Here is a 56291-nt window from a genome sequence, read left to right as displayed (position 1 = left end):
CAGCGAGCCTTTCGGCGAAACCATTGAGTTAGGTAATTTCTGCCCGCCGACATACAACTGCACCAGGCTGACGTAATAGGGGGAGGGGTTTTTTACCGTCACCCGACCGCCTTCAACCCGACAGGTCAGGCTTTTTGGCGCATCCATTGAGGTGGATGGCAGGTTCTTCGGGCGGACAAATAATTTGATCACGCTTTGGGTGGCAATCTGCAGCGTATTGCCTTTCAGGCTGTTCTTATCAACGGAAGGGATAGCTTTGCTGTTGAGAAAAAATACGCTTTCCCGGTCGGTGGGCAGCGCCGGCCCGGTATACATAATGCGCAGCGTGTTCTCTTTTTTCGGTTTCATAGTGAACAGCGGCGGCGTCAGGACAAAGTCCGCTGATTTGCTACCGTTAAAATTCGCCACCCATGACTGAATGAGATAGACATCTTTCGTCGAGGTATTGGTCAGCGATAGTGATGCTTCTCTGGCGCCCTGCGGATAAATCACCCGGGTTGCGCCGAGGGCAATCCCGCCTGCGCTGGCGGAGGAGACCATCATCAGTGCCAGCAGGCCGCCGGAACAGAATGTGGCTATCGATTTTTGGCAAAACATCATTCGGTTATTCATATCTCTATCTGTCTTCATCGGTGTTCTCCCTTTGCTGCTTATCTACTGACTCCTGGCCTTCCGTATGCAGAGTCCAAAACACCCTCCGCGCGAGGCGCGGAGGGTCTGCCATCAATCAGGAATAGTTGATGCTGAAGGTGGCTGTAGCGGCGACGTTACCGGCGGTGGCGGCAGCACCGGTTGCGATATAGTCAACGCTGAACGGCAGCACGTTCTGGCCATCATTCAAGGTCACGGTTGAAGAAGCGGTTCCCAGCGACAGTGCCGCGCCATCCGGTCCATACAGCTGCAGGGCTACGTTGCTGGCAGCGCCTGCGCCGGCGGTGTTCGCCAGCGCGGTTACGGTGTCAGTGTCAGCCTGGCCGTTGAAGGTCACGCCCGCATTGGCGCTTACGACGCTGTTGCAATCTTCCAGCGTGATGCTGAACGGCTGCTGCTGACCTGCGGCCTGACCGGGAGTGGCCAGTCTTGTTGCCTGAACCTGATCCAGGTTGATGGTCTGGTTGTCAGATTGAGTGGAGACGGAGCATGCTGCATCAACAACCTGACCTGTGAAATTAATGGTCCCGCCAGAAACGGTGACCGGAGCGGCATGCGCGGCGCCGGCAGCGAATAAGGCGGCAGTCAACGTGGTGTAGACAATTGCATTCAGTTTCATAATAGATCCTTAAATATTATTAAATTTAACATCCGGGTTGTGACTTATTCTATTAACAGCATCGGAGAAGCCTCTAATAGAAGAAGGGTAGTGGCGTAAATGATAACGACTTAAATAGTTAACTCCGCCTGATTCCTACAGCGAAGATATTACGAAAAACAACTTAGGTTATGCAAATATGAAATTATCAGATAGCTTCTGTGTGGTTACCAGGTTAATTGTAATTGCATGAAATAAAAGGATTAAGTGTGGAGTTTAAATGCGTTGATTACATAATTAAGAGAAATGGCAAATATCAATGCCGGCACTTTGATTGCAAGAGCAGAGCTTTCATTGAAATTTCAAGCGTGGCATTTGATAGGATTTTATTTTTGCGATCCAGATCAAGCTGATGGCGGAAACTCAATGTCAACAACAAAGGTATTTCCCTGAACCAAAAAGGCAAATTTTAATTTCTTTAATAATAAAGTTAAAAAAATTGCCGACTGATCTGCTTGGTAATAAAAATGCCTGGGGGTAAGTGTGACTTTATTAATTTGTTTATTTAATTTTTTAACAAATCGCCATGAAAATATCGATAAATCAATTGGTTATTGGTTTTTGGCAGAGTGAGGTATCGCGCTATTATTTTTTCAGGCCCAACAGAATTTATGACTTTAATATAGAAGGATAAGAGATTGATATACGTAATGATGTTCGTTAATGGTTTTTTAAGCGTTTTACGGCTGACTATTCTGATTAATTCAGAGACTAAAAAAAATCCCATGCTGATTTTTCTGGTGTTCAGAATATTCTTATCTAATTGATAGGCAAACAATGATTGTGTTACGATTTTACCAGCATAATTCAACAGGTATAAAGGTGGGGCTTACGTGAATAGACAATGATCTGACCAGGGTTAACTCTGTGTTTTATTTTTTCGCTGAGGTTGATGATGAAGGTAATGATTAAGCATGAGAACCAGTACTTTAATAAAGGTGTCGAGATACTATTACAGGCTCTTTATCCCAAGGAACAACTGGTAATTGAAATGGTATCCAGACTGGAGGTCAATACGTTGCAGAGCGCCGATATTGCGATCCTGCAACTTGCTCCCGGGGATGGATTTATCTGCAATACAAAGCTAATGATGCACTATCCTCGGTTACTGGTGGGGGTAGTGAATAATAAATTTCGATACAGTCGATTGACGCATTGCATGAAGGATATGCTTATCATTCAAAGTAATGAACACATAGATTCGGTGGCGAGAAAGATAAAGCAGTCGCTAAGGTATAATGAAAAAAATAAGGGAGGGAATGTTGAGGATAAATGTCGTAACTGCCAACATTATAAGCTGTCGGACAGGGAGGAAGAGGTTGTAAAGCTGATCTTTGATGACCTGTCTGTACGTCAAATTTCCGAACGACTCTCCATAAGTAAAAAAACGGTCTATTCCCATAAGCAGACAATGAAGAGTAAATTCAACTTACAAAATAATTATGAGCTAGTTCAATTATTACATAGCCTGAATATTAAGTAAGATTTCAGCTGAGTGATGACCCGCTCCCCGTATGTGATCCATTCATAATCAGGAATAACCGGCTTCAGTCGGTAATCCCCCCATTTTTAGCGGAGGTGATAAGTAGAATCAGGTCATGCGCTGAATATGCTGCATCGGTGTGTAACCATTCAACGCCATATTCGGACGTTCGTTATTATAAAACCATTGCCACTGCGTGGCATAGTCCTGCAATTCATCCAGCGATGAAAACAGATGTTGTCCCAGCCAGTCATAGCGTACCGTCCGGTTATATCGCTCAATATAGGCATTCTGCTGAGGTTTGCCGGGCTGAATAAAACGAAGGGTTATATCCTGATGAGCCGCCCATGACATCAGCATCTTCCCCGTGTATTCCGGCCCGTGATACCTATTGACGTCGGTTTCCCTTTCCACTCAATGAGTTGTTCAAGTATTCTGACTACACGACTGGCAGGTAGCGAAAAACCAACCTCAATCGCCAGCGCCTCACGATTAAAGTCATCGATAACATTCAGTAAACGCACTGAACGACCATCCGATAGCTGGTCATGCATAAAGTCCATCGACCAGCATTGATTACCGCTTTCAGGCACAGTTAGCTGTTCTGGCTTATCCCGTTTCAGACGCTTTTTTGGCTTGAACCGCATGTTCAATGACAGCTCGCAATAAATTCGATACACTCGTTTGTGGTTGAAATGAAAGCCTTTTACGTTACGCAAGTACAAGAAACACAGACCAAACCCCCAGTTGCGTTGGCTGTCAGTAATGCGTATCAGCCAGTCGGCAATGGCTTCATTTTCTTCACTCAGTTTAGCCTGATAGCGGTAGCAACTTTCGCTGACAACAAACGCCTGGCAGGCAAAGCGAATGCTGATATTTCGGCTCCTGACAGCTTCCTGCGCCATCTGCTTTCGAAGCGATGGCTTCACCACTTTTTTGCCATAGCTTCCTGAATAATTTCGGCTTTTAACCGCTCTTCGGCATACATTTTTTTGAGGCGGCGATTTTCCTCTTCCAGTTCTTTCAGGCGGGCCATCATCGAGGCATCCATACCGCCAAAGCGTGAGCGCCACTTATAGAAACTGGCGTTGCTCATGCCATGCTCGCGGCACAGTTCAGCAACCGGCGTTCCGGCCTCAGCTTGCTTAAGAATGGTCATGATTTGACTGTCGGTAAAACGTGATTTTTTCATAGAAATCTCCTCAGTTCAGATTACGAGAAAATTCTACTTATGAACACTCTGCTTTTTCGGGGGGATTACCATTGGTTTGTTTTTTATTGATAAGTTCACTCGGAAGATAAACTTATCAATATGTTAATCTCGTGAAAATAACATGTCATCAGCCTATGCTTGAACTTTAATCTAATAAATAATGATCTGCATTTTAATTTGTTAAGCTGATGCCATTGCGTATGTTAATATTCATTTCCGTACGCTATAAATGCCTTCGTTTTGCTATATATCTAAAAGGGATTTTTAGAATTTAATTATAACGTAGAGCAGTTAGGGTAAAGTGTGCATTAAAAATGGTTGAATTTTTAGATAATATAAAATTGTTTCTATTCAATAAATTGCATTTGATTGTATTATCCACGTCGGGTACGAATGAGTCAGACAGAAGTATTCATGACTCTCTGATGTAAAATCATATTGTTATAAAAAATGCTCGCTAATGAAAGAAGATCTTTCTTCAGATGGAGTAAACTCAAATTTTTTTCTGTAGACTTTTGATAAATGTGATGTATATAGGAAACCCGTCATTTTAGATATTTCAGAAATAGAATAATCGGTGGTTCTTAGAAATTCTTTCGCTTTATAAATACGGTATTGTTGTAGGAAGTTATTAGGCGTAAGTCCTGATATTTCGTTGAAAAACCTGAAAATAGTTCTTCTGTTTACACCGCATTCGGATTCTGCATCTTTCCAATTAAAGGAATTCATGTAATTGTTTTTTACATACTCAATAAGTAGTTGCTTGCCAGTTTTGTCAATTACAGATAATGGTCTGGCCTTTGTGTTATGCAGTAAAATCATTATTATTTTTAACAAAATGGATTCTGTGTGCATGAAATAACCATCCGAAAATTCGTCATCATTCATTGCATTGATTGTTTCAGACAGGGAAATGATTTCATGCAAATTATTTGAGTCTAGAACGGGGGTTTTGCTTTTTAATGTTAGCGTCAGAATACTGTTTTTTAATATTTCAATTGATTTATTTTTTATAAAGTGTGCTGGGAAATCCTTGCGAATTAGAATGTTTATTAATGATAAGTCATTAATGGATTCATAGTAATGAATGTCATTTGCGTTTATGTAAAAAAAATCACCTTGTGAAATGAAATGAGGTTTATCGTTCAGAATATGAAAGCCACTACCAGAAATGACAATAGCAATCTCATCAAATTCATGAGTGTGTACATCCAGTTCTTCTTTCTGGTTGAGACAAAATAAAGCAAATACATGTTGCTCTGAAAGAAAAAAATCTGACGAGGTAAACTTCTTCATTGCATCCTCACAAATTAGACTGCGATAAAATATTATAGCAGGTTAATAAGTTAAGCTGAAGCTTGATCACCAATAGTGAAAGAGTCAGAAAACTGACTCTTTCACTGATAGTCAGAGAACTACAGCGTAAGAATGAACGCCATTGGTGACTTCTTTAACCTGGCCATCCGGCAATTCAATACACCCACTGCAGCCTACTGGTAATATAATTTCTGTTTCAAAATAGTTATTTAAGTATGTCCATTTTATTGACGTCAGACCATAAGGTGTGTCGAATTTTGTGGAACACTTTGTAATCCCGCCACCAGGTTGTGGTTTGAATTTGATTCGTTTGAAGCCTGGTTCAGTGAACTGAATACCGCCAATTACCTGATATAACCATTTGATGACAGAACCTAGCGCATAGTGGTTGAAAGAAGTCATTTCCCCCGGGTTGATCGTCCCATCGGGAAGCATGCTGTCCCATCGTTCCCAGATTGTCGTCGCCCCCATACTCACCTGATACAGCCATGACGGACATTCCTTGCACAGTAGAAGCATAAATGCTTCGTTGAGATGTCCCGTCTGAGACAAAGCGTCCAGAACAATAGGAGTGCCGGCAAACCCCGTTGCGATCTTGCCTTCGTTGGCGCGCACCAGCGATGCTAAATCATCCCCTGCAACTTTTGATTGTGCATAGGATAGCAAACCAAAGGTAATGGCAAGGGCATATGCTGTTTGTGTACGATTTTTTGAGATTCCTTCGTCAGTAAAGAATGCAGTAATGAAGATATTGTTCATTGCCTCAAAAAGATGCTGATAATGCTTTTCATCATCAATATTCCCCAAAATCCCTGCGGTTTCTGACAGTATCCTCAGGGATTTTAGTGTATAAGCTGTTGCAACGAGAGCAGGGTCTGTTAAAGCTAACTCAGGTTTATCCGGTGGAGCTAATGGATCCAGCCAGTCTGCGAGTTGTGCTCCTTTGCTGACAATCCCGTTGTCATCACAAAAATCAGCCAGTACTTTTTCAACCCATGCTTTTGCACTGGTGTACTGACGTTCAAGTACTCCTTTATCACCATAATACTGGAATAAATCCCATGGGGTAATTGTTGCGACATCGCCCCACAAATTACCTGCTTGTTCAAGTGGCCATGGCGCTCCGGGAACGTAGGGTACATACCAAGGAACATTGCCATATTCTTTCTGTTCAGCCGCCAGATCTTTCAGCCAACTTCCTATAACGCCTCTGATATCGTATAAAAAAGCAGCTGAAGGACCAAACACCTGAATATCGCCGGTCCAGCCAAGTCGTTCATCGCGCTGGGGACAATCTGTCGGTATATCGACGAAATTTGAACGCATGCTCCACAGTGCATTCTCAAACAGACGATTGACATCATTATTAGAGCAGGCGAAGTAACCCGTTCTGGCCATATCGGAATGATAAACTTTTGCTACCACGTCAGTCAGTACACAATCACCATCGAGGCCTTCTATTTCAGCGTACCTGAAACCATGAATTGTGAATTTCGGTTCCCAGACGACGTTGGAATGTTTCTTACCAAAGATATAGCTGTCGGTTGCCTGGGCGTGTCTAAGTGGACGGGTGCAAATAGTATCACCCTGCAAAACTTCTGCGTGTCGGAAGGTAACTTTATGACCGGGGACCCCTTTCATACTAACTTGTAGACGCCCGCTAAAGTTTTGTCCGAAATCGACCAAGTGTCGCCCATTATTAAGCTGGGTGATCTGCACTGGCTTAATGATTTCAGTACATCTGACAGGAGGACCGTCAGGGGCGGTAAGTACAGAAGGGTCAAACACTTTTACTCGAGCAGATAGCCAGGCACTGTCATCGTACTGCGAACCACTCCAGTCAGCGAGTTCTTTACCTGCATCATAATGTTCGCCGTCATAAATCCCGGAGAATGTTATCGGTGATTTTGAAAATTTCCATGTTTCATCTGAAGAGAAAACTTCTTTTATACCACTGGTATAAACCACCTCAAGTTGGGAAAACAGGCCTTCTTTATCACCAAAAATATTGGTTCTTCCTCCAAGGAAACCGAACCTACCTTTGTACCAACCATGGCTCAGCCAGAACCCAAGAACATTTTCAGTTCCGCCGGAAAGTAGTTTGGTCACGTCATGAGTTGTATAACGAAGACGATGATGGTAACTGGTCCATCCTGGCTGAAGGATTTCTGTCCCGACCCTGATGCCATTGATTTCGGCCTCAAAAAGGCCATGAGCGGTTGTGTAAAGTCGCGCACTGGCAATGTTACCCTTTAACTGAACACACTTACGGATCAAGTGAACATCGCCATGGATAAAACGGTCCGCAGGGAAGGGCGGAACGATCATCTTGGCTTTCCAGTCTGAAGCTGAAAGTAAACCTACCTCGGCTGTTTCGCTGTCACTCCAGGAAGACCAAGTTTGACCATCACTTACACGTACAGCAATTTCAACTTTTTCACGCGATGTCAGTGCAGTGTCGGGCCATGGAACTAATATCTGCTCAGTAGACTGTACGCGTAACGATCGACAGAAAGACTCACCTGCATTGTTAGTTCTATTGATTTTTATCTCATAGGCCTTTTGATCAAATCCTGAAGGCGCTGAGAGTATTTTCCATGAGAGGCGTGGACACGATTCACCAATTCCAGTTAGATCAGCGCTATGGTGATATTCTATGGTTGGTTTATCTACTACAACAGCAGACTTCATATTACTTCCCCTCATTCAGTATGCTAGAAGATGGTTGATTAAATTGATGTTTTTTTTTGGCTTCGGTATATAAACGATCAAGCTCATGAGCACGTGTTTTTCGTGTCAGTCTTGGGATCCAGAACATGCCAATTGACATGGCAAAAACTGTCATCAGTGCAATAATCCAGTATAAAATCTGAGGACCCATATTGAGGATTAGTGGCGTAAAAATGGCGGCAATGGCAGCAATAATACGGGTAAAAGCAATCGTTATCCCCTGAGCGGTACTTCTTAACATCGTTGGAAATAATTCTTGAGACCAGATTTTAAAAATTGGCTCGCCAGCGAATGTAGCTCCTAGATTTACAATCAGGTTCATGGCAACAAGTGTATACAGATTCACGCCAATAATCGCCGGTACAAGGGGGCCCATGATGCAAAGAGTTGCTGCAAAGGCAAACCACTTCATGCGATTTACGCCGTCAGTCACTTTCATATACAGAAAGGCAGCTAAAATGGTGAACACCCCCACCACTAAGCCAATCCGCTGACTCTGGGCTATGGTCACACCACCGTATTCAGTCATCAGGAATGCCTGGAACTGACCATTGGTATTGGTACTGATGTTTGATAATGCGAAAAACAATCCAGTTGAAATAAGGGCATAGATAAGAGGTTTTGAAAATAACTGACCCAATAATACTTTTCTGTCAGAACTGGCATTTACGGGGGTGAAATTATCGATTGCTTTTCTTTGTTCGAGCCATTCAACTGATTCGGGTAAGGTAGTGCGCAAAATCAGAACAATAACACTAATTACGCATAAATGTGCATAAAGCAGCTTACCACCGAACGTCCCCGTATCACCAAAAATGGCAGCAAGAATGACGGTTGCATAGGCACCGACGATCCAAAGAACCGTTGTAAATTGAACCATTTTAGCTTTAACTTTTTGTGGTGCGGTTTCCGCGATGCTGGCCAGAGAGACCGGTAAATCGGCTCCAATAGCGAAGCCCAGTACGATTGAACCAATATACAAATGATATATGTTTGAATGAAATAGGAAAATTAATGTTCCTATTACGTAAAGTGAAATTGTGACCATGAATATTTTTTTTCGGCCAAATTTATCTCCCAGGAAACCGCCAACTACTGCTCCTAAAGCAATCATAAATGTAAGCAGGCCGGAGAGATATCCAATATGGCTGGTTGCACCTAAGTCTTTCAAAAAAATAACTAACGCAATGCTTGTTGTGATGATCCCACCGGCATCAAGATAAGAGACCATCCCTGCAACTGAAGAATACCACCATACAGAGAAAGGAATCTTGTCAGATTCTGGTTTTGAAATATTTGACATAAATCTCTCCGGCTAATCTAATTTATTAGAGTTTGTTGAAAATATTTAAGTTATTAAAAGTGGTAGTTAATCCCCCAGCGTACTCGGTATTCCTCAGCATTGCATGATATATTTCGATCCAACCATGCGATTTCTACATAAGGTTGCCAGTGTTTATCAATTTTATAACTTAACTGGCTATGAAGTTCACCACTGGTTTTCTTGCCATTTGCTTGTCTGAAATCATTAAGAGCAATGTAATATTCACTCTCAAAATAATAATTTAGCTTTTCGGTGATATCCCAACTGTAAGTTAGAACAAACATATGAGCATAATAACGCTTGAGTTCGTTGCTGGCATTCAGTGTATCAAAATTTTGATAGTTGAAACGATAGCGGAACATTACATTTTGCGTCTTGTCAATGAGGTAGGTTGCACCTGTATATATGCCACCATTCGACCCTGCAGCAAACGAATCGGCAAGACTACCGACATGAAGAATCCAGTCTTCTGAAGGTCGTAGATAGGGATACCACATTTCAAGTTCAGCGGCTTCTGATTTCAACTGGTCCATTTTCCCTGCATCAAATGTTTCAGTCAGTACTGCACCAAATCCATTAGTTGCATTGATGCCAGTATAAATCGCTGGCTGGTGTCGGTTCTGAGCTGTCAGGTAAGCACCTCTGGCACCTACATAATAGTCATTGCCAGTATCAGCATTAGCGCAATTTAATCCGATAAGACAGAACATACTTAAAGATAAGATAAGATGCAATTTATTATTAGCCATTAAATTCTCCACCAGGGTAGCTAGTACTTTTATAGTAACTTTCAGCATCTTTATTAAAAACCTAATTTAGTGACAAGTCATCATTCAGGTGTGTCACTATGGTATAAATGGGGTTGATCCAGGCATGCAAATCACGATAAAAAGCTATAAAAGCGACAGAAATATTAAAAAAAAAGGTAAAGTTCAAAGCGAGTTCTTGGGATGAATCAGAGGTCGTATGTTTGTATGTTATTGTTTTAATGCTTTTTATTTTTATTTTCTTGTTTTCATCAAGGATGTTAGCAAGTTATATGATAGTGACAATTTGGCTCATCTGTTGGATGGTTGGGTCATTAATTGCAGATAAAATCAGCAACGATAACCGATCTCTGATTATCAACCTTGGATAACGACTCTTTTACTGTAGTACTGATGTTCAGAATGATTTATGGAGATGAATATGAATAACGCACAACCTTGTAATTATTGGATCTGGTTTCCCGGCGACTTTGAAATTCGACATGGTTTATTACAAAATTTCACGCGTGAAGAAAGAGGTTTTGACTGGCCATCATACTGGGCTGTGGACGATTGCAACAAGAATGTTTATTTCACTAAAGAATATACTCTTGACCAGAATGAGGAATTTATTGCCATCGCTAGTGGTACTGGTTATGTGGAAGTTAATGGTAAGAAATTTAAGCTTGGCGTTCCGATAAGTTGTGAAAGAGGTAAGGTTATAATAAAAGTATTTGTTGGGAATGCAAATGGCCTTCCGTGTGCCTATATAAGCGGTAAAACTATTAAAAGTGATCCGACGTGGCTTGCAAGTGATTTTTGCATCACATCCATAGTCGGCACAGATAGATTGTACGTTAACTGTGAAAATGATCCAAACAAGGTCTGGTATTCGAATGAGGTCCGTAAACCAGTAAACGTGAGGGTCCAGGACGGTGGGGTATTATATGATTTTGGTAGAGTTGTTAACGGTAGTATTCAGTTAAGCAATTTTAGCAATAAAGATACGTCTATTACACTTTGTTATGGTGAGTCAGAAACAGAAGCTCTGGATGTAATGCAGTGTTATTATAAACAAGAAAACGTCATGTTTGATACCCTGATTAGAAAGCGTGCATTCAGGTATGTGTATATTCCGGAGTTTGATGATGCCACCCTCGAACTTGTCGCTTATCATGAATACATTCCTAAAAATAAAGTTGCTGAACTTAACTCTGATGATGATTTACTGAATGAGATTTGGAAAGTTTCTGAAGAAACGTTCAGACTATGTAGTGACCTTTTCTTTATTGATGGCGTGAAGCGTGATCGCTGGATTTGGTCAGGTGACGCTTACCAAAGTTACTTAATAAACCAATATTCATTTTTCGATGCGGATATTAATAAACGAACCATCCTGGCATTAAGAGGAAGGGATAATATTAGGCAGCACATTAATACTATTGTGGATTACTCAATGCTCTGGGTTATCAGTATTGAAAAACATTACATGATGACAGGCGATTTGGATTTCATTAAACTTGTTTATCCAAAAATTAAAATAATGATGGACTATTTGCTGAATCAGACCAACGAACTCGGTTTCATTTATGGCCGAGAAGGTGATTGGATTTTTATTGACTGGGCAGAAATAGATAAAGATGGAACGGTTTGCGCAGAACAATTGTTGCTTCTAAAGGCATACCAGACAATGATTGCTCTTGGGGGCATTCTTGGAAAGGATGTGTCTCGTTACGAAAATGAAGCAACTCGTCTCAGTCAAAATATTGAAATATATTTTTGGGATGAATCACTTGGCGCCTATATAGATTGTTATGAAAGTGGTAAACGACAGGTGTCACGTCACGCCAATATTTTTGCTGTTATATTTGATTTGGCTGATAGTGAACGATATAGGAAAATACTAGAGAACGTTCTTCTTAACGACAAGATTCCCGCGATTGTAACCCCTTACTTTAAGTTTTTTGAATCGGATGCAATGTGTAAACTTGGGATGATTGAATCTGAAATCACGAACATCAAGAAATACTGGGGAGGGATGCTTGAGCTCGGCGCTGCTACGTTCTGGGAAGAGTTTGATCCTTCAAAATCAGGAAGTGACCACTATAGTATGTATGGTGATCCTTATGGTAAGAGTCTCTGCCATGCTTGGGGAGCTAGTCCGATATATCTGATTGGGCGGTATTGCTTCGGAGTGAAGCCAGTAACAGCGGGTTTTAATGAATTTATTGTCGAACCTTCTCTTGGATGTTTTAAATCACTCGACTCACAGGTCCCAATAAAAGATGGAGAAGTAACATTTACACTTGAAAACAAAACCTTAACTGTAATGTCATCCCGCGATGGCGGAACTCTTCGTGTTAATAACAAAGATTATATATTAAAGTCAAAATCACCCGTTTCTGTGCTTCTGTCCTGACCATTTTTATTTTAAATGTATAGGCTCTTTTATGGGCCTATTTAAATAATAATATAAGTTATATTGTTGCTGTAATTAACAACAGGATCAGTATATGGTTTACAATATTCCTCTTCCGGCAACTATTATCCTGGTTTTATATGGTAGCGCGTTATTCATTTTTAACGGTCAGCCGCAACTTGTACGCCATGGTAGGGTTATTTTCATTATGCCTGATGATGAGTATTATTTTGAGCGCGAACTTTCACTAATCGAACGCGGTGCCGGCGGGCTTTCCAGGCGCTGATTACCTTGGTGCGAGCGAAGAATCGTCTCTGGCATTTAGCATGGCAGGCCATAAATGGGGTTTATGTACACCGGAATGAGCGCCGTTTACCCTCTGCTCAACGATGTTATGAGCGCTATTCTGCAGACCGCAGGTTCTGACCCCACTCACGGGCGTAGAGGTCAATGACCGCCAGCAGGCGCCGTCGGTGGTCGTCAAACCGTGCATCAGGGACACAATCTATGCTCCAGACGTGATTCGGATACAGGCCCTGAGGCTGCGGCTGTCTTCGTTGTGCGGATTTTTTCGCTGGGTGAGGCAGGGATAGTCCCTGCTCACGGTATAGACGGTAAATGCGTTTATGATTATCTCGCCAGCCCTCTACGGATAAGCATTGGACTGATGGCGGCACACAGCAAAATGGCGGCCAGCGAAACCAGAATACTTTGCTGCCGATAACGTTCGAGCATGAGCGCTCGCTCCCGTGTAACCCGTGCAAGGGGAGTTGTTATCGGTCCTTCCTGTGAATTTTCCTGCAGACTAAGCGTTGAGACTTCGGGATGGTCAGCGTTGACCCCGCGGTGCAGCTGTTTTGCGTTGGTTGGGCTGCTTATCGGCGTTGGCATAATATCCGGCAAAGCAACGCCCATATGATTAATACTGACGTTTTGCTCATGCTGTGACCGGATGCTGAGAATATCCTGGCGGATATTGACCGCGCGATTGAAATAGAGCCGCAGAGTGAGGGAAGGGCGATACACCGCCGGGCTTCTGTTCCGTCAGACAATATCCCTTGCCTCTTACCGTGGTAATAAGCTTTTTAGCAAAAAGATCGTCTACTTTACGCCGCAGGCGGCGAATGGCGACATCCACGATGTTCGTTTCGCTGGCAAGCAGGGTCCGGGGCAGAATTTCACCGTGACGGCTCGCCAGAAGCCACCGCAGCATAAACTCTTTACGCGTTAGCGCCACGGGTATGCCGCCGCGCGTCACCTGGAGGCGCGCCGAGACCATCACCAGATCGGCCACACGAAGCGAAGTGCTGTACGGCTGGTGCCGTCGGCGCTGATTCTTTACCCTTGCCAGCAGCTCAGAAAATGAGAACGGTTTTACCAGATAATCATCTGTTCCCAGCTCCAGCCCCCTGACCCGATCGTCAACCGAATCTCTGGCGGTGAGGCAAATAACGGGAATATTGCAGGCGATTCGCAGGGCTTGCAGAACATGCGATCCATACCCGCCAGCATAATATCCAGTATGACCTGGCTGTAGGGGGCCAGCGCCAGATGATAATATGGTCATCTTTCTGACAGGTAATTGCGAAAACTACTCAGGTATACCATGACGGTCGCAGGCTGGAATCGCTGCTGTTCTTCGCCTGTCGCGCCACGGCTCGTGATTTCTGCTGCCTTTCCCGGGTGAAACAACGTAAGAGCCGCGTCAGCGCGGGCGCGGCGATCGCATATTTACTGCTTCACCCACACTAACCGATCGACCCGGAAGCCCAGAGCACGGGCGGTGTTAAGGTAGTCCTGCTTGACTGCTTCCGGAAGGGTTGGCGTACGCGACAGGATCCACAGATAGTCGCGGTTCGGGCCGCTGACCAGCGCGTACTGGTAATCTTCATCGAGCTTAATCACGTTATAGCCGCCGTAAAACGGCCCAAAGAACGAGACCTTCAGCGCCGCAGTAGTCGCCGGACCGATGAAATACGCTTTCCCTTCGCTCTCATTCCACCTGTTTTTCTGCGGATCGTAGCCGCGGTTCAGCACGCTAAGACCGCCATCGCTGCGTTTGCCGTAGGTGGCGCTCACCTGCTCAAGGCCGTGCTCGAAGCGGTTTTCCAGGCGCGCGATTTCGTACCATTTACCCAGATAACGGCCGGCGTCAAAGCCGGTGACAGGCTGCACACCTTTTGGCGGCCTGGGGGATTTGCAGGCCACCAGGGTCAAGGCGATTGCAATACCGGTTGCAACGGGCCATAGCTTCATGAGAACTCCTTTCATCTGTGCCGTTGGGAGTAAAGTGTAGTGCAAACTTTCCGCACTTCATTCAACCCGAAATGATTCGTAGTATATTGAGAGTATTCTTTATGCTCAGGTACCCGCTATGTCTTACTCCATCGGGGAATTTGCCCGGCTTTGCGGAATCAACGCCACCACGCTTCGCGCCTGGCAGCGTCGCTACGGCCTGCTAAAACCGCTGCGCACCGACGGCGGACATCGCCAGTACAGCGATGACGATATCCAGCAGGCGCTAAAAATTCTCGACTGGGTAAAAAAAGGTGTGCCTGTCAGCCAGGTTAAGCCGCTGCTGGCCCGCCCCGGCCCGCGACGTACCAACAACTGGGTCAACCTCCAGGAGACGATGCTACAGCGTCTCAAAGAGGGGAAAATCGAATCCCTGCGCCAGTTTATTTACGATTCTGGCCGCGAATATCCTCGCCCGGATCTGGTCACGGAAGTGTTGCGCCCCCTGCGCAGTAAAGTCTCGGCCAACATTCCGGCCATGATGACCCTGCGCGAAATCCTCGACGGCATCATTATCGCCTACACCTCGTTTTGTCTTGAAGGGGATAAAAAAGCGCCCGGCGATAACGCCCTGATTACCGGCTGGCACCTCGCCGATCCGTGCGAAATCTGGCTCGAAGCGCTCAAGCGCACCGGCCAGGGGCAACGCATTGACGTGCTTCCCGTCCCGCCCGCTGCGCTAGCTCCGGAAATCTTCCCGGAGCGCAAATGGCTGTTGATCACCAGCGGCAAGCTTACCGCCGTTCGCAAAAAGCAGATCGTTCTCTGGCAGCAGCAGGGCGTTTCCCTCGAAGTTATTCCTCTGTAGTTTCTTTCGTTCACTGCCGATGTCGTTCCCCACGCGCCACCGCAAAGGTGGCGTGTCTGCGTGTGATTATTAGAAATTAAGCGTCTAAAGAACTTAATTTAATTGATTGAAATACATTAAGTAAAAAAATAATACCATCATAAATTTGGACAAATAAAATTAATTGTATAAGTTTTAACTATGCGAGTGCGATACGTTGTTTAACGTCAGGGTGAGGGTTATGAGCACAATGCCGTCCGTTATCAATCGGTTTGTTGAGTACTACGCCGGACTGGAGAACCAGCCGCCATGACGCTGGCCGCGCTCTATGAGACTGACGCCACGCTTATCGATCCGTTTGGTGAGCATCGCGGGGGCTTTACTCCATCCAGCGTTACTTCACCCATCTTCTGGCCAACGTGGAGCGCTGTCGCTTTTCCATCGATCCGCCGCTGTGCGACGGCCACTTTTTTGTCGTGACCGGGACCATGCACTGGTCGCCCCCGCGCATTGACGGAGGCGCGATCCTGATGTTGCCGGGATGCTCGGTAGTAAAGATTCAGGGCGAGATGATCTACGAGCATCTCGCCCTGTCGGGCTGGGCGATGCGCAGCGTCAAGCGCAGGGTGCGCCCGTGATGACTGTCCTCATCACGGGCGCAAGTTCCGGGATTGGGGCCGGACTCGCCAAATCCTGGGCCGATGACGACTACCGCGTCATCCCCTGCGGGCGAGATCGGGCCCGCCTGGAGGCTCTGCAGCGCTGCAGCCCAAATATCGCCATACGCCTGTTGGATATGACAGACAGGGACGCGCCAGGCGCTGGCGGGCTGTTCCGCCGAGCTGACGATCCTTTGCGCGGGGACCTGTGAATATCTGCAAAATGGGGGGATGCCGCCCTGGTGGAACGGGTCATCACCACCAATTTTCTGGAACAGCACTGCTTCAGGGCATTTTTTGCCCGCCATTACATTCTGCCGATGGGGCCGCTATCTGGTCATCGTCGCTGCAGGAGATGCGTCGTTTTCCACTGCCGCTTTTTTTGCAGTTCTTTGAGCATCACGGCCTGCTGGATATGACCCATCGCCCGCAGTGGTACGTCGTACCCGGCGGTTCGCGGGAGTATATTCGCGCCATGCTGGCGCAGCTGGGGGATCGCCTGACCGTACACCTCAATGCCCTCGTACAGAAGGTTATCCGTGATGACGAAATTCGGCCTAACCGTGGGAACAGTCACGCTTTTCTTCACACGCAAAACGCCGTAAAGAGGATAGTGTCATGAATACGCAACCTGTTGTTGGGGTCAGCGGCTGTTTAACCGGCTCGGCCGTACGATTTGATGGCGGACATAAGAGGATGGCCTTTGTGATGGATGAGCTGGCACAGTGCGTGACCTTCAAACCCATTTGCCCGGAGATGGCCATCGGCCTGCCGGTCCCTCGCCCGGCGCTGCGCTTGTTGCAAACCCGCGAAGGGGATATTCGCATGCGTTTCAGCCACGCCCCGCACGACGATGTCACGCAGAAAATGGCTGATTTCACCGAGCATGCTCTTCCACGTCTGGGTGAATTGTCGGGGTTCATCGTTTGCGCTAAATCGCCGAGCTGCGGCATGGAGCGCGTGCGGCTGTACGATGAAGAAGGCAATCGCGGGTGTAAAGAGGGAGTGGGGCTTTTCACCGGGGCGCTGCTGGAGAAATACCCGTGGCTACCGATAGAAGAGGATGGCCGCCTGCACGACCCGCAGCTGCGTGAAAATTTTGTCGAGCGCGTTTTCGCCCTGCATGAGCTCAATAGCCTACGGGCTAACGGCCTGAATCGTCGTGGACTGCTCGATTTCCACAGCCGCTACAAACTGCAGCTGCTTGCGCACCATCAGGCGCGCTACCGTGGGATCGGACCGTTCGTCGCCTTGCTGCACGAATGGCAGGATCTGGACGCTTTTTTCGTGGCCTACCGCGAAAAACTGATGGCGATCCTCAAGCAACCCGCTTCGCGGAAAAATCACACTAACGTGCTGATGCATATTCAGGGCTACTTTCGTGAGCAGTTGAATACCCGCCAGCGCGGTGAACTGCGCGACGTGATCCTCCACTATCGTGCCGGGCTGCTGCCGTTACTCGCTCCCTTAACGCTGCTGAAACATTACCTGGCGGAATACCCGGATCGCTACCTGTTAACGCAGAACTACTTTGATCCCTATCCGCAGGATTTAGCCCTGCGCCTGACGGTAAATTAAACCGGCCGCCCCGGAATGGAACCTAAATAGCCGCTCTCTGGCACCGCTTTACAGCGAAGTAGACGTTAGGCGGCTGCAAGTGATGGCATAACGCCTTTGTGAGCCACTTTAACGTCGCTAACGCAGCGTCTTGAAATAACAGCATCATTTTTTTGCTTAATTTTTTTGGTGATGGATGAGGTTGCTGAGTTTATTTTTTTCATCATCAATGCTGATGCTATTTATTAATATTGTTGACGACAGTTCTGGCGATAAATAATAAAGGCGGGTTTTTTCAGGCCTGGCGGCTGACGCACCCTCTCTGTGCGCGGGCACATCGTCCCTTGAGGTACAAGAAGGGGCGACGAGCGCGCTGGCGCCTGATGCGACGAAGCTACGGGCCAGAGATGCTTGTAGCAAGAGCGGTAGCGATGGGTTACATTGTGATTAACACATTTTCACATTTCTGTTCCGTGATTCTGTCAATACACTGCTACGCTGTTGGGTTTGTTTATATGGATAACAGAATGTTAACTGATATTTCATATCGTCATTTCGTCGAAAATGTGAAAGATTATGCTATCTATATGCTGGAGTTGGATGGGACGATTGCCAGCTGGAATGAGGGCGCGCGTCAGGCTAAGGGCTACACCAGCGAAGAAATTATTGGCAGTAACTTCAGCATATTTTACAGCGAAGGCGAGCAGCAATCAGGAGAGCCGGCGAGAAACCTGGCGCTCGCCCTGAAAACCGGCAAATTCGAGGGGGAAGGGTGGCGCTACAGAAAGGACGGTTCATCATTTTGGGCGCACGTAGTAATAGACGCTATCCGCAATGACGACGGGACTTTACTGGGGTTCGCCAAAATAACCCGGGATATTACCGAACATAAGGAAGTGATTGATAAGCTCTCGTGGATGGCGAGGTATGATTCTCTGACCGGGCTACCTAATCGGGTGGCATTTTTTGCGTTTGTCGAAGGATTGATCGCGGGTAATAACTATACTCAGCTGGCTATTTTTACTATAGACCTTGATAAGTTCAAGGAAATAAATGACGTTGAGGGCCATCTTATTGGCGATCTCCTGCTGCAAAGAGTTTCGACAAATGTCGCTAAAATGGTCAAGAACGATGAGCTGGTGGCCCGGTTTGGTGGCGATGAGTTTGTGGCGGTAAAGCCGTTTGAGTCCGCCGACGAACTCGATCTCTTTATCGAGAAGCTGCAGGGGTGCTTTAGCGGAATACATGATTTTGCCACTACGTCGGTTTCAGTCATTGCGAGCATTGGTTTTTCTGTTTTTCCTCGCGACGGTTCCGATCTTAATACCTTAATCAGCAACTCAGATTTGGCTATGTATCGTGCCAAATCTGATATCGACAATAAGGTGTGCCGCTACGAGCCTGAGATGGACGAGCGAACGCGTAAGCGCAATCAAATGATTTCGGATATCAGGCAGGGGATCAAGGGGGACCAGTTTTATCTGCATTATCAAGAAAAGCGCTCGATTTCCGGAAAGCAGGTGACGGGATATGAGGCTTTACTACGCTGGCAGCACCCCGAACTCGGGCTGATATACCCTGACGAATTTATTCCCCTGGCGGAAGAGAGCGCGACGATTATACCGCTGGGCTATTGGGTATTAGAGCAGGTATGTCGTGAAGCGCTGGTGAATAAAATTCACAAGAAGATTTCGGTAAATATCTCTCCGGTGCAGCTGCGCCATCGCCATTTTATAGACAACGTCCGCGGAATTTTAATGAGAACCTGTTTCCCGGTTAGCCTCCTTGAATTCGAGGTCACGGAGACGGCGTTTATTGTCGATAAAAAGCTGGTGTTTAACGTTCTCAATCAAATAAAAAACATGGGGATCAGTATTGCCCTAGATGATTTTGGCACCGGCTACTCCTCCATTAGCATGCTGCGTGAATTTCATTTTGACCTCATCAAAATGGACCGCAGTTTTCTGCAAAATATTGAGAACGACGCCGAGGTTCGCTCCTTCGTGAGGGCGGTTATCTCGCTCAGTAAATCGATTAATACCCCGCTGATTGCCGAGGGCGTTGAGACGTTGGAGCAGCTGAAAATCCTGAAAGATGAAGGCTGCAACGAAGTCCAGGGCTTTCTTTTTGGCAAGCCGACGATCATTGGACAATTAAAAAAGTAGCCTCTCAGGTCCTTCATCGCTACGCCGTAAGCGGGCCGAGAGGCCTGCCTGCCGGCAGAAAACCGGCTTTTGCTGCGGCTCACTCAGCCAATAAAACCTCCGAATGAAAAACCTCCTCGCCCCCCGATGGGGCAAGCGCGATAGCATTGACATTTTACCTACCAACTAGTAGGTTTGTTTTCGCTGTTCGCAAAATCACCCGCCGATTATGGCCGATGCGCGTCGGTTGATTAACGCAAGCCTCGGTCTTTAAAGCGGCTGGTGGCCACTAGAGTTTTCCTGCGGGAATCGCTTCTCGCGTTTTTGTTTGTGGGTTCAATGTCAATAGTGTGAGCGAAAATATGACAACCTCTTCACTTTCCGCTGGCCAGAAAATAGCGCGCCTGCTGCTGGTGGGTCTTATCCCTTTAGGCGTGATACTGCTCTTTCTGTGGGCTGGCGGCTGGCTGGCGCCGAACCGCCTCAGCGCAGACAAGCTGGTGACGGTTCTGCAAAAATCGGGCGGCGAACATCCGGGCTTTCGACGCAATCATGCCAAAGGTGTATGCGTTGTGGGCCGTTTTATCTCTAACGGCAACGCCAGCCCGCTGTCGCGCGCGGCGCTGTTCGCCGCCGGAGAAACCCCGGTAACGGGCCGCTTTGCCATCGCCGGCGGCAACCCCAACGCGCCGGATTATGCCGTTCCCGTGCGCAGCATGGCGCTGGAGTTCAGACAGGGGAACGGGGAGCAGTGGCGGACGGGAATGAACGCCATGCCGCTGTTCCCGGTCTCCACCGTGGAAGAGTTCTACGAACTGCAAACCGTCACCTTGCCCGACCCGGCAACCGGCAAGCCTGACTCTGACAGACTGAAGGCGTTTGTCGGCTCGCACCCTCAGCTGCAGCGCTATCTGGCCTGGGCAAAGCAGTACGTCCCCTCATCGAGTTGGGCGAGCGATCGCTATAACAGCCTGAATGCGTTTCGCTTTATTGATAAGTCGGGGGCCGGGCATCTGGTTCGCTGGAGCATGGTGCCGCGTACCGGCTATCAGCCCCTGAGCGAGGCGGATAAAAGCGATAAGGATTTCCTGCAGCAGGATATCACGCAGCGCCTGGCTCAGGGGCCGCTGCGCTGGGATCTGCTGATAACCGTCGCCCAGGCGGGCGACGCGAGCAACGATGCGACTAAGCTCTGGCCTGACGATCGCCAAACCGTCAATGCCGGTACCCTCGAGCTGGTGAGCGCCGCCGCGCAGGAGAGTGGCCCCTGCAACGATATCAACTACGATCCGCTGATCCTGCCGGCCGGGATCGCCGCGTCGGACGACCCTCTACTCAACGCGCGGTCGTCGGCCTACGCCAAATCGTATAACTTGCGCACCCGCGAACAGTCCCAACGGTCAGGAGCCCACTTATGAAACAGGTAACCCATTTTCATCCGGCGCTGCGCTGGCTGCACTGGCTGATGGCCGCGGCAATCGTGGCGATGCTGTTTATTGGCGTGGCGATGGTTTCCACGGTTTCGTCCCTGCATGCGCTGCTGGTGTCCATTCACAAGCCGCTGGGCCTGATGATCCTGCTGCTGGTGGTGGTGCGGCTGTGGCTGCGCTTTTACACCGCCGTGCCGCCTCTGCCGGGCACCATACCCGGCTGGCAGCGGCGGCTGGCCCATCTTTCGCACTGGATGCTGTACGCCATGATGCTCCTCCAGCCGTTGGTCGGCTGGGCGATGCAGTCGGCCGCGGGGTATCCCATCTCCGTCGGCGGGGCCATTATTTTACCGCCTATCGCGCCGGTGAATAATGACTGGTATGCGCTCCTGTGCCCGTTGCACTCAGCGGTTGCGCTGCTGCTGTTCATGACCGTGATGCTGCATCTGGCCGCCGCGCTATTTCATGCTTTAGTGCGCCGCGACGGCGTCTTTGAAAGTATGTCCGGCGGCGGCAGGCGATAAGCACCTGAGGTCGGCGAAAACCGTGCCGAACTGTTTTCGGCACGGGGTGGGGGATTAATCCGGGTTCATGGCGCGGAAGAGCGCCGCAAACGTGCCCTCTTTTTCCGCCCAGCGGCGGCCTTTATCGCCATCAAGCAGGATCTCGCCGTTCGGGTGCCGACGGTGCTCAATCAGTGCCATCGCCCTCGAGATATACTCCGCCAGCGGCATCGCCTTCGGGTCCAGGGCCTGATCGCTGCCCGTCAGCCCGGTCTGCACGTACGGCGGCGACAGCTCAAGAACCTCAACCGGGATATGTCGCATCTGATGACGTAACGAGATCAGCCACGAGTGCAGGAACGCCTTGCTGGCGCAGTAGGTTGGGAAGTCTGCCTTAGGCACAAAGGCCAGCGCGGAGCTGGTTGCCATAAAGGTGGCGTCAGCCTGGCCCTGAATCAGCGGCAGGAAGGCCGCCGTAAAGCGGAGGGTGCCGAGTATGTTGGTCCTGACTATCTCCTCTGCGACGGACGTATTCCCGCCGTCGGTGAGGAAATTTTCGCTGCGCGAAATACCGGCGTTGGCGATCAGCACGTTGAGCCGTGGAAAACGCGTTTTGACCTCTGAGGCCACGGCGGCAGGCATCGTCTCATCGTCCGTATCGAGCCTGAAGCCCGTCATTCCAGGATGCGCGCGGGTGATTTCATCGAGCAGGGCCTGGCTGCGCCCGGTGATGATGACCCGGTTGCCGCGCGCGTAAAACGCTTCGCCCAGCGCGCGGCCGATACCGCGGGTGGCGCCAGCAATCAGAATGGTGTTACCGCTAATGTTCATAACCTTGTCCTCTCCGGATAGAGCAGATGGAAAGGCGGCGAGGGGCTATCGGAGCTGTTGTCGTTGCTGATAGCCGCCTGAGATGGGAACGTCGCCGCATAGATCCCCTATTCTCTGCTGAGACCCTGGGGTATCCGGGCGCGTTGGATGACGGTAACGCCTACGGCATTGTGGCAATGCCCGATGAGTATATTGACGCCCTCTGATGTCGGCAAGTGAATTAGCTGGCCAGCGACCGTCGGCTCGATCCCGGCGCCAGTTTGGGCATTAGCAGGCCTACCTGTTGGTAGGTTTCCTGCCAACGCTCTGATAATATGCACCTTATTCAGTATGATATGCACATGCGGATCCGACTATGACGACTGAGCGTTCACCGAAAGCAAACGAGATTATTTCCTATACCCGACAGCTACTTACCTCCGGTGGCTACCAGAGCTTCAGCTTTGCCGATATTTCTGCAAAGGTGAATATTCGTAAGGCGAGTATTCATCACCACTTCCCGAGCAAGGCGGAGTTGGTGAAGGTCGTGGTAACCGAGTATCGGGAAGAGGCGCGGGCCGGAATGCAGGCGATGACCCGGCAGATGAATGACCCGGTGGCGGAACTTCAGGCCTACGTCGACTACTGGGAGACCTGCATTCGCGAGGGATCCTCGCCGTTTTGCATCTGCGCGATGCTTGCCGTTGAGCTGCCGACGCTGCCGGCGGAAGTGGCCCGCGAGGTGACCGGCCATTTCGCCGACCTTACCGAATGGCTGGCCACGTTGCTGCGCAGAGGGGAAAGCGAAAAGCGCCTGCGGCTACCCGGCAGCCCTACGGATGAGGCGAGCCTGCTGATGGCCACGGTGCACGGCGCTATGCTGTCGGCGCGCGCCTTTAACGATGCGGATATTTTCCGCAGAATAGTGCAGCCGCTGATCGATAACATCGTGCTTCGCGCCTGATCGTTGCCGGGAAAGCGCACGCTATTTTTTTCATTTCGATGATGTGCCAACGACTCGGTCAATTTATTTGATGCATTATGTTAAACAAACGATATTTATTCCCATCAGCGAATGCGTAAAGTAGACGTAAACCTCGGCAGGCGCTGATTTTCGGCATCGCGGTTAATGCCGGCCTGCGGATAATTTCCCTGCAAACCAGGATCAATACGTCATGAAAAAGATTGGATTTTTGTCATTTGGTCACTGGACGCCGTCGGCGCAGTCCGCCACCCGTTCGGCCGCTGACGCGCTGCTGCAGTCCATCGATCTGGCGGTTGCCGCCGAAGAGCTGGGCGCGGACGGCGCCTATTTCCGGGTGCACCATTTTGCCCGCCAGCTCAGCTCGCCGTTTCCTCTGCTGGCCGCGATAGGCGCAAAAACCCGCAGAATTGAAATCGGCACCGGCGTTATCGATATGCGCTATGAAAATCCGCTCTATATGGCCGAGGACGCGGGGGCGGCGGATTTGATCTCCGGCGGTCGCCTGCAGCTTGGTATCAGCCGCGGCTCTCCGGAGCAGGTGATTGACGGCTGGCGTCATTTTGGCTACGTGCCCGCCGACGGAGAAAACGAGTCAGACATGGCGCGTCGTCATACCGAAGTGCTGCTGGATGTGCTGCGAGGGGAGGGGTTTGCCCAACCGAATCCGCAGCCGATGTTCCCCAACCCGCCGGGCCTGCTGCGCCCCGAGCCGTATGCCGAAGGGCTGCGCGAGCGTATCTGGTGGGGCGCGGGTTCCAACGCCACGGCGGTGTGGGCGGCGAAGCAGGGGATGAACCTGCAAAGCTCGACGCTGAAAGATGACGAAACCGGCGAGCCTTTCCATATTCAGCAGGCGAAACAGATCCGGGCCTACCGCGAGGCCTGGGCGCAGGCGGGGCATTCCCGTACGCCGCGCGTCTCGGTCAGCCGCAGTATTTTTGCCCTGATGAACGATCGCGACCGGATGTATTTCGGTACAGGCCGGGATGACGGGGATACCATTGGCCAGCTTGATGAGAAAACGCGGGCGATTTTCGGCCGCAGCTATGCCGCAGAGCCGGACAGGCTTATCGAGCAGCTGAAACAGGACGAAGCGATTGCCGAAGCCGACACCTTATTGCTAACCGTGCCGAATCAGCTGGGCGTGGATTACAACGTGCACGTCATTGAGTCGATCCTCAAACAGGTTGCGCCGGCGCTGGGCTGGCGCGACAAATAGGCGGTAACGCCAACGCCCCGTGAGTGATGCGGGGCGTTAACCCCTATGGCTGAGCCGGCGGCTGGAGCTGATAGATCCACGCTAACAGGCGCCGGCCATCGGCCGTTGTCACCTCAACTTCCACCCGGTCGTAGCCCTCTTCAAACTCGTCCAGCGCGGGCCAGAACTCCGCCAGCTTTGCGGACGCAAACAGATAGCCGTGGACCTGCGGCCCGCTTTCACTCAGGACGATCCCCGGAAAATCAGCGGCAGCGCCCCAGCCGCGCGCATAAAAGGTGCCGGTCACCGTGCCCGGCAGCCACTCTCCGCCGATATTTTCCAGAATATAGGCATTAGCGTGGCCCGGACGCAGCGTACCGTAGACAAATAAGCGTTCCATTATTCCTCATTAAGCAAGGTGATAAATTCCCCGGCGGGCGGGGGAGAGAGCTCATACTGGCTGAATCGAGACGTTTTTAAAAGCGCTGTGGCCCGATCGGCCGCCCGCGTTGACAGGGGCTTATTCTGCCTGATTGCTTAATGGCATGACGGGCTGCTGTTTATTACTGGGTATCTGGTGATAAAAATTAGCCATATTGATGACCCTTGAGTTCACGGAATGAATGGATTACTGTAGGGCGCGCCTGTTTATTGCACGCTTCGTGCCTCCGACGACCGGCGTAAAAATACTAATAAGATAATACTTGCTCGCACCCATTATCGGGGAGGCGGCGCTGTTCATTTTTACACACAACAAAATCATAATGCGGCTGCTGGAGTTCATATGTGGACGGTGATTGGCATTCTAATTGTGCTGGCTGTTATTGGTAATTTAATAAAAAAGAAGGACGTTCCCCCTACTAAATCAGGTAGTCAACCGCCGGTCGTGCGGCCGCCGACGATCGTAAGGCCTGAGTCGCGCCAGCGAGGGCCTGAACCGTTCCGCGATGCGGCACAGCGGCGCAATTCGCTATTTAATAATCTCGAAGTCGTTAATAAAGAAAAACCGGCGCTAAGTCGCGAGCCTGATAATGGCGCAGTGTCGATTACGATGACCGAGGCGCTGGCGATTATTATGCATGTCGTCGGGTTTAAAGACTATATGCTAACGCGCTACGCGATTACCGGGTTGACCAATTTAGCGCCGGCCTATACATCTGATTTACATTACGCATTTATGCAGCAAGTTCCGGGCAAACCGTTCTATACCATTCAGCAATTTAACTGGGCGCGGGCGATAGATTTTTCACAGATAAAACGCCGGAATATCTCTGCACTGTATCACTTTACGCACCTGGATAATTTAAAAGGGATATTTTCCTTAGGTATTATGACGCGCCAGCAAATTGAAAGTGCGGGCTACCCTTTTCATTATAATGACGAACTACGGCTGGATGGGGTACGAGACTCAATCTCGCTGTCGGTGGGGCATATTAATAATAAAATGCTCTACAAATATTCTCAGGGGTTAAGCCACGGTGATTGGGTTATTTTGAAGATCAAAAAAGAGCTCATCAGCGGACCGACCCAGCCCACATTTGACTTTTCACAGCTGCTTAACCGGGCCGTATTCTGCAAAAGCAACGCGGCGTCGAATGTGGTGAGGGCCGTCAGCCTTGGCGAGCGTAAAAAGCATACGGCGTTTCAAACCATGTTTGTCGGGGATAATGACGAGGAGTCCGGGGATCGCCCGCATGATATTCAGGCGGAAATTCTCTATCTTGGCAATATTCCCCCCGGGTTTATCAGTGAGGTTATTTTCTACAGCGCCGATAATATTCCTTTATGGCTACGCGAGAGTCCGGTGATAATCACGGTCGATCCTTCTCGTTTTTCTTTCAGGTGAATTTATGGCCGTACGCCCCGTGTTTATCCCGAGAAGCCAGGGGGATACCCTGGTTGATATCGCTAACGTCGATTTCAGCTGGTCAGCCGGGCTGGCGGTGACGCAAAAGCAGAAATCAATTGCCTCCCTGCACGAGAACTATCAGCTACATGCCTCGGGCGCGAAAATTCTTGAGGTATCGAGTAAGTCCACGCAGACCCTGGGCCGGGAGCTGAGCGCCTTTAATATGGGCGTGCAGAGCAGCGGCGGACAGTTTATTAGCGTGGAATCACTCTTTCAGTCCTCGAAAGTATTTACTGATAACGGGATGGTGCGCGGGCCTTTCCGCGAACTGATGCGCATGTCGCCGAAAGAGGCAAAGCGCGCGGAGCAGCTGAAAACATCCGGGCGACTGGCGCACTTTTCCTTCCAGCCGAACGAACAGCGCGCGGCCATCATCTGGAAATTAGAACCGAAAACCGCTTTCTACGACTGGCTGTACCTCAATGCCCTCAACCATTCGCCGATTAAAGAGAGCGTGCTGGAGTACTCGGCGTTTACGGATATTGAATTCAACCCGGAAAAATCGGTGAATTGTCAGGCCTACTCGGTGGCGCTGTGGTGCGCCCTAAGCCAGCGTAAGCTGCTGGCGAACGGGATCCCGCCGCGCGACGAGTTTATTGAGCTGATCGAGCAATTCACGATTTACAACACCAGCGACGGCGATCTGCGCAATATGCGCCTGTTTTAAATTATCAGGAGGCTCTTATGGTCAGGCGACTCCCTGGCACGCTTTTCCCCCCCGTCTCGGCAGCAACGGACGCCTTTACCGATATTCCCGCCGAGCGGCGACGGGAGATCCAGGCAGAAGTGCAGCAGGCGTACTTCGACCGCGTGAACGCGGTTAAAAAAGAGGTGGATGCCCTGAGCGTGGCCCAGCGTGAAATGTTTCATCGCCAGCTGGCAGAGACGCTGATGCTGATCTCGGCCGGGGGAACTGAGCAATGAGCGAGAATAAAATACTGGCCGCCGTCGCCGAATCGCTGCAAAAAAGCAGCGCCGCGATTAATCAAGCCAATAGCAAAATGGGCGCGCTGGCGCGGGAGTTTCTCTATCGATCAAAGCTTGAAAGCGAGCTGGCAGGGGAGCTTATTGCCATGGAGGCGGCGCTAAAGTCGGTGCAGGAGAGTATCCGCAGGCAGGCGCAGCGCGAGGCGCTGGTGGCGGATTTAGACCCGCAGAGCCGCGAGACGTTTAACGCACTCTTTGCGCAAAACCATGCCCGCTTAAGCGACCTGCTGAAAAACGAAAAATCAGGCCGGTAACGGCCAAAAAAAGCCAGCCAAAAGCTGGCTGGCAAATACTCGGATAGTACTCAATTTTATAGTGGATGTTCAGAATGATCCCTGAGCACCGGTCTGGAAGCTGCGACAGGCAATATCCAGACAGCTGGTCAGGTTCGTCACGCTTATTATGCGCCGGGAGAGATCGTCTCTTTCCCTCAGCCAGCAGCAGGCGTCTGGCGATGGCGGATTTGTCATACAAATATGATAGTATTTGATTCAGAAAGGAAATGAATAATTTTTATTAAAATTATTCGATTAAGGAATGATTGGCCGGCTGTTGATGGCTTTTAACATTTGTCAGCGAGCAGGGCGCCAGCCTGCTCTACGGCAGCCCGGCGCCGGTGAAAAACGACCCCGCTAGAGATCGAGAAGCAGGTTGGGCGAACGGCTGCGGGAGCAGCAGAGCGCGATGCGCTGCGCGGCGGCGGTTTTCTCCGCCGGGGACTGCACCGTGTCCCGGTGATCGACCACGCCCTCGATAACCGGCGTGAGGCAGGCGCCGCACATTCCCATCTCGCAGGAGAGCGGGACCGCAACCCCCTGCTGCTGGAGCACCTGGGCAATGGTCTGGTGCGCCGGCACCGGCCACTGCGCGCCTGACGACGCGAGGGTGACGGTAAAGGTATCGGCCTCGCCGCTGACGTCGGCGACCGGCGCGGTTGCCTGAAACGCTTCGCTGTGGATCTGCGCCTCCGGCCAGCCCTTCTGTGCCGCGATCTCGCGCGCGCAGGCCATAAAACCCCGGGGCCCGCAGAGGTACAGAAGCTCTCCGGCCCGCGCCCCGGCGAGCGTCGTGGCGAGGTGCTGGCGCGGGCTTTTCCCCTCCTCAGAGCAGTAAAGGGTGCTGCTTCCCTGGCTGAAGCGCTGCGCCAGCTGGCGGACGAAAGCCGCGTTTTCGCGGCGCTTGACGTAATAGTGCAGCTCACAGGGCACGCCGTCCGCTTCGAGCTGCAGCAGCATCGCGTACAGCGGCGTAATGCCGATACCGGCGGCCAGCAGCACAACGCGCTCTGCGGGCTGCAGCATAAACAGGTTGCGCGGGGGAGAGATGCGCAGCGTCTGCCCCGGGCGCAGCGCCTCGTGGATATAGCGCGATCCACCGCGCGATTTACGATCCCGCGCGACGCAGATCAGATAGCCCTCCGCGCCGGTCGTGGGGCCGGTCAGCGAGTACTGACGCAGTATCCCATCCGGCAGATGGAGATCGATATGCGCCCCTGGTCGCCACGCGGGCAGCGGCTCCCCGCGGCTGGAGACCAGCCTGACGGCGAGGCTGGTATCGCCCTCGCGCCACATTCCGTCAACGACCACCTGCAGCAGTTCACTCATTTTCGTCTCCGCCTATACGAGGAAAAAGTCGCCAAAGCCCATCTTCTGCAGCCCGCGACGATAGGCAATCGAGCTGCGGTCGGCGGGAATGTGCGCCTCAAGGGTTAAGTCCAGCGGCAGCCTCTCCGGACGCTGGGTTTCGACCATCAGCCGGTCCTCCTCGAAGACGCGCAGATTGAACGCGTGCACGTCCGCGACCGGAACGTGGAGATCGAAGTTGCGCGCAATCGGGGCGAACATGCGGGTGACGCGCGACGATACCGGCGAAGCGGCGTTCATAATCACCAGCCGGGCTTCGCCGGGGAAGTGGATGGTTAGCGTCGCGGTGAAGGGCAGGTGCATCTCGAAACGGCGCAGCCACTGAAACCCCTCCGGCGCGCGGAATCCGGCGCTGGCCGGATAGTTGCCGACCGAGCTCCAGTAATCGGCAGTAAAGCCAAAGGGCGTCTCCTGCGGGCTGTAGGCCGGCACTTCCTGATTATCCGGGTCGGCGAAGGTATCGGTATGGATCCACGCGAAATGGGCCACGTCGAGAAACCCCTCCACCTGGCGGCCGGCGAAGCCGTTGACTTCAAACGCCGGGCAGTTGATCTGCTGAAACCCCTCATCGTGCCAGTGCGGCATGGTGGGCAGCGGCATCGGGTTCTCCGGATCGAAGGCCATGCACACCCAGATCAGCCCAAAGCGCTCCTCCACCGCGTAGTGGGTCAGGTGGAGCCTGGCCGGCACCGGCTGGTCGGGGCTGGAGGGGATCCGGTTGCAGCGCCCCTCTTCACCGAAGCGCAGGCCGTGATAGGGGCAAATAATCCCTTCGTTGTCGTGAGAGCCGAGGGTCAGCGGGACGCCGCGATGGGGGCAGACGTCGCGGGCCGCCACCACCGAACCTTTAATTCGGTAGAGAACCAGCGGTTCGTCCAGCAGGGTTGCCTTCAGCGGAGCGCCGCCGACGTCCTCGGCGCGGGCGACCGGATGCCAGCATTTCGCCAGCCTGAGCCAGTCGTCCGGCTCGAAGGTGCAGCGGGCCGGTGGGGTGGGATGGGTTCTGTTCATCATGTTCCTTCCTGCTCACGGAAAAGCATTTGTTTAATTGTTGTGAGTTTATTGTTGTCATATTAGGGTGTTGACATCCATCGCCATTAATTCACTAACCCGTTGCAAAAAAGAGAACAGGGGGAATATGAGTCCGTTTTCGCGTTTCGCTATCTATTTCGCCGCGGTGGCCCGCTGCGGCAGCCTGCGCCGGGCGGCTGAAAAGCTGCATATCTCGGCCTCGGCGATAAACCGCCAGATCCTGCAGGCCGAAGAGGAGTTCGGCACGCCGCTGTTTGAACGGCTGCCGGAAGGGTTGCGCATGACCACCGCCGGAGAGCTGCTCTATGACAACCTGCTGCGCTGGCAAAAGGAGTTTCAGCTTACCCGCCAGCAGTTTGACGAGCTGCAGGGGCTAAAGCGCGGCAGCGTCAGCATCGGCATGGTGCAGGCGCTGGCGGAGGGCAGCTTTGCCGCGGCGCTGGCCGATATCATTACCTCGTGGCAGTGGCTGGAGCTCAATCTGCGGGTGGCGGATAGCCACGCGGTGAGCGAAAAGGTTCGCCAGGCTGACGTCGATTTTGGCCTGATCCTCGACCCTGAGGGCCAGGCGGGGCTCAGCGTGCTGGCGTTCGTTGAGCTGGAGATGGGGGTGGTGATGCGCCCGGACTGTCCGCTCGCGCAGGCTGCGGCGCTGTCGTTAGGCGACCTTAGCCACCTGCGGCACATCGTTCCCGGCGCGCCGCTTATTGTGCACGACCGGGTGGCGATGCTCTATCGGCACTACGACTTTTCCCCGGCAAACAGCATCAGCTGCAACGATATTCGGCTGATTAAATCGCTGGTCCTCAAAGGCAGCGGCGTAACGGTACTGAGCCTGCTCGACGTGCTGGATGAGGTCAACAGCGGGCAGCTGGCGTTTATCCCTTTGCGCAACAAGCTGCTGCGGCCGCTGACCCTGGCGCTGTGCACCGCGCCATCGCGCCAGCTCTCTCGTCCGGCGCAGATGGCGATTCAGAAGCTGACGGCGGTGATGGAGGCGATGCGGGCCGTCGGCGAAAGCCGGGAGTTGCGGCCCTGAAGACGGCGGTTAGCCGAGCGGGCCGCCCTGTATCGTCTCGCACAGGCCGTTGATGATCCGCTCCCCGCTCTCCTCTTCAAGCTCCCGGTACCAGGCCTCGGTGAGCGCCATCTCCTTGCCGTGGGTGATATCGCAGCGCTTGCGCGCTTTCAGAATCAGGTCGCGAACCCGCTCGCAGCGGCGGGCTTCGTACTGGCGCAGCGCGGCGGCGATATCCCCGCCGTCGCGCAACGCTTCGCCCAGCACCACCGCGTCCTCCAGCGCCGCGCAGCCGCCCTGGCCGATATCCGGGGTGGTGCTGTGTCCTGCATCTCCCAGCAGCGCCACCTTCCCCCGCACCAGGCGGTCGAAGGGCTCAATATCGTGAATTTCGATTCGGTTGGTGGTGGCCGGATCGAGGCGGGCGATCAGCGCCTGCACCGGCGCTGCCCAGCCGCTGAAGTAGCGGCTAAGATCCGTCTGCAGGGTGCTACGATCTTCCGCCAGTCCGGCCGGCAGGGGGACATCAAAGAAAAAATAGAAGCGTCCCCTGGCGACAGGCATCAGCGAGACGCGCTTGCCCTCACCGACAAAGGTGGTCCACTGATCGGCGGGGGCGATGGCCTCATCAATCTCCACCAGACCGTTCCAGTTAACGTAGCCCGCGTAGCGCCGTTCGGGGGTAAAGCCGAGCACGTACGGGCGCAGGGCGGAGTGGCTGCCGTCGGCGGCAATCAGCATATCGCCGCGGGCGGTGGTTCCGTCGCTAAACCACACCGTCACGCCGTCATCGTCCTCCGCCACGCGGGTGGCCCGCTTACCGAACCGTACCGCGTCGCGACCCCAGAAGTTCAGCATCTCGCCCTGCAGCTCGCTGCGCGAGACCGGGCAGGGGCGGCCGCCGGTGCGTTCGACCAGCGGAGCAAGGCTAAAGCGGGTCAGGGTTTTGCCATGCCGGTGATCCTGATAGGCCATATAGCGCAGCGGCCCGCCGTAGGTCTCGGTGATATTGCCCATGCCCAGTAGGTTCATGCACTTCACCCCGTTGGGCCAGATTGAGATGGCGGCGCCAACCGGCTTAATCTCCTGCACCGCTTCAAACACCTCGCAGCTAATTCCGGCCGCTTTCAGCGCGACCGCCGCGCTAAGGCCGCCGATACCGGCACCCATCACTAATGCTTTCATCATCTTCTCCTGTGGCATGCGTTGTGAAGAGCGGAGCAATTTGCGTACCAGCTTGCCGGCGGGCGCCACGAGGCGGCTGGCGGAGACCTCAGCGGAAGTTATGCGCTAAAGTGGTGCGTTATCGGGCAATAATTGCCTTTTATTGCATCAAAAATTTTAAACTGGGCAGTCGCGAATCGACCGTTTCATCCACCCGCGGCATCCGGATCCGCAATGAGGGAATGTGGCCTGCTTTGTGCAAGCCGCTTTATGTAAGCTGATTTGCGCAATATTGCGCTTACGCTATTAACGACGGGCCGCATGGCCGTTTGGTATAAGGAGCGACAACATGTCCGAAGTGGCCGCGACGATCGCGATTGAGGACTTTAACCGGCTGGACGACGAGGCGGCCCACGGCCTGCTGCAGCCCTGCGTGGCGATCCCCGACTGGGCGACGGTGCTGGTGCGGGGCCGTCCCTATCCTGACCTTGCCGCGCTGCTGGCCGCCGCGAAGGAGGCCGCGCAGCGCTGGGGAGAGGCCGATCTGGATCGGGCGCTGAGCGCCCATCCGCGCATTGGTGAAAAACCGGCCGGAGAGCGGGGCCACGCCGCGCTGTCGCGGCACGAGCAGGCGGCCATCAACGATGAAGATGCGCCTCTTGCCCAGGCGCTGAAAGCGGGCAACGCCCGCTACGAAGCCCGCTTCGGGCGGGTCTTCCTGATCCGCGCCAAAGGCCGCAGCGGGGAAGAGATCCTGCAGGCGCTGACGCAGCGGCTGAACCACGACGAGGCGGAAGAGACGCGGGTGGCGCTGGCGCAGCTGCGCGAAATTACCTTATTAAGACTGACGGGAGTCATAGGCGAATGAATACGTTGAGTACCCATATTCTCGATATCTCCAGCGGCAAGCCCGCGCAGGGCGTGGCGGTGAACCTGCTGCTGGGCGGGCAAACTATCGCCAGCGGCCTGACCGATGAGCAGGGCCGTATTGCGCTACTGGCGCCCGGTATGCTGATTGCCGGGCGCTATCGGCTGGTGGCGGAGATTGGCGACTGGTTTTCGCGCGACGGGCGGGAAACGCTCTACCTCAGTGCGCAGATCGATTTTGCGATCGCCGAAGACGCCGATGAGCACTTCCACCTGCCGTTTTTGATTGCCCCCGGCGGCTGGTCGACCTATCGGGGGAGCTAATTTTGCGCTCTGGCCCGGCCCGGGCGTCAGCCATGCTGGTGCCAGACGCGCTCGCCGTTGACCCAGGTCTCGCTGATATTGCGCTCGTCGCCGAGAGTCATCAGCACAAACAGCTGCTCGTAGATATCTTTGCAGCGTCCGATTCGTAGCCGCTGTAAAGGGGTGGCGGCCGGGTCGATAACCACGAAGTCGGCCTCTTTTCCCGGCTCGAAGTTGCCAATTTTATCATCAAGGCGCAGGGCGTGCGCGCCGCCGAGCGTGGCGTGGTAAAAGGCCTCGCAGGCGGGCAGGCGATAGCTCTGTAGCTGGGCAACTTTATAGGCTTCCCCTAGCGTGCGCAGCATGCTGAAGGTGGTTCCCGCCCCCACGTCGGTGCCGATGCCGATCCGCACCCGCTGCTGCCAGCTGGCGGGCAGACGAAACAGGCCGCTGCCGAGGAACAGATTTGAGGTCGGGCAGAAGGCCAGCGCGGAGCCGGTTTCGTGCAGGCAGCGCCACTCGGCGTCGGCGAGGTGAATGCCGTGCGCAAATACGCTGCGCTCGCCGGTCAGCCGGTAGTGGTGATAGACGTCGAGATAGTGCTCATGCTCCGGCCACAGGCTTTTCACCCACGCGACCTCGCTGAGATTTTCGCTCAGATGGGTGTGCAGCCAGGTATCCGGAAACTCCTCCCGCAGCTGCTGAATGGCCGACAGCAGCTCCGGCGTGGAGGTGGGGGCAAAGCGCGGGGTAATGGCGTAGCCCAGGCGCCCGCGGTGGTGCCAGCGCTGGATCAGCTCACGGGTTTGCCGGTAGCTTTGTTCCGCCGTTTCCGTCAGGTATTCCGGCGCGTGGCGGTCCATCATCACCTTCCCGGCGAGAATGCGCATATTCAGGCGCAGCGCTTCGCTAAACAGCGCATCGACGGACTCGGGATGCAGGGTGCAGAACACCAGCGCGGTGGTGGTGCCGTGGCTGAGCAGCTGGTTGACAAAAAAGCGGGCGATCTCCGTGCTATAGGCCTCGTCCGCGAACTGGCTTTCGACCGGGAAGGTGTAGGTGGTTAACCACTCCAGCAGCTGTTCGCCGTAGGCACCAATCATCTCCGTTTGCGGATAGTGGACGTGGGCGTCGATAAAGCCCGGCAGCAGCAGCCTGCCGCGCAGGTCGGTGTATCCCTTGTGCGGATGGAGAAACTGCTCTCCTTCCTGCCACGGCAGCAGCGTCTGGATCGTGCCGTTCTCAATAAACAGCAGGCCATCGGCAAGATAGCGCGCGTGGCGGGCGATATCGTCGGCGCCGTCGGCGACCCGGGCGATATCAAAAAATGCCCCGCGAATTGCAGCATCGTACGACTTGATGGTTTCCGCCATGTTGGCTCCCTGTTGAATCGCGCATTGAGCAAGATCTAAAGCAATATTAATGCCAGCCGTTGCGGTTGAGGAATACGCCGCGCCGGCGGGCGCGGCCAGAGAGGGGAAACTACTCTTTCTGCGCCACGGCGCGGGCGTCATAGCGCGCGGCGGCGGAGACGGTGACGCGATCGTCGCGGGCAATCCAGCGGTAGGCGGCGCCGCTCAGGAAGACGCCGATAAACCAGCTGAAGTTGGCGACCTCATGCAGGGCGGGGATAAAGCTGATAACCAAACCGATGGCCACGGAGGGCACCAGCGCGGCGATGGCCTTCGGGTTAAAGCCGTTGCGATACCAGTATTGTCCTTTCGGCGTATCGTCAAACAGATCGTCCACCGAGATTTTCCCGCGCTTGATCAGGTAGAAGTCGACCAGCAGAATGCCGAACAGCGGGCCGATAAACGCCCCCAGCACGTCGAGGGTGTAGTGAATAAGCTCCGGGGAGTTAAACAGGTTCCACGGGGTGAGCAGGATTGAACCCACCGCGGCGATCATCCCCCCGGTACGGAAGCTGATTTTCTGCGGCGAGCAGTTGGAGAAGTCGAAGGCCGGGGAGACGAAGTTGGCGACAATGTTGATCCCGATGGTCGCGGTGATCATCGTCAGCAGGCCGATGGCCACCGCCAGGTCGTTGCCTACGCGGCTTACGGTTTCAATCGGGTCGGTTATCATGCGCCCGAACAGCGACTGCGTCCCGGAGACAATCACCACGGTAACGATAGAGAACAACAGGAAGTTAAACGGCAGGCCCCAGCGGTTGCCGCGGCGGATTTCACCCATGCTTTTGCCATAGCGCGAGAAGTCGCCAAAGTTAAGCAGTGGGCCGGAGAAGTAGGAGACCACCAGAGCGGTCGCGGTGATCATCTGCCAGGTTTGCTCCCCGGCGCTCAGCGACTTGCTGGCGAGGGTAAAGGAGATCCCATCGAAGCCGGTCTTGTATACAATCCAGCCCGCCAGCGCCAGCATCACTACGTAGACCGCCGGACCGGCGATATCAATAAAGCGCTTGATGGCGCTCATCCCGTGCCAGAACACCATCGCCTGCAGCAGCCACATGGTGGCGAAGCACAGCCAGCCAAGATGCGACAGCCCGAGGAAGCTGCTCGCGGTGAGCGTCGCCAGCGACGGCCAGAACTTTAGCACCACCAGCATCAGCGCGTTGGCGGCCAGATAGGTCTGGATCCCGTACCAGGCAAAGGCGATAAGCCCGCGGATCACCGCCGGAATATTGGCGCCGAAGACGCCAAACGCCTGGCGGCAGATCACCGCATAGGGCACGCCCGCCATCTGGCTGGGTCGGGCCACCAGGTTGGCGCACAGCTGAACGATACAGATGCCGACCAGCAGGCACAGCAGCACCTGCCAGCTGGCTAAGCCCAGGGTAAAGAAACTCGCCGCCACGACATAGCCCCCCATGCTATGCACATCCGACATCCAGAAGGAAAAGATGTTGTACCAGCTCCAGTTCTGGTCGCGCGTTGGCGCCAGATCCTCGTTGCACAGCCGTGGACTGTAGCCGGCGCTGGAGCCCGCGGCCTTAACCTGATGCGTATTTTGTGAATGTGGCATGAAACCTGCTCCTCTTGATGAAACCCCTGAATATGGATTGCTGAGGCTGTTGCAGGAATTAGGCCAAAATAGTTAATCTTGTATGCAATATTTAATTTTTATGTATACAGTTTGATGTCGAAACGTGAATACGGAGCCGGTTAATGAGTTACGAAAATCGTCTGCACGCCGCGCCAGGCCTGCAGGACAAGGATGAAGCCATCTATCAGGCGCTGATGACCGCCATCGTTGAACACCAGCTGCCGCCGGGCAGCAAGCTGCCGGAAGAGGCGCTGGCGGAGGTCTTTGGCGTCAGCCGCACGGGGATCCGCAAGGTGCTGCAGCGACTCGCCGCTGTGCAAATGGTCACCCTGACGCCCAAGCGTGGTGCACAGGTTGCCAGCCCCACGGAAGAAGAGGCGCGGGAGATCTTCCGCACCCGAGAGCTGCTGGAGGTCGCCAATCTGCCCGACGTGCTGGCCCGCTGCCAGCCGCCGCATCTGGCGGCGCTGGAGGCGATTATTCGCCAGGAGCAGCAGGCGCATGAGGCCTGCAACGGTCCGGCAGCGATCCGCTACTCCGCCGAATTTCATATTCAGCTGCAGGCGATCTCCGCCAACCAGGTGCTTACCGAGATGGTCACGCGCCTGAGCCAGCGCTCGTCATTAGCCGTTGCGGCATGGGGCTCGCCGTGGCGACAGGGCTGCCGCTGCGACGACCACGGGCAGCTGATCGGGCTGCTGCGCGCCGGGGAGCTGCAGCCGCTGAGCGCGGCGCTGACCCACCACTTTGCCCATATCGTTGCCAGCCTGCGCTTTGATACCGCGGGCGTTTCCCTGCCCGATTTCGCCCGGCTGTTTGCCAGCTACAAGGAGTCGTAATGTCCTCTGTTTGTATACAAGTGATTAATCCCAACACCAGCCGCGCCATGACCGAGACCATCGGCGCCGCCGCGCGAGCGGCGGCCGCGCCGGGGACCGAGATTGTGGCGGTCTGCCCGACGGAGGGCGTACCTTCCATCGAAGGGCACTTCGATGAAGCCATCGCCGCGGTCGGCGTGCTCGAACAAATTAAGGCCGGGCGTCAGCAGGGCGTCTCGGGTCACGTGATCGCCTGTTTTGGCGATCCGGGGCTGCTGGCGGCGCGCGAGCTGGCGCAGGGGCCGGTTATCGGCATCGCCGAAGCGGCGATGCATATGGCGACGCTGGTCGCCACCCGCTTTTCCATCGTCACCACGCTGCCGCGCACGCTGATTATCGCCCGCCACCTGCTGCATCAGTATGGCTTCTACCACCACTGCGCCGGGCTGCACGCTATCGATCTGCCGGTGCTGGCGCTGGAAGACGGCAGCGGGCGGGCGCAGGAGCAGGTACGTCAGCGCTGCGTTCAGGCGCTGAAGGAGGACGGCTGCGGGGCGATTGTGCTGGGCTGCGGCGGGATGGCGACGCTGGCGCAGGAGCTCACTCGCGAGCTGCGCGTGCCGGTCATCGACGGCGTCAGCGCGGCGGTAAAAATGGTCGAGTCGCTGGTGGCGCTCGGCCTGTCGACCAGCAAGCAGGGCGACCTGGCTTTCCCGGAAGCGAAAAATTTAGGCGGCAGGTTTCAGTCATTTAACTGATGGTGATGAATAAAGAGGTGGGAGATGGGTCAGCAGTCAGCGCTTTTTAATCAGGATTATCCTCGCGATCTGCGCGGCTATGCCGGCCAGACGCCGCGCTCGCCGTGGCCGCAGAATGCGCGTATCGCCGTACAGTTTGTTTTAAATTATGAAGAGGGGGCGGAAAACCACGTCCTGCACGGCGACGCGGGCTCCGAGCAGTTTCTCTCCGACATTATCGGTGCGGCCAGCTACCCTGACCGACATATGTCGATGGACTCGCTGTACGAGTACGGCAGCCGCGCCGGGTTCTGGCGCATTCATCGCGAGTTCAGCCAGCGCGGGCTGCCGCTGACTGTGTTCGGCGTGGCGATGGCGCTGGCGCGGCATCCGGATATCGTGGCGGCGATCAAAGACGCCAACTACGACGTGGTCAGCCACGGCTGGCGCTGGATCCACTATCAGCATATGGATATCGAGACCGAGCGCGCGCATCTGCAGCAGGCGGTGCAGGTGTTAACCGATCTGTTCGGCAGGCCGCCCACCGGCTGGTACACCGGGCGCGACAGCCCCAACACTCGCCGGCTGGTGGTCGAGCACGGCGGCTTTGATTACGACAGCGACTACTACGGCGACGATCTGCCGTTTTGGGTCGAGGTGCCGTGCGGCGACGGTTCGCGCAGGCCGCACCTGATCGTGCCCTATACCCTCGATACCAACGACATGCGTTTTGCCACCGCGCAGGGGTTCAATACCGCGGAGCAGTTTTATACCTACCTCAAAGATAGCTTTGATGTGCTGTATGAAGAGGGGCGCGAGGCGCCGAAGATGATGTCTATCGGCATGCACTGCCGCCTGCTGGGCCGGCCGGGACGCTTTCGGGCCCTGCAGCGCTTCCTTGATTACGTCCAGCAGCATGAGCAGGTGTGGGTCTGCACCCGCCAGCAGATTGCCGACCGCTGGCGCGAGGCGTATCCGTTTCGTCGCTAGCCGATAGCCGGGCCGGAGTTCGCTCCGGTCCGGCTACGGCGGCCGCGTTCGCTAGCTCATCAGGCTCACCTGGGCGGCGACGATGCGCCAGCCGAAGGGAAAGCGCACCCAGGTCTGCTGCTGGCGGCCCACGCGATCGCTACCCTCGCGGGTGAACTCGGTGCTGCACACCGCGTAATCCTCGCCGAAGCTGACGATCACCGTGTGGCGCAGCTCGCGCTGGAGTCCGGCCGCCGGGCGCGCGGCGCGAAAAGCGCGGATCTCGTCGGCGCCGTAGAGATTCTCCCCGGCGCCGAGGCGCACCGTGCGTTTGTCCTCCCAGAACAGCTCGTCGAGCACCGCGACGTTATTGCTGACCAGCGCTTCTTCATAGCGATAAAAGGCGGCCGTGACCTCGGCCAGAACGCGAGGCCGGTTAATATTGTCCTGATCGATCATGCTATTACCTCCGCAGGGCTGGCATCGGTGAGCCCCATCTCTTCCAGTACGCGTGCCGCCCGCAGGCAGGCCTGTTCATTAAACGGGGCGGCGATCAGCTGCAGGCCAATCGGCCGCCCGGTGGCGCTGCGCAGCGGTACCGTGGTGACCGGCAGGCCCACGAAGGAGATGGGTTGGGTGAGCATCCCCATACTGGCGCGTACCGGCAGCTGCTGGCCGTTGATCTCCATGGTCTGCTCGCCGACGAGCGTGGCGCTGCACGGCGTTGCCGGCGCGATCAGAATATCGGCGTGGACAAACAGCGCCTGAAACGCCCGCTGGGCGTGGCGGCGAAAGCGCTGGGCCTGAATATACCAGTTGGCCGGGACCATCGCCCCGGCCAGCAGCCGCTCCCGGGAGTGGGGCTCGAAGCGCTCCGGCTCGCGGCGCAGGGCAGGCAGGTAGTGGTTGCCGCCTTCGGAGGCGCTGATGATAAACGCCGCCGAGCGGGAGAGCTCGGCCTCGGGGAACAGTAGCTCCTCGCGGGCGTCGAGCGCCTGCGCTACCCGGGCGACGGCGGCGCGGGCGTCGTCATCGCACCAGCGGCTGAAATAGCCGCCGAGCACCGCACAGCGCAGGCCTTCGAGACCGCGTGGCAGCAGGTTGCTGGTGCGCTCGCTGGCCTTATCGGCCTGGAAACCGTCGCCGGGATCGCGCCCCTGCAGCGCATCGTAGACCGCGGCGAGGTCGCCGACGCTGCGGGCGAGGGGGCCGATGTGGTCGAGGCTGGCAACAAACGGATGGCTGCCGGATCGCGACAGGCGGCCAAAGGTCGGCTTGAGGCCAAAAATACCGCATAAGGAGGCCGGTACGCGGATGGAGCCGTTGGTATCGCTGCCCAGCGCGAACTGCACCAGCCCGGCCGCTACCGCCGCCGCCGAACCGCCGGACGAGCCGCCGGCGATGCGCGCCAGGTCGTGCGGGTTACGCGTCGCGCCGTAGTGGCTATTTTCGGTGGTAAAGCCGTAGGCGTAGGCGTCCATATTCAGCATCCCTGACAGCAGCCCGCCCGCGGCGTGGAGCTGGCGCAGCGCCCAGCCGTCGGCCGTGGCGGGGGCGCGTTCGCTAAACAGCCGGGCGCCGGCGAGGGTGGTCTGTCCGGAGACATCGAACAGATTCTTTACCGCGTAGGGGACGCCGGCCAGCGGCGGCAGCGGCTGCTTGCCCCGGCGCAGGGTATCAATGCTGTCCGCTTCGGCCAGCATTCGCGCTTCCGTCACCGTGGTCCAGGCGTTGATGTGCGGGTTGACCCGCGCAATGTCGTCGAGGGTCCGGCGGGCGATCTCCCGGGCGCTGAGATCCCCGGTCTGCAGGGCGCGCTGGATCTCGCTAATCGTCATTTGGTTAAGCGTCATGCTTTATACACTCCGGCGATTTCCAGGCGTTCGTCGAGGGGGAAGGCCATCAGCGGTTCGGCCATGGCGGCGATGCGGCTGAACTGCAGCTGAAGCTCGGCGCGGCGGGCTTCATCCAGCTCCAGGCCGAGGATCTGCTCCATTTGTGCCAGGTACGTGCTCCAGTCGAGCGTCACTTTTTGCATGCTGAACTCCTAATAACCGGCGGCTGAGCCGTTGCTGCGCGGATCGGATGCCCCTTCGAAGAGGCCATTTGGATGACGGACGATGGCGCCGGCGTGGCCCATGGCCTCGCTGAAATCGTCCAGCACTTCGACCTCATGCCCCAGTGCCCGCAGGCGGGCGACGCTCTGCGGCGTAAAGCGACCCTCCAGCTTCAGCGAATCGGAGGTTTGTCCCCAGGTGCGGCCCAGCAGCCAGCGCGGCCGGGCGATGCTCTCCTGCAGCGGCACACCCTGCAGGATGTAGCGGGTAAAGAGGGCGGCCTGAGTTTGCGGCTGGCCGTCGCCGCCCATCGAGCCGTACACCATCACCCGGCCGTCGCTGAGGCGGGCCGCCGCCGGATTAAGGGTATGGAACGGCTGCTTGCCGGGGGCCAGCGCCAGAAGATGTTGCGGATCGAGGCTGAACGAGGCGCCGCGGTTCTGCCAGACGATCCCGCTCTCCGGCAGCACCACGCCGCTGCCGAACTCGTGGTAGATACTCTGAATAAAGGAGACCGCCAGCCCGCTGTCATCCATGACCCCCATCCATACGGTATCGCCGGGGCCTTTGCCGGCGCCCCATGGGGCGGCCTGCTGGTTGCTGACCTGCTCAGCCAGCGCCTGCAGCGCCGCCGGTTCCAGCAGGCTCTGAATATCAACATCGAGGTGGCGCGGGTCGGTGATATGGGCGTCGCGCAGGCTAAAGGCTAGCTTGGTGGCCTCAACGATGCGGTGGACGGTCATCGCCTCGTCGGCCTCGGCCATCGCCAGGCGGTCGGTAATACCGAGAATGGCCAGCGATACCAGCCCCTGCGTCGGCGGCGCGAGGTTCCACAGCTCGCCGTGCTGATGGGTCAGTTTTAGCGGCGCAGGGCGGCGGGCGCGGTGCTGGCGGAGATCGTCGAGGGTGATGGGCAGTCCGTACTGCGCCATGCCCTCGGCCAGGGTTTCGGCCAGCGGGCCGCGATAGAAGCTGTCCAGCCCTTCGTTGACCAGTCGCCTGAGGGTATTGGCCAGCGCGGGCTGGCGAAAGCGGCTGCCGGCAACCGGCGGTCGGCCGTCGACCAGAAAGGTTTCGGCAAATCCCGGCAGCGAACGGAGTTCGGCAAACTTGCCGGCGGTGGCGCTGGCCTGGGATTCGGTGACCGGGATCCCGTCGCTGGCGTAGCCGATAGCGTCTTTCAGCAGACGCGCCAGCGGCAGCGTCTTGCCGCTCAGGGAGTGCGATACCCGGAGCGCTTCGTCCCAGCCGCTGACGGTGCCGGCGACGGTCAGCGCGGCGCGCGGGCCACGGTGCGGGATCTGCTTGAGGTCGGAATAGGCCTCCAGCGTCGCCCGCGAGCCCGCCGCGCCGCTGGCGTCGATGGCGATCGGTTCCCCTTCCGGCGGCACAATAAGCCAGAAGCCGTCGCCGCCGAGGCCGTTCATATGGGGGTAAACCACGGCGATAGTGGCCGCCGCGGCGACCATTGCTTCGATTGCGCTTCCGCCTTCGCGCAGCACGGCAAGCGCGCTTTGGCTGGCCAGGTGATGGGGGGCGACCGCCATCCCCCGGGTGGATACATGACTGTGCATTCGTTGTCCTCGTGACGCGATGTATTCTTTCAGAGTGCAAAAGCCGTTCCACTTCTGAACCCAAAGTTTCATTCCCTGCTGTCGGCGTTTTTTGCCGGAGTGGCACGCATCGTGTAAGGAAGGGTATTCAAGGTCATGCGCGCCGCGGGCCGGGTATCAACGGCGACAACAGCGCGAGACGCATCGCCAGCGCATAGGCAACGCGGAGTATGACGGGTATAGTGCGATGAAACAAAAGTTACAGGGGGCTTATGCAACAGCTTGATGAACGACTCAAAGGGCAGTACGCCGCCCTGTCGCCCCAGGAGCAGCGGGTGGCGGATTTTATTTTCGATCATTTTGATGACCTGATCAGCTACAACAGCGCCGAGCTGGCGCAGCTGAGCGGGGTGTCGAAAGCGACGGTGAGCCGCCTGTTCAAGCGGCTGGGATACGAGAAGTATAAGGATATGCGCGACGAGCTGCGCACTCTGCGCCAGAGCGGGATGCCGCTGACCGATAACCGCGACGCGGTGCAGGGAAACACGCTGCTGGCGCGCCATTATAAGCAGGAGATGGCCAATCTGACCCAGTGGGTCAACGCCCTCGACGCGCGCCAGTTTGCCGAAGCGATTAACGCGATGGTGAGCGCCGAACGGGTGGTCATCGTCGGCATGCGCAACGCCTATCCGGCGGCGCTGCACCTGCGCCAGCAGCTGCTGCAGGCGCGCGGTCAGGTGCAGGTGCTGCCCCAGCCGGGGCAAAGTCTGAGCGAGGAGCTGGTGGATCTGTCGGCCAGGGACGTGGTGGTGGTGATGGCCTTTCGCCGCCGTCCGCGCCTTATTCGGCCGCTGCTGCAGCAGCTCCAGGCCAGCGGCGTGCCGGTGCTGCTGATGTGCGAGCCGCAGGCGCACGGCCTGTTTCCGCTGGCGCGCTGGCAGCTCTGCGCACCGCTCGATAGCGTTTCGGCCTACGATAGCTACGCCTCGGTCAACAGCCTGATCAACCTGCTGGCCAACGCTTTTCTGCATGAGATCCTCGATAAGGGCCGCCCGCGCATTCACGATATCGCCACCCTTTATCAGCAGCTGGACGAGCTCGAGCAGCGATAATGGGGCGTCAGTCTGGTGCTTTGCATTATTTTAGTGCGGGCTTCCGGCGGTGAGAGAAGGCGAAATTGCCGCGCATTCTCTCTCTCTTCCTTGTTTCATCACTCTTTTATGGCGTCTTTTGCCTCGGCAGCGGCGTGGCCTATATCTGGCACATTAGTTGCAGAAGTTTATTTAAAGAATCTTTTGTTTCATACTAACGTAACGGGTAAACATCATGAAAAAACTGTTGATCGCACTGGCCGGGGCCGCCTGTCTGTTTACGCAAATGAGCGCGGCCAGAGCCGACCAACTGCAGGATATCGAAAAGCGCGGCGTTATCCGTATCGCGGTGCCGCAGGATTTCCCGCCGTTTGGCTCGGTGGGCACCGATCTCCAGCCCCAGGGTTATGACATCGATATGGCGCGCTACCTGGCGAAGCAGATGAAGCTCAAGCTGCAGCTGGTACCGGTAACCAGCGCCAACCGGGTACCCTATCTGCAGACCGATAAGGTCGATCTGGTGATCTCCAGCCTCGGCAAGAATGCGGAGCGCGAGAAGGTGATTGCGTTCAGCCGCGCCTACGCGCCGTTCTTCCTCGGCGTCTTCGGGCCGAAGGGGGCCGAGCTGAAGGATGCGGCGGCGCTGAGCGGGAAAACCGTCGGCGTTACCCGCGGCGCGGTTGAGGATATGGTGCTGAGCGATCTGGCGCCGAAAGAGGCGCAGATCAAGCGCTACGAGGATAACAACACCACGCTGTCAGCCTACCTCTCAGGGCAGGTGCAGTACCTGGCGACCGGCAACCTCGTGGTGGCGGCTATCTCCCGGCAAAATGCGCAGAAGGCGCCGGTACCGAGCTTTATGCTGAAAGATTCGCCGTGCTTTATCGGCCTGAAAAAGAACGAGCCGGCGCTGAAGGAGAAGGTGGACGCGCTGATTGAGCAGGGAGTTAAGGACGGCACGCTCAACGCGCTGTCGCAGCAGTGGCTGAAAGCGCCGCTGCCCGCAGGCTTTGGCGCATAGGGTCTGCGAATGACGGAGCAACTTCATTTTTCTGAGCTCTGGCCGCACTGGCCAGAGCTGCTGTCGGGGCTGTGGGTTACCGTGCAGCTGACGGTGCTGGCGACGGCGGGCGGCCTGGCGATAGGCATTTTCGGCGCCGCCATTCGCAGCGGGCGGGCGACCTGGTTCAGCCGCATCTGGGGCGGCTACGTGGAGCTGATCCGCAATACGCCGTTCGTGGTGCAGCTGTTTTTTATCGTCTTTGGCCTGCCCAACCTGGGCTTAAAGATGACCGCCGGTGAAGCCGCGCTGCTGGCGATGGTGATCAACCTCGGGGCCTACAGTACCGAGATCGTGCGCGCCGGGATTCAGGTGACCCCCAGGGGGCAGTGGGAGGCCGGGCGCGTGCTGGGGCTGAGCCGCACGCAGACCTTTATTCAGGTGGTTCTGCCGCCGGCGCTGCAGCGGATTTATCCGGCGCTGGTGAGCCAGTGCATCATCGTGATGCTGGGATCGTCGGTGGTTTCGCAGGTTTCCTATGAGGAGCTGACCTTCGCGGCGAACCTGATCCAGTCGCGAACCTTCCTCAGCTTTGAGGTCTATCTGGTCACCACGGGGATCTACCTGGTGCTGTCGATAACAATGCGTCAGCTGCTGATGGCAGCGGGGCGAAAATGGCTGGGAGTACGGGCATGATGGCCACCTTTACCGACTGGGACATTATCCGCAATCTGCTGCTGGCCGGGCGCTGGACGGTGCTGCTGTCGCTGGTGGCGTTTCTCGGCGGCGCGCTGGTGACGCTCCCGCTGCTGCTGCTGCGCCTCACCGGCGGCCGCCAGGTCAGGCGGCTGATCCGCGGCTACGTTGAGCTGTTCCAGGGAACGCCGCTATTAATGCAGCTGTTCCTCGCCTTCTTCGGCGTGGCGCTGTTTGGCATCGACGTCTCGCCGTGGACCGCCGCGTCGATGGCGCTGACCTTCTATACCAGCGCCTTTTTACTCGATATCTGGTTTGGCAGCATCCGCGCGCTGCCGAAAGGGCAGTGGGAGGCCTCGCGCTGCCTGGGGCTGAGCTTCACCCAAACGCTGTGCCGGGTCGTTGCGCCCCAGGCGCTGCGCATCGCCATCGCCCCGACGGTGGGCTTCGCGGTGCAGGTGGTGAAAGGCACCGCCCTGGCGTCGATTATCGGCTTCGTCGAGCTGACCAAGGCCGGCACGATGCTGACCAACGTCACCTACCAGCCGTTTAAGGTCTTTGCGCTGGTGGCGCTGGGCTACTTCATTCTGTGCTACCCGCTGTCCCGCTACAGCCGCTATCTGGAGAACAAATTCAATGCCTCTCATCACCATTAATCAGATGCAGAAGTACTACGGCGACAACCACGTGCTCAAAGGCGTCGATCTGGATATCGATATGGGCGAAGTTATCTCGATTATCGGCCGCAGCGGGTCGGGGAAAAGCACGCTGCTGCGCTGCATCAATGGCCTGGAAGGGTATCAGGACGGCAGCATTAAGCTCGGCGGGATGACCATCACCGACCGCGATTCGCAGGCCCGCGAGATCAGCCGCTCCGTCGGGATGGTGTTCCAGAACTTTAATCTGTTCCCGCATATGACGGCGCTGGAAAACGTGATGCTGGCCCCGCGGCGGGTGTTGAAAAAGAGCGCCTCCGAGTGCCGCGAGCTGGCGCGGCAGATGCTGGAAAAAGTGGGGCTCGGCGACCGGTTGGACTACTATCCGGCCAATCTGTCCGGCGGCCAGCAGCAGCGGGTGGCGATTGCCCGGGCGCTGGCGATGTCGCCGAAGGTCCTGCTCTGCGACGAGATAACCTCGGCGCTGGACCCCGAGCTGGTTGGCGAAGTGCTCAAGGTTCTTGAGCAACTGGCCGCCGAGGGAATGACGCTGATCCTCGTGACCCATGAAATGAATTTTGCCCGTGAAGTGGGCGACCGCGTGGTGTTTATGCATCAGGGGCGCGTCTGGGAGCAGGGCGACAGCAAGACGCTGTTCGCCAACCCGCAGACCCTCGAGCTGAAGCAGTTTATCTCCTCCGTGCGCGGTCTCAGCTAGGAGCCTGGTCGCCAGGCTATTTTATTCGGCATGTTGAACCCCGGCTGCGCTCAACGTCCTCATGGGCTGCGGGTACGATCCGGTTTTTCCGCGCTGTCCGTGTTCGAACTGTCTTCAACAATTACGCCTACCGGGATAGGCACACTAAGGAAACTAAGATGGATATCGCTCAATTTGCTCCCATCAACCCGCCGCCGCGCCTGCTGATGGGGCCGGGACCGATCAACGCCGACCCGCGCGTGCTGCGCGCCATGTCGAGCCAACTTATTGGCCAGTATGACCCGGCGATGACCCACTATATGAACGAAGTGATGGCCCTGTATCGCGGCGTGTTTCGCACCGATAACCGCTGGACGATGCTGGTAGACGGGACTTCACGTGCCGGCATCGAGGCGATTCTGGTCTCCGCCATCCGTCCCGGCGACAGGGTGCTGGTGCCGGTATTTGGCCGCTTTGGCCACCTGCTGTGCGAAATAGCCCGCCGCTGCCGCGCCGAGGTCCATACCATTGAGGTGCCGTGGGGAGAGGTCTTCAGCCCGCAGCAGATTGAGGACGCCATCCGGCGCGTCCGCCCGCGCCTGCTGCTAACGGTACAGGGCGATACCTCCACCACCATGCTGCAGCCGCTGGCCGAGCTGGGTGAAATCTGCCGCCGCTACGACGTGCTGTTCTATACCGATGCCACCGCGTCGCTGGGCGGTAACGCCCTCGAAAGCGATGCCTGGGGGCTGGATGCGGTATCGGCGGGGATGCAGAAGTGTCTCGGCGGCCCGTCCGGGACCTCGCCCGTCACCCTGAGCGCGCGGATGGAGGAGGCTATTCGTCGCCGCAGGTGCGTTGAAGAGGGGATCCGCACCGAGGCCCATCTCGACGGCGTTGATGAGGCGATCTACTCCAACTACTTCGATCTGGGTATGATCATGGACTACTGGGGCCCGGAGCGCCTGAACCACCATACCGAGGCCACCTCGGCGCTGTTTGCCGCCCGCGAATGCGCCCGCCTGATCCTTGAAGAGGGGCTGGATAACGGCATTGCCCGGCATAAGCTGCACGGCGATGCGCTGCTGAAGGGGATCCAGGCGATGGGGCTGGAGACCTTCGGCGACCTCAGGCACAAGATGAACAACGTTCTCGGGGTAGTTATCCCGCAGGGGGTCAACGGCGACCAGCTGCGTAAAATCATGCTCGACGATTTCGCGATAGAGATAGGCACCTCGTTCGGGCCGCTGCACGGCAAGGTATGGCGTATCGGCACGATGGGCTACAACGCGCGCAAAGATTGCGTGATGACCACCCTCAGCGCTCTGGAGTCGGTGCTGAACCACCTCAAGTTTGCCACTACCCAGGGCGCCGGCATGCAGGCGGCATGGGATCACTACCGCAGCGAGACTCCGCAATGAGCCAGGCGGTACGCCAGCAGGCGGAGTGGGCGCAGGCCGCGGCGCGGGTGATGGCGCGGGCCGACGAGCTGGCCGCGATCAGCGAAAGTGCGGATGCGCTGACCCGGGTCTATCTTTCACCCCAGCATCTGCAGGCTAACCAGCAGGTTGGCCGCTGGATGAGCGAGGCCGGGATGCGCGTCTGGCAGGATAGCGTCGGCAATATCTGCGGGCGCTACGAAGGTGAGCAGGAAGGGGCGGCGGCCATTTTGCTGGGTTCGCATCTCGATACCGTGCGTAACGCCGGGCGCTACGACGGCATGCTGGGGGTGCTGACGGCGATCGAGGTTGTACACAGCCTCTATCAGCAGGGACGACGGCCGGCGCGGGCGATTGAGATTGTCGGCTTTTGCGACGAGGAGGGGACCCGTTTCGGCATCACCCTGCTCGGCAGCCGGGGGTTGACCGGCACCTGGCCCGAGGGCTGGCTGGCGCAGACCGACGCCAAAGGCATCAGCGTGGCGCAGGCGATGGCGCAGGCCGGGCTCGATCCGACGCGGGTTGCGCGCTCTGCCCGCCGGGTGGAGGAGATTGCCGCCTATCTGGAGCTGCATATCGAGCAGGGGCCGTGCCTCGAACAGGAGGGGCTGGCGCTGGGTGTGGTTGAGGCCATCAACGGCGCGCGTCGCCTGAACTGCCGTTTTCTCGGCGAGGCGGGCCACGCGGGGACGGTACCGATGAGCCACCGCCGGGACGCGCTGGCCGCCGCCGCCGAATGGATGATGCTGATTGAGAGCCGTACCCGCCAGCAGGGGAGCAACCTCGTGGCGACGGTGGGCACCCTGCACTGCGCGCCGGGCGCGGTTAACGTGATCCCCGGAGAGGTCACGCTGAGCCTTGATATTCGCGGCCCGCACGAGGATCCGCTGGAGGCGCTGCTGGATACGCTGCTCGACGATGCGCGGACGATTGCCGATCGCCGCGGCCTGCAGTTTGGCGGCGAGGAGTTCTACCGGATTGCGGCCACCGCCTGCGATGAGCGGCTGCAGCAGGTGCTGAGTACGGCCGTGTGCCGGGTGCAGGATCGCTCCCTGTCGCTGCCGAGCGGCGCCGGACACGACGCCATCGCGATGGCCGAACGCTGGCCGGTAGGCATGCTGTTTGTCCGCTGCAAAGGCGGCGTCAGCCATCATCCGGCGGAGTCGGTGACGGCGGCGGACGTTGCGCTGGCGATCGCCGCGTTTAGCCAGGCAACCCTGGCGCTGAGCGATATGACCTGAGGTTCTCCCGGCGCTTCGACAGGAGAAATTTGGGGTGATTTGTAAAGAAATTAGCACTAAATGCTAAAAATGCCGCAGGCGATCGCTATACCATCCGCGGCACTGACCTCGTCGCCATGGATTGGTAGTCAGTTGGAAAAATTCCGCGGGGTCAGTCCACTCTCTTCCTCCACCGTTGATACCCCCTTCGTGTCCCTTATTTACGCTGCCGCAGTGCGGGTTTTTGATGTGCCGAATCTCATCGGGCTGGTATGCTGCGTTTTGAGAGAGACAACGTTGTTTGAGAGACATGCCAATGCCTGATTTACAAAAACATTTGCCTCCCAAGGCCCCGCTGGCCGCTTCCCGGGCCAACCTGCTGCCCGCGCTATTGGTGATTATCGCCGTATCGGCGCTCTGTATTTTCATCTCAAAACCCTTAGGCCCCTGGAACGTGATATTTACCAACTCCGGACTCTATATCGATCTGCTGGCCCTGCTGTTTCTGCTATTTATGCTGTGGAATTCGGCAAAAGTCAGAATGAGCCACGTGGCGGTGAACTGGGTGCGCTACGGGCTGCTGCTGTGGATCGCCGGCGGCACCTTCGATTTAATGGATGAGATTTTCGTCCAGCCGCGATGGATGGGCTACTACTGCGAAGATCTGCTGCGCCTGTCCGGCATGCTCCTGACCACTATCGGGATCTACAAAATTATCGATCGCATTAACATCCTCTACGTCGACGCGCGTTCGCAATCGTTGAAGGATGAGTTAACCCAACTGCCCAACCGGCGCTTCTTTATCGATACTATTCGCGAAAAGCAGGGCCACCAGCTGGCGCTGATGATCCTCGATATCGACTTCTTCAAGAAAATAAATGACACCTACGGCCACCTGATGGGCGATGAGGTGCTGTTTGCGCTCGGCAAGCAGCTGGCAAAATTAACCAGCGATAAAATACAGCCGGCGAGGATTGGCGGCGAAGAGTTCGCCATCATCGTTGACGGGATGTCGCCTGAAGAGGTGCGTAGCCTGGCGCAGTCGATTCTGGAGAACGTCCGTACCATTCTGATTAATAGCGACTACCCGCTGTCGGTGAGCATTGGCGTCGGCATGCGCGGCCGCGATGAGCCGCAGGATGCGTTTATCAAGAAAGTGGATGAAGCGCTCTATAAGGCGAAAAACAGCGGTCGCGGCCGGGTGGAGTGGGCCGCAGCCTGAGGCGGAGATTACGCCTGCTGCGCGCTGCGGCAGTGGCGACGATATTCTGAAGGAGAGCGCTCGGTGTAGCGTTTAAAGACCCGGCAAAAATAGTTGCTGTCAACGAAGCCGCAGTTATGGGCGATCTCTTTGACCTTTAAATCATAGCCGCGCAGCAGCTTTTTGGCTTTTTCCAGCCGGACGCTGGTCAGGTATTCGTTGAAGCCAACGGAGCCCGACTTCTGGAATATATGCGAGAGGTAGTTGGGGGTAATATGGAAACGTTTTGCCACCGACTCCCGGGTTAAGGGCTGGCTGAGATTGTCCTCCAGAAAATCCTGGACGGCCAAAAACAGATCGCGGCTCCGGCTGACCTGCATCTCAAGGCCGACGAGCTGCTCAAGACAATGGTTTAATAGTGCAGACACCACCAGCCTGGCGGTGACCGGGTCCGGCTGAAGGCAGATTTCATTCAGCGCCAACAGCAGATACGATCCGACGCGAGGCCCCAGTCGGGCGACGTTCTGCTTCTCCGTGTGCAGCTGCTTGCCATCCCAGCGCTGGATGCAGAATCCCAGCTTTTGTCTGCCGAACAGGATACTCAGCGTAGAAGCCGGGCCGGTCCACTCCGGTAGCGTCCATTTACCTGCCTGCACGTACAGCACCTGCGATAGCGTTAGCTGGCTATCAGACAGCGGCAAACCGCGCTCTCTTAGCTCGCCATCCAGCACAATTTCCAGCCGAGGGAAGGGCACTTTATAGGCCAGCTCAGGGACCGGTACGTCCGGCTCCGGGAATCTAACCTGCAGCCTATCTTGCTGGTTGACCAGGCGATGTAGAATTTCAGGCAGATCTGCAATCATCCTCTAAACCCCGAAAAATAGCTATTATCCTTTTGATTATAAACTATTTTATAAATGAATGACTCGATTGGATCACCCTGCAGCGCGCTGACTTCGCTGCGGGCGGTAGCAGATGCGGAGATTTTGATGGCAATCACAGTTTGCTCTCCCGCGTACGGATATCCAGTTTTTCGTAGGATTAGCCTCATGTATTTCAGCCGGCCGGCGTTTAAAGTTTATTTCGTGTTATCGAAAGGTTAAAGGAAATAAATATGGAACATCAGTCTGCCGTATATCTGGATGCGCTTGGCGCCAATATTGCGCTCACAGAAAAGATGAAAGAGGAGCTGAATACCCTCGGCTACACCGTGGTGCATCGCGTCGCCGACCCGCAATGGCTGGAGGCGATGCGGGAGCAAATCGACGCGATTGTTGAGAAAGAGGGGGATAATCTCGCCATCGAACACCATCAGGAAGCCACCGCGACCCGTATTGCCAACCTGATTAATAAGGGGGTGATTTGGGAGAAAGTCTGGTCTCATCCGCTGATCCTCTCCGCCTGTCGCTATATTTTTCAGGGCGATTTTAAGATTTCCAGCCTCAACGCGCGGGAAGCGTTGCGCAACGGCGGCAGCCAGCCGCTACATGCCGACTGGAAAAAGCCGCGACCGGATTTTCCGAAAGTACATCTGGTGAATACGATTTGGGCTATTGACGATTTAAGCGCCGAAAATGGCGCGCCGCGCATTATTCCCGGCACTCATCTGCGACCGGAACTGCCGGAGGAGGTGCTGGAGGACCCCGAGCTGCCGCATCCTGACGAGGTGGTGTTTTCCGCGCCAGCGGGAAGCGTGATGATTTATAACGCTCATACCTGGCACGGCGGCACCTGTAATCACATCGGCAGCAGAAGGCGCGTGCTGCACGGTCTCTATATCGACAGACAAGATACGCCGCAGCAGGACCAGCAGCGCTGGCTCAGGCCTGAAACGGCAAGTCGTCTCACGCCGGCGCAAAAATGGTTGCTTGATGTGAAGTAGGCCAGCGCAATAAGGGCGGATTCAGGGGATCCGCCCTTTGCTGAAGAGAAGGTCAGGGAATGTCCAGATAGACGACCGGTTTTTTCATGATGCACTTCACCGCCTCAATAACCTGCTGCGGCTGAAGTAAAAAAGTTTTGATGCTGGTTTTAATGGTTCGTACGCCGATAAACCGTTGCGCATCGTCGATTTCAATATCTGTCACTAGCAGCACCACGTCGGCATGGGTAATTTCGTCAGGGGTAATCTTATTCTCAACGCCTAATGCGCCCTGAGTTTCAATTTTCATATGCCATTTTTCATGGTGCGCGACTTTGACCAGACGCTCCGCCGCCATATAGGTGTGCGCCACGCCGCTGACGCAGGCGGTCACCGCTACGATATTCAGTTCCATATTCTCCTCCGGGCGCTAGCCGCCGATGGTGACGTGAAAACCCGCTTTCTCAGCCATCATCCTGAATGGCTCAATCTGTGACGCGTCCGGGGCCTTAATTTTCGCCATCGACCACTTCCTGCCGAGCAGCGTGTATTTAGGCTCGCCATATTGATGGAACGGGAGAAGATGGATTTCAGGAAGCTGAAAGGGAGCCAGAAACGCCAGGATTTGCCGGAAGTTCTCTTCGCTAAGCGTGTACCCGGGAATGAGCGGGACCCGGGGAATAACCTGAATATGCTTGTCCACCAGCCTGCTGAAATTATCTAACACCCGCGGTACATCGATCCGCAGTAGAGTCTGCGCTTGTACAATATCCATGATTTTCAGATCGAACAGCACCTCATTGCACTGTCTGGCGAGCGGGTAAAAGCGGCTGAATGCCGCATCGCCTGCCGTTTCAATTGCCGTGCGTATTCCCAGCTGGCGTAAGGTTTGCAGGAAGCAGGTTGCAAACCCGGCCTGCATTAATACTTCGCCGCCTGACAGGGTGACACCGCCGCCGGAGGCGCGAAAGAAAACGTCATCCTTGAGGACTTCCTTAACTAAATCATTCAGCGTGACGTCGCGGCCGATTTGCTCCCATGCGCCGGAGGGGCACTCTTCGACATCCTGCTGGCAGCGCGTACAGCGCAGGCATTTGCTCTCCCGGCGTACGGTCTCTATTTTAGTGGAGATAGATTCCGGGTTGGCGCACCACGGACAGACGTGCGGGCAGCCTTTAAAAAAGACCACCGTCCTGATCCCCAGGCCGTCGTTCAGCGAGTAGCGCTGGATATTAAAAATGCGCGCCCGATCGGCGCGCGCCTCCAGAACCTCACAGCTGATGCGCGGTGCGGTGGATAATGTCATCCTGAATCTCCTTTGATAGCTCGACAAAGAAGGCGCTGTAACCCGCGACGCGTACCACCAGACCGGCAAAATCCTGGGGACGCTGCTGCGCTTCGCGCAGGGTATCGGCATTGACCACGTTGAACTGGATATGCTGAAGCTTGAGCTTGCTGAATGCCTGCAAAAAGTCAGCCAGCTTATTGAGGCCGCCGTCGCCGGCAAGGGTTGCCGGCGTAAACTTCACGTTAAGCAGCGTACCGTTGGATAAAAGATAGTTATCCAGCTTGCTGACGGATTTCAGTACCGCCGTCGGCCCTTGAGAGTCCTGGCCGCCCATGGGTGAGAGCCCGCCGTCGGCTAGCCGATCGCCGGCCAGACGACCGTCGGGCGTTGCGCCGACGACTGACCCCAGGGGTACATGCGCTGAGACGGTGTAGGAACCTGGCGTGAAATGGCCGCCGCGCGGATTGAGATGTTGCTCGACTTCTTTACAGTAAAAACGCAGCAAATCGGCGCTAATATTGTCGACTTCATCGATATCATTGCCATATTTTTCAAAACGGTTAATCAGCCGCGCGCGGATTTTTTCTCCTTCCGGCGTTTTGAAGTTGGCCTTAAGCACCTGAATGAGCTCATCAAAACTCATCCGCTGCTGCTCGAAAACCATTCCCTTTAGCGCATGCAGGGAGTCGCTAAGGTTGGCGATACCAATGCCCTGCACGCCGGAGAAGTTATAGCGCGCTCCGCCCTCGGTGATATCTTTACCGCGTTCAATACAGTCCAGAATAAAAGAGGACAGCAGGGGAACCGGCGCCTGGTCGCGATGGCCGATATCGCAAATATTGCTGCCGTTAATCATCAGCTTGATGTAGTGGCGAATTTTTTCGCGGATTTGCTTGAGCAGCCCGTTCCAGCTCACGTCGGGATTGCCTTCATTCTCGAGGATTACGATCTCCATAACCTTGAGCAGGTTAAACATCGCAATATCGTGCAGTCCGTAAGTTCGCCCGGGGATCGACAGCTCAACGCAGCCGACGACGGCGTAGTCGCGAGCATCCTCGAGCGATACCCCGCGATTCAAAAACGCCGGAATCACGACTTCATCATTAAAGACCTGCGGGATACCTGTCCCAAAGCGGATCGTTTCCGCGGTCTTGCGCAGGAACGCACGGTCGATCAGCTCATTGACGCGAACGCCAAGATTAGGCTGCGGTAGCCGGACTTCCTGATACGCATCCAGAGCCAGAAACGAGAGTACGTTCACCGCGCTGCGCCCGGTTTCGCTTAGTCCGCCGAGCAACGCGGTGTAGCCGGTTGGGAAGCCGGCAAAGTAGCGAGCGCTGCTTGACGAGCGCAGCAGGACGATATCGTTGCACTTGACCCACAATGACTCCAGCAGCTCCTGCAGGAAAGCCGGATCCTGGCCCCGATTTAACGATGTCTGATAGAACGGCAGCATGTACTGGTCGAAGCGCCCCAGCGAGAGGGAGCTGGCGTTAGACTCATGCTGCAAAATAATATTCATATACCAGAACAGCTGACAGGCCTGGTAGAAATCCTCCGGGCGATGAACCGCGTTATGCCGGGAGATTGCGGCGATGGCGGCGAGCTCCTGACGCCGCCTGGCGTCGCTGCAGGCGGCGGCCATCTCCTCGGCCAGCAGCGCATAGCGCAGAATGTGCCGCTGCGAGGCCTCCAGCAGAATCAGCGCGGCCTGATAGAAGTGGTTGTGGGGCGCGCCCTCGGCCGCCGCCCGTAGTTCTGCAACCAGCGCCGCGAGGCCATTATTGAGCAGTCGGGGGTAGTCGATAATGATATGCCCCTGGCCCTTATCGGTCTGGTTGACGCTGAAGATCTGGGTGCTGACGGCCGCTTTAACCTCATCGGTCATGCGGGCGTTAATAAAGTCTTTCATCGAGCGCTTTTCCCAGTAAGGGAACAGCGCTTCGCGGTAAATACGTTTATCTTCTTCGTTGATGGCAAAACGATCCTGGGGGCGAGAGGCGAAGCTGTCCAGTTCGTTCAGTAACCAGTAAGGGTCCATTTCTGGGGAGACTATTCCGGCCCGCGGCTTGACCGTGCGGTTGCCGGCAATGAGTTCATCCTCACGAATCGAGATCTGCACATGGTCAAGGATCCACGCGGTGGCTTTCGCCCGGCGTAATAGCACCGGCTC

The 56291-nt window shown here is 55.5% G+C and carries 51 protein-coding genes and 5 pseudogenes (2 of these 56 only partly in view); 32 read left to right on the top strand and 24 right to left on the bottom strand.

From position 1 onward, the window contains the following. Positions 1–543, bottom strand: partial view of a fimbria/pilus periplasmic chaperone gene (locus GVK32_RS05995; protein WP_227697818.1) — the 5' portion only. 96 nt of this gene lie to the left of the window's left edge; only the first 543 of its 639 coding nucleotides appear in the window; it begins with the start codon at positions 541–543; its stop codon lies off the left edge, out of view. A 184-nt stretch (positions 544–727) separates the two neighbouring features. Beyond that, the gene (locus tag GVK32_RS05990) at positions 728–1270 is read right to left on the bottom strand and encodes a fimbrial protein (RefSeq protein ID WP_159867107.1); all 543 of its coding nucleotides are present in this window, start codon (positions 1268–1270) and stop codon (positions 728–730) included. A gap of 931 nt (positions 1271–2201) precedes the next feature. Here GVK32_RS05990 and GVK32_RS05985 point away from each other — a divergent pair. Continuing rightward, entirely contained in the window at positions 2202–2792 is a 591-nt protein-coding gene (locus GVK32_RS05985; RefSeq protein WP_159867104.1) for a helix-turn-helix transcriptional regulator, read from the top strand. Between the two features lie 108 nt (positions 2793–2900). Here GVK32_RS05985 and GVK32_RS05980 read toward each other — a convergent pair. The 5 genes and pseudogenes from GVK32_RS05980 to GVK32_RS05960 form a co-directional block, all read right to left on the bottom strand. Then, a pseudogene (locus tag GVK32_RS05980) lies at positions 2901–3984 on the bottom strand (IS3 family transposase). Between the two features lie 462 nt (positions 3985–4446). After that, positions 4447–5301 carry a helix-turn-helix domain-containing protein gene (locus GVK32_RS05975; protein WP_159867101.1) on the bottom strand — a complete coding sequence of 285 codons (855 nt, stop codon included), beginning with the start codon at positions 5299–5301 and terminating at the stop codon, positions 4447–4449. Between the two features lie 111 nt (positions 5302–5412). Then, positions 5413–8013 (bottom strand): alpha-L-rhamnosidase, encoded by a 2601-nt coding sequence (locus GVK32_RS05970; RefSeq protein ID WP_159867098.1) that lies wholly within the window; start codon positions 8011–8013, stop codon positions 5413–5415. Between the two features lies 1 nt (position 8014). Beyond that, positions 8015–9355 (bottom strand): MFS transporter, encoded by a 1341-nt coding sequence (locus GVK32_RS05965; protein ID WP_159867095.1) that lies wholly within the window; start codon positions 9353–9355, stop codon positions 8015–8017. 53 nt (positions 9356–9408) lie between these two features. Then, the gene (locus GVK32_RS05960) at positions 9409–10125 is read right to left on the bottom strand and encodes an oligogalacturonate-specific porin KdgM family protein (RefSeq protein WP_159867092.1); all 717 of its coding nucleotides are present in this window, start codon (positions 10123–10125) and stop codon (positions 9409–9411) included. A gap of 439 nt (positions 10126–10564) precedes the next feature. Here GVK32_RS05960 and GVK32_RS05955 point away from each other — a divergent pair, with 439 nt between their 5' ends. Both GVK32_RS05955 and GVK32_RS05950 read left to right on the top strand, forming a co-directional pair. Further along, entirely contained in the window at positions 10565–12541 is a 1977-nt protein-coding gene (locus GVK32_RS05955; protein ID WP_159867089.1) for an amylo-alpha-1,6-glucosidase, read from the top strand. Positions 12542–12635: 94 nt separating this feature from the next. Continuing rightward, on the top strand, positions 12636–12827 hold the full coding sequence (locus tag GVK32_RS05950) for a hypothetical protein (protein WP_159867086.1): 192 nt from the start codon (positions 12636–12638) through the stop codon (positions 12825–12827). Between the two features lie 651 nt (positions 12828–13478). Here GVK32_RS05950 and GVK32_RS05945 read toward each other — a convergent pair. After that, positions 13479–14077, bottom strand: a pseudogene (locus tag GVK32_RS05945) (winged helix-turn-helix domain-containing protein); the annotation flags it as partial. 195 nt (positions 14078–14272) lie between these two features. Further along, complete coding sequence (gene blc / locus GVK32_RS05940) at positions 14273–14797, bottom strand: outer membrane lipoprotein Blc (protein ID WP_159867083.1); 525 nt, start codon at positions 14795–14797, stop codon at positions 14273–14275. A gap of 118 nt (positions 14798–14915) precedes the next feature. On the opposite strand from blc, the gene GVK32_RS05935 reads away from it, so the two are divergent. From GVK32_RS05935 to GVK32_RS05905, 8 genes and pseudogenes are all read left to right on the top strand, one after another. Continuing rightward, positions 14916–15644: a MerR family transcriptional regulator gene (locus GVK32_RS05935; RefSeq protein WP_159867080.1), complete on the top strand. Its 729-nt coding sequence runs from the start codon at positions 14916–14918 to the stop codon at positions 15642–15644. Between the two features lie 220 nt (positions 15645–15864). Continuing rightward, positions 15865–16261: pseudogene (locus GVK32_RS05930) on the top strand (nuclear transport factor 2 family protein). Further along, positions 16258–16554: pseudogene (locus tag GVK32_RS05925) on the top strand (SDR family NAD(P)-dependent oxidoreductase); the annotation flags it as partial. The pseudogenes GVK32_RS05930 and GVK32_RS05925, both read left to right, overlap by 4 nt. Positions 16555–16566: 12 nt before the next feature. Then, positions 16567–16823: pseudogene (locus tag GVK32_RS28845) on the top strand (FAD-dependent oxidoreductase); the annotation flags it as partial. Between the two features lie 77 nt (positions 16824–16900). Then, positions 16901–17860, top strand: coding sequence for a DUF523 and DUF1722 domain-containing protein (locus tag GVK32_RS05920; protein ID WP_159867077.1), 960 nt, complete (start codon positions 16901–16903; stop codon positions 17858–17860). Between the two features lie 494 nt (positions 17861–18354). After that, complete coding sequence (locus GVK32_RS05915) at positions 18355–20004, top strand: bifunctional diguanylate cyclase/phosphodiesterase (protein ID WP_159867074.1); 1650 nt, start codon at positions 18355–18357, stop codon at positions 20002–20004. 341 nt (positions 20005–20345) lie between these two features. Next, positions 20346–21401 (top strand): catalase family peroxidase, encoded by a 1056-nt coding sequence (locus tag GVK32_RS05910; protein WP_159867071.1) that lies wholly within the window; start codon positions 20346–20348, stop codon positions 21399–21401. Further along, complete coding sequence (locus GVK32_RS05905) at positions 21398–21937, top strand: cytochrome b (protein ID WP_159867068.1); 540 nt, start codon at positions 21398–21400, stop codon at positions 21935–21937. Before GVK32_RS05910 ends, GVK32_RS05905 begins: the two co-directional genes overlap by 4 nt. Before the next feature lie 54 nt (positions 21938–21991). Here the strand turns inward: GVK32_RS05905 and GVK32_RS05900 are convergent, their stop codons facing one another. Then, complete coding sequence (locus GVK32_RS05900) at positions 21992–22747, bottom strand: SDR family oxidoreductase (protein WP_159867065.1); 756 nt, start codon at positions 22745–22747, stop codon at positions 21992–21994. A gap of 355 nt (positions 22748–23102) precedes the next feature. Between GVK32_RS05900 and GVK32_RS05895 the strand changes: the two genes are divergently transcribed. Further along, a complete protein-coding gene (locus tag GVK32_RS05895; RefSeq protein ID WP_159867062.1) occupies positions 23103–23690 on the top strand; it encodes a TetR/AcrR family transcriptional regulator in 588 nt (195 codons plus the stop codon). 211 nt (positions 23691–23901) lie between these two features. Beyond that, complete coding sequence (locus GVK32_RS05890; RefSeq protein ID WP_159867059.1) at positions 23902–24930, top strand: LLM class flavin-dependent oxidoreductase; 1029 nt, start codon at positions 23902–23904, stop codon at positions 24928–24930. A 43-nt stretch (positions 24931–24973) separates the two neighbouring features. Here the strand turns inward: GVK32_RS05890 and GVK32_RS05885 are convergent, their stop codons facing one another. Next, a complete protein-coding gene (locus GVK32_RS05885) occupies positions 24974–25309 on the bottom strand; it encodes a gamma-glutamylcyclotransferase family protein (RefSeq protein WP_159867056.1) in 336 nt (111 codons plus the stop codon). Between the two features lie 384 nt (positions 25310–25693). Between GVK32_RS05885 and GVK32_RS05880 the strand changes: the two genes are divergently transcribed. The 4 genes from GVK32_RS05880 to GVK32_RS05865 are packed head-to-tail and all read left to right on the top strand — an operon-like array spanning position 25694 to position 28059. Next, the gene (locus GVK32_RS05880) at positions 25694–26755 is read left to right on the top strand and encodes a DarT ssDNA thymidine ADP-ribosyltransferase family protein (protein WP_159867053.1); all 1062 of its coding nucleotides are present in this window, start codon (positions 25694–25696) and stop codon (positions 26753–26755) included. Between the two features lie 4 nt (positions 26756–26759). Beyond that, on the top strand, positions 26760–27485 hold the full coding sequence (locus GVK32_RS05875; RefSeq protein WP_159867050.1) for a hypothetical protein: 726 nt from the start codon (positions 26760–26762) through the stop codon (positions 27483–27485). A 17-nt stretch (positions 27486–27502) separates the two neighbouring features. Continuing rightward, a complete protein-coding gene (locus GVK32_RS05870) occupies positions 27503–27742 on the top strand; it encodes a hypothetical protein (protein ID WP_159867047.1) in 240 nt (79 codons plus the stop codon). Further along, positions 27739–28059: a hypothetical protein gene (locus GVK32_RS05865; RefSeq protein WP_159867044.1), complete on the top strand. Its 321-nt coding sequence runs from the start codon at positions 27739–27741 to the stop codon at positions 28057–28059. The genes GVK32_RS05870 and GVK32_RS05865 overlap by 4 nt, the downstream gene beginning before the upstream one ends. Before the next feature lie 378 nt (positions 28060–28437). On the opposite strand, the gene GVK32_RS05860 is transcribed toward GVK32_RS05865, so the two are convergent. Both GVK32_RS05860 and hpxD read right to left on the bottom strand, forming a co-directional pair. After that, positions 28438–29409, bottom strand: a complete 972-nt coding sequence (locus GVK32_RS05860) for a PDR/VanB family oxidoreductase (RefSeq protein ID WP_159867041.1) — start codon at positions 29407–29409, stop codon at positions 28438–28440. Between the two features lie 12 nt (positions 29410–29421). After that, positions 29422–30459 (bottom strand): molybdenum cofactor-independent xanthine hydroxylase subunit HpxD, encoded by a 1038-nt coding sequence (gene hpxD / locus GVK32_RS05855; protein WP_159867359.1) that lies wholly within the window; start codon positions 30457–30459, stop codon positions 29422–29424. 127 nt (positions 30460–30586) lie between these two features. Here hpxD and hpxR point away from each other — a divergent pair, with 127 nt between their 5' ends. After that, positions 30587–31519: a LysR family hpxDE operon transcriptional regulator HpxR gene (gene hpxR / locus GVK32_RS05850; RefSeq protein WP_159867038.1), complete on the top strand. Its 933-nt coding sequence runs from the start codon at positions 30587–30589 to the stop codon at positions 31517–31519. Between the two features lie 9 nt (positions 31520–31528). On the opposite strand, the gene hpxO is transcribed toward hpxR, so the two are convergent. Further along, positions 31529–32683: an FAD-dependent urate hydroxylase HpxO gene (gene hpxO / locus GVK32_RS05845; protein ID WP_159867356.1), complete on the bottom strand. Its 1155-nt coding sequence runs from the start codon at positions 32681–32683 to the stop codon at positions 31529–31531. 328 nt (positions 32684–33011) lie between these two features. Here hpxO and uraD point away from each other — a divergent pair, with 328 nt between their 5' ends. Continuing rightward, positions 33012–33530 (top strand): 2-oxo-4-hydroxy-4-carboxy-5-ureidoimidazoline decarboxylase, encoded by a 519-nt coding sequence (gene uraD / locus GVK32_RS05840; protein WP_159867035.1) that lies wholly within the window; start codon positions 33012–33014, stop codon positions 33528–33530. Next, positions 33527–33853 (top strand): hydroxyisourate hydrolase, encoded by a 327-nt coding sequence (gene uraH / locus GVK32_RS05835; protein WP_159867032.1) that lies wholly within the window; start codon positions 33527–33529, stop codon positions 33851–33853. Before uraD ends, uraH begins: the two co-directional genes overlap by 4 nt. A gap of 26 nt (positions 33854–33879) precedes the next feature. Here the strand turns inward: uraH and guaD are convergent, their stop codons facing one another. Then, a complete protein-coding gene (guaD, locus tag GVK32_RS05830; protein WP_159867029.1) occupies positions 33880–35205 on the bottom strand; it encodes a guanine deaminase in 1326 nt (441 codons plus the stop codon). A 109-nt stretch (positions 35206–35314) separates the two neighbouring features. After that, on the bottom strand, positions 35315–36814 hold the full coding sequence (locus GVK32_RS05825; RefSeq protein ID WP_159867026.1) for an NCS1 family nucleobase:cation symporter-1: 1500 nt from the start codon (positions 36812–36814) through the stop codon (positions 35315–35317). A gap of 143 nt (positions 36815–36957) precedes the next feature. On the opposite strand from GVK32_RS05825, the gene GVK32_RS05820 reads away from it, so the two are divergent. The 3 genes from GVK32_RS05820 to puuE are packed head-to-tail and all read left to right on the top strand — an operon-like array spanning position 36958 to position 39380. Continuing rightward, positions 36958–37674 (top strand): GntR family transcriptional regulator, encoded by a 717-nt coding sequence (locus GVK32_RS05820; protein WP_159867023.1) that lies wholly within the window; start codon positions 36958–36960, stop codon positions 37672–37674. Beyond that, on the top strand, positions 37674–38411 hold the full coding sequence (gene hpxA / locus GVK32_RS05815; protein ID WP_159867020.1) for an allantoin racemase: 738 nt from the start codon (positions 37674–37676) through the stop codon (positions 38409–38411). Before GVK32_RS05820 ends, hpxA begins: the two co-directional genes overlap by 1 nt. Positions 38412–38435: 24 nt before the next feature. Next, positions 38436–39380, top strand: a complete 945-nt coding sequence (gene puuE / locus GVK32_RS05810) for an allantoinase PuuE (RefSeq protein ID WP_159867017.1) — start codon at positions 38436–38438, stop codon at positions 39378–39380. 51 nt (positions 39381–39431) lie between these two features. Here the strand turns inward: puuE and hpxZ are convergent, their stop codons facing one another. From hpxZ to hpxW, 4 genes are read right to left on the bottom strand one after another with little or no spacing between them, the layout of a single operon-like run. After that, positions 39432–39818, bottom strand: a complete 387-nt coding sequence (hpxZ, locus tag GVK32_RS05805; RefSeq protein WP_041144880.1) for an oxalurate catabolism protein HpxZ — start codon at positions 39816–39818, stop codon at positions 39432–39434. Further along, positions 39815–41212 (bottom strand): AtzE family amidohydrolase, encoded by a 1398-nt coding sequence (locus GVK32_RS05800; protein ID WP_159867014.1) that lies wholly within the window; start codon positions 41210–41212, stop codon positions 39815–39817. Before GVK32_RS05800 ends, hpxZ begins: the two co-directional genes overlap by 4 nt. Continuing rightward, positions 41209–41397 carry an oxalurate catabolism protein HpxX gene (gene hpxX / locus GVK32_RS05795; protein WP_159867011.1) on the bottom strand — a complete coding sequence of 63 codons (189 nt, stop codon included), beginning with the start codon at positions 41395–41397 and terminating at the stop codon, positions 41209–41211. Before hpxX ends, GVK32_RS05800 begins: the two co-directional genes overlap by 4 nt. Positions 41398–41406: 9 nt before the next feature. Beyond that, the gene (gene hpxW / locus GVK32_RS05790; protein WP_159867008.1) at positions 41407–42990 is read right to left on the bottom strand and encodes an oxamate amidohydrolase; all 1584 of its coding nucleotides are present in this window, start codon (positions 42988–42990) and stop codon (positions 41407–41409) included. A 251-nt stretch (positions 42991–43241) separates the two neighbouring features. Between hpxW and hpxU the strand changes: the two genes are divergently transcribed. The 8 genes from hpxU (at position 43242) to GVK32_RS05750 (ending at position 50990) form a co-directional block, all read left to right on the top strand. After that, entirely contained in the window at positions 43242–44081 is an 840-nt protein-coding gene (gene hpxU, locus GVK32_RS05785; RefSeq protein ID WP_159867005.1) for a MurR/RpiR family transcriptional regulator HpxU, read from the top strand. Between the two features lie 214 nt (positions 44082–44295). Next, complete coding sequence (locus GVK32_RS05780; RefSeq protein ID WP_123707365.1) at positions 44296–45081, top strand: transporter substrate-binding domain-containing protein; 786 nt, start codon at positions 44296–44298, stop codon at positions 45079–45081. Between the two features lie 9 nt (positions 45082–45090). Further along, complete coding sequence (locus tag GVK32_RS05775; RefSeq protein WP_159867002.1) at positions 45091–45756, top strand: amino acid ABC transporter permease; 666 nt, start codon at positions 45091–45093, stop codon at positions 45754–45756. Next, entirely contained in the window at positions 45756–46412 is a 657-nt protein-coding gene (locus tag GVK32_RS05770) for an amino acid ABC transporter permease (protein WP_185022506.1), read from the top strand. The genes GVK32_RS05775 and GVK32_RS05770 overlap by 1 nt, the downstream gene beginning before the upstream one ends. Continuing rightward, a complete protein-coding gene (locus tag GVK32_RS05765) occupies positions 46393–47130 on the top strand; it encodes an amino acid ABC transporter ATP-binding protein (RefSeq protein ID WP_159866999.1) in 738 nt (245 codons plus the stop codon). The genes GVK32_RS05770 and GVK32_RS05765 overlap by 20 nt, the downstream gene beginning before the upstream one ends. 158 nt (positions 47131–47288) lie before the next feature. Beyond that, positions 47289–48530 carry an alanine--glyoxylate aminotransferase family protein gene (locus GVK32_RS05760; RefSeq protein WP_159866996.1) on the top strand — a complete coding sequence of 414 codons (1242 nt, stop codon included), beginning with the start codon at positions 47289–47291 and terminating at the stop codon, positions 48528–48530. After that, on the top strand, positions 48527–49789 hold the full coding sequence (gene hpxK / locus GVK32_RS05755) for an allantoate amidohydrolase (protein WP_159867353.1): 1263 nt from the start codon (positions 48527–48529) through the stop codon (positions 49787–49789). The genes GVK32_RS05760 and hpxK overlap by 4 nt, the downstream gene beginning before the upstream one ends. Positions 49790–50084: 295 nt before the next feature. Continuing rightward, on the top strand, positions 50085–50990 hold the full coding sequence (locus tag GVK32_RS05750; RefSeq protein WP_159866993.1) for a GGDEF domain-containing protein: 906 nt from the start codon (positions 50085–50087) through the stop codon (positions 50988–50990). Between the two features lie 8 nt (positions 50991–50998). Here the strand turns inward: GVK32_RS05750 and GVK32_RS05745 are convergent, their stop codons facing one another. Further along, complete coding sequence (locus tag GVK32_RS05745; RefSeq protein WP_159866990.1) at positions 50999–51832, bottom strand: helix-turn-helix transcriptional regulator; 834 nt, start codon at positions 51830–51832, stop codon at positions 50999–51001. 251 nt (positions 51833–52083) lie between these two features. Here GVK32_RS05745 and GVK32_RS05740 point away from each other — a divergent pair, with 251 nt between their 5' ends. After that, positions 52084–52851, top strand: a complete 768-nt coding sequence (locus tag GVK32_RS05740) for a phytanoyl-CoA dioxygenase family protein (RefSeq protein WP_159866987.1) — start codon at positions 52084–52086, stop codon at positions 52849–52851. 52 nt (positions 52852–52903) lie between these two features. On the opposite strand, the gene GVK32_RS05735 is transcribed toward GVK32_RS05740, so the two are convergent. The 3 genes in view from GVK32_RS05735 to GVK32_RS05725 are tightly spaced (at most 15 nt apart) and all read right to left on the bottom strand, a layout consistent with a single transcriptional unit that may run on beyond the window. Next, positions 52904–53245 (bottom strand): PTS fructose-like transporter subunit IIB, encoded by a 342-nt coding sequence (locus GVK32_RS05735; protein ID WP_095096154.1) that lies wholly within the window; start codon positions 53243–53245, stop codon positions 52904–52906. A 15-nt stretch (positions 53246–53260) separates the two neighbouring features. Beyond that, positions 53261–54136: a [formate-C-acetyltransferase]-activating enzyme gene (locus tag GVK32_RS05730; RefSeq protein WP_159866984.1), complete on the bottom strand. Its 876-nt coding sequence runs from the start codon at positions 54134–54136 to the stop codon at positions 53261–53263. Then, positions 54102–56291: the 3' portion of a formate C-acetyltransferase gene (locus tag GVK32_RS05725; RefSeq protein WP_159866981.1), read on the bottom strand. It continues 108 nt past the right edge of the window; 2190 of the gene's 2298 nt are visible here — the last part of the coding sequence; its start codon lies beyond the right edge, outside the window; its stop codon occupies positions 54102–54104. The genes GVK32_RS05730 and GVK32_RS05725 overlap by 35 nt, the downstream gene beginning before the upstream one ends.

Origin of the sequence: Klebsiella sp. 18074 (assembly GCF_902705905.1) — a bacterium.
Lineage (GTDB): Bacteria > Pseudomonadota > Gammaproteobacteria > Enterobacterales > Enterobacteriaceae > Klebsiella > Klebsiella terrigena.
Note: the sequence above shows the minus strand (reverse complement) of the source record. Positions and strands in the feature narration are given on the sequence as shown.

What these genes read in the sequence shown, in the direction of transcription:
- GVK32_RS05990 (WP_159867107.1), bottom strand. Translation starts at nt 1,270, where the DNA reads ATGAAACTGAATGCAATTGTCTACACCACGTTGACTGCCGCCTTATTC.
- GVK32_RS05985 (WP_159867104.1), top strand. Translation starts at nt 2,202, where the DNA reads ATGATGAAGGTAATGATTAAGCATGAGAACCAGTACTTTAATAAAGGT.
- GVK32_RS05975 (WP_159867101.1), bottom strand. Translation starts at nt 5,301, where the DNA reads ATGAAGAAGTTTACCTCGTCAGATTTTTTTCTTTCAGAGCAACATGTA.
- GVK32_RS05970 (WP_159867098.1), bottom strand. Translation starts at nt 8,013, where the DNA reads ATGAAGTCTGCTGTTGTAGTAGATAAACCAACCATAGAATATCACCAT.
- GVK32_RS05965 (WP_159867095.1), bottom strand. Translation starts at nt 9,355, where the DNA reads ATGTCAAATATTTCAAAACCAGAATCTGACAAGATTCCTTTCTCTGTA.
- GVK32_RS05960 (WP_159867092.1), bottom strand. Translation starts at nt 10,125, where the DNA reads ATGGCTAATAATAAATTGCATCTTATCTTATCTTTAAGTATGTTCTGT.
- GVK32_RS05955 (WP_159867089.1), top strand. Translation starts at nt 10,565, where the DNA reads ATGAATAACGCACAACCTTGTAATTATTGGATCTGGTTTCCCGGCGAC.
- GVK32_RS05950 (WP_159867086.1), top strand. Translation starts at nt 12,636, where the DNA reads ATGGTTTACAATATTCCTCTTCCGGCAACTATTATCCTGGTTTTATAT.
- blc (WP_159867083.1), bottom strand. Translation starts at nt 14,797, where the DNA reads ATGAAGCTATGGCCCGTTGCAACCGGTATTGCAATCGCCTTGACCCTG.
- GVK32_RS05935 (WP_159867080.1), top strand. Translation starts at nt 14,916, where the DNA reads ATGTCTTACTCCATCGGGGAATTTGCCCGGCTTTGCGGAATCAACGCC.
- GVK32_RS05920 (WP_159867077.1), top strand. Translation starts at nt 16,901, where the DNA reads ATGAATACGCAACCTGTTGTTGGGGTCAGCGGCTGTTTAACCGGCTCG.
- GVK32_RS05915 (WP_159867074.1), top strand. Translation starts at nt 18,355, where the DNA reads ATGGATAACAGAATGTTAACTGATATTTCATATCGTCATTTCGTCGAA.
- GVK32_RS05910 (WP_159867071.1), top strand. Translation starts at nt 20,346, where the DNA reads ATGACAACCTCTTCACTTTCCGCTGGCCAGAAAATAGCGCGCCTGCTG.
- GVK32_RS05905 (WP_159867068.1), top strand. Translation starts at nt 21,398, where the DNA reads ATGAAACAGGTAACCCATTTTCATCCGGCGCTGCGCTGGCTGCACTGG.
- GVK32_RS05900 (WP_159867065.1), bottom strand. Translation starts at nt 22,747, where the DNA reads ATGAACATTAGCGGTAACACCATTCTGATTGCTGGCGCCACCCGCGGT.
- GVK32_RS05895 (WP_159867062.1), top strand. Translation starts at nt 23,103, where the DNA reads ATGACGACTGAGCGTTCACCGAAAGCAAACGAGATTATTTCCTATACC.
- GVK32_RS05890 (WP_159867059.1), top strand. Translation starts at nt 23,902, where the DNA reads ATGAAAAAGATTGGATTTTTGTCATTTGGTCACTGGACGCCGTCGGCG.
- GVK32_RS05885 (WP_159867056.1), bottom strand. Translation starts at nt 25,309, where the DNA reads ATGGAACGCTTATTTGTCTACGGTACGCTGCGTCCGGGCCACGCTAAT.
- GVK32_RS05880 (WP_159867053.1), top strand. Translation starts at nt 25,694, where the DNA reads ATGTGGACGGTGATTGGCATTCTAATTGTGCTGGCTGTTATTGGTAAT.
- GVK32_RS05875 (WP_159867050.1), top strand. Translation starts at nt 26,760, where the DNA reads ATGGCCGTACGCCCCGTGTTTATCCCGAGAAGCCAGGGGGATACCCTG.
- GVK32_RS05870 (WP_159867047.1), top strand. Translation starts at nt 27,503, where the DNA reads ATGGTCAGGCGACTCCCTGGCACGCTTTTCCCCCCCGTCTCGGCAGCA.
- GVK32_RS05865 (WP_159867044.1), top strand. Translation starts at nt 27,739, where the DNA reads ATGAGCGAGAATAAAATACTGGCCGCCGTCGCCGAATCGCTGCAAAAA.
- GVK32_RS05860 (WP_159867041.1), bottom strand. Translation starts at nt 29,409, where the DNA reads ATGAGTGAACTGCTGCAGGTGGTCGTTGACGGAATGTGGCGCGAGGGC.
- hpxD (WP_159867359.1), bottom strand. Translation starts at nt 30,459, where the DNA reads ATGAACAGAACCCATCCCACCCCACCGGCCCGCTGCACCTTCGAGCCG.
- hpxR (WP_159867038.1), top strand. Translation starts at nt 30,587, where the DNA reads ATGAGTCCGTTTTCGCGTTTCGCTATCTATTTCGCCGCGGTGGCCCGC.
- hpxO (WP_159867356.1), bottom strand. Translation starts at nt 32,683, where the DNA reads ATGAAAGCATTAGTGATGGGTGCCGGTATCGGCGGCCTTAGCGCGGCG.
- uraD (WP_159867035.1), top strand. Translation starts at nt 33,012, where the DNA reads ATGTCCGAAGTGGCCGCGACGATCGCGATTGAGGACTTTAACCGGCTG.
- uraH (WP_159867032.1), top strand. Translation starts at nt 33,527, where the DNA reads ATGAATACGTTGAGTACCCATATTCTCGATATCTCCAGCGGCAAGCCC.
- guaD (WP_159867029.1), bottom strand. Translation starts at nt 35,205, where the DNA reads ATGGCGGAAACCATCAAGTCGTACGATGCTGCAATTCGCGGGGCATTT.
- GVK32_RS05825 (WP_159867026.1), bottom strand. Translation starts at nt 36,814, where the DNA reads ATGCCACATTCACAAAATACGCATCAGGTTAAGGCCGCGGGCTCCAGC.
- GVK32_RS05820 (WP_159867023.1), top strand. Translation starts at nt 36,958, where the DNA reads ATGAGTTACGAAAATCGTCTGCACGCCGCGCCAGGCCTGCAGGACAAG.
- hpxA (WP_159867020.1), top strand. Translation starts at nt 37,674, where the DNA reads ATGTCCTCTGTTTGTATACAAGTGATTAATCCCAACACCAGCCGCGCC.
- puuE (WP_159867017.1), top strand. Translation starts at nt 38,436, where the DNA reads ATGGGTCAGCAGTCAGCGCTTTTTAATCAGGATTATCCTCGCGATCTG.
- hpxZ (WP_041144880.1), bottom strand. Translation starts at nt 39,818, where the DNA reads ATGATCGATCAGGACAATATTAACCGGCCTCGCGTTCTGGCCGAGGTC.
- GVK32_RS05800 (WP_159867014.1), bottom strand. Translation starts at nt 41,212, where the DNA reads ATGACGCTTAACCAAATGACGATTAGCGAGATCCAGCGCGCCCTGCAG.
- hpxX (WP_159867011.1), bottom strand. Translation starts at nt 41,397, where the DNA reads ATGCAAAAAGTGACGCTCGACTGGAGCACGTACCTGGCACAAATGGAG.
- hpxW (WP_159867008.1), bottom strand. Translation starts at nt 42,990, where the DNA reads ATGCACAGTCATGTATCCACCCGGGGGATGGCGGTCGCCCCCCATCAC.
- hpxU (WP_159867005.1), top strand. Translation starts at nt 43,242, where the DNA reads ATGCAACAGCTTGATGAACGACTCAAAGGGCAGTACGCCGCCCTGTCG.
- GVK32_RS05780 (WP_123707365.1), top strand. Translation starts at nt 44,296, where the DNA reads ATGAAAAAACTGTTGATCGCACTGGCCGGGGCCGCCTGTCTGTTTACG.
- GVK32_RS05775 (WP_159867002.1), top strand. Translation starts at nt 45,091, where the DNA reads ATGACGGAGCAACTTCATTTTTCTGAGCTCTGGCCGCACTGGCCAGAG.
- GVK32_RS05770 (WP_185022506.1), top strand. Translation starts at nt 45,756, where the DNA reads ATGGCCACCTTTACCGACTGGGACATTATCCGCAATCTGCTGCTGGCC.
- GVK32_RS05765 (WP_159866999.1), top strand. Translation starts at nt 46,393, where the DNA reads ATGCCTCTCATCACCATTAATCAGATGCAGAAGTACTACGGCGACAAC.
- GVK32_RS05760 (WP_159866996.1), top strand. Translation starts at nt 47,289, where the DNA reads ATGGATATCGCTCAATTTGCTCCCATCAACCCGCCGCCGCGCCTGCTG.
- hpxK (WP_159867353.1), top strand. Translation starts at nt 48,527, where the DNA reads ATGAGCCAGGCGGTACGCCAGCAGGCGGAGTGGGCGCAGGCCGCGGCG.
- GVK32_RS05750 (WP_159866993.1), top strand. Translation starts at nt 50,085, where the DNA reads ATGCCTGATTTACAAAAACATTTGCCTCCCAAGGCCCCGCTGGCCGCT.
- GVK32_RS05745 (WP_159866990.1), bottom strand. Translation starts at nt 51,832, where the DNA reads ATGATTGCAGATCTGCCTGAAATTCTACATCGCCTGGTCAACCAGCAA.
- GVK32_RS05740 (WP_159866987.1), top strand. Translation starts at nt 52,084, where the DNA reads ATGGAACATCAGTCTGCCGTATATCTGGATGCGCTTGGCGCCAATATT.
- GVK32_RS05735 (WP_095096154.1), bottom strand. Translation starts at nt 53,245, where the DNA reads ATGGAACTGAATATCGTAGCGGTGACCGCCTGCGTCAGCGGCGTGGCG.
- GVK32_RS05730 (WP_159866984.1), bottom strand. Translation starts at nt 54,136, where the DNA reads ATGACATTATCCACCGCACCGCGCATCAGCTGTGAGGTTCTGGAGGCG.